Origin of the sequence: Metabacillus mangrovi, assembly GCF_009711125.1 — a bacterium.
GTDB lineage: Bacteria > Bacillota > Bacilli > Bacillales > Bacillaceae > Metabacillus_B > Metabacillus_B mangrovi.
Map to the genome: position 1 here is coordinate 55489 of NZ_WMIB01000005.1, position 57671 is coordinate 113159.

Genomic DNA, 57671 nt, shown 5'->3' on the forward strand with positions numbered 1-57671 from the left:
CCCATTTGCCTTACTGCAAATTTGAATACTTCGCGTCCGTTCATAATGATGTACTCTTCCTGGTAAAGGTGCTTCCCACCTGATCCATCAGAGCCCAGGTCGAATGAAAGGATTCCTTTACCGTCTGCAACAGGCCCAAGAATAGCGGCTCCCGCTGCATCTCCGAAAAGAACGGCTGTATTCCGGTCTTCCCAGTCGGTGACTTTTGAGAGCTTTTCAACCCCTACTACTAAAATATTTTTATAGACACCTGTTTCAATGAATTGCTTGCCTGTAACAAGTCCGTACATAAAGCCTGCGCACGCTGCACTGATATCCATTGCAGGAATCTGCCTCGCTCCAAGGCGTTCCTGGATGCGGCACGCTACAGATGGAAAAGGAGAATCCGGCGTCACGGTCGCGACAAGAATCATATCCAGCTCCTGCGCAGTAATTCCTGCATGCTCCAGAGCTTTCTCAGCAGCCTTAAAAGCCATATCCGACGTATCAATGTCATCTCCGGCAATCCGGCGTTCTTCGATTCCGGTCCTGGTCCGGATCCACTCGTCAGACGTGTCCATTCTCTTTTCAAGATCATGGTTGGTCAGGATATTGTCAGGGATATACCGGCCAATTCCGATAATACCAGCGTTCATATGTGCAGCCCCTTTAGTAATAAATTTTTAACATCAAATATTATGACTTGGTACTAATTTTATCTCATCTCTGCAAAATTATCAATTGCAGCTGATGCATTCGTCCATGCACTTCTGCCTTCTTTTCATAGATTGGTATCATGAATACTTGAACAGAAAAGGTGAAAAAAGTGGAGAAAAACAGATTTGATCAGATGATGTTCGGCCGCCGTCCCGAGACTGCCGCAGACACCGTGAATCCTGCTCCTGAAGAGGAAAAAACCGATGAAAATCAGCTGGATTACATGAAGATCATGATGCAGGTTGACGATATTATGGGCTCCTGGAATGATATAAAACCGGTTTTCAAACAACTGTCCCCGATGCTTGATCTAATCAAAAAGAAAATCGGAAGCTGAAAAAAGGCTTGAACTCTTTCGGGTTCAAGCCTTCCTGTTATTTTTGGGCATCCTGTTTTCCAAGCTCATAGGCTTCTGCCATGACTTTGTTAAACAACCCGAGCAGCGGCTGGATATGATCCATCGTCAGCTCCAGACCGAGGGCATCAAGCTGCTGCTTCGCCTCCGGAAAATACTTCATTGCAATCTGCATAAATTCCATTTGCTTTTCGTGCTGTTCCATTCTCTTTTCTCCTTTTCCATTTGCCTCACGGAAGGCATGTTTCCTTTGCTTGTCCTTCCGGTTCCTTCTATAACTATATTCCGAATCCCGCCCTTAGACAAGCGCAGATGAATCATAAAGGAACGGATATTGCTCCATATGAAGTTTCAGCTCTTTAAGTGCTTGGGCAATAGGTGTTTTTCGGGACAGCGGAGTCAGCTGTTCTCCTCCTGCAGCATTTCCCGGGAGATAATACGTTTTTCCAAATGGCTTCGAATCGGTCAGATCGGCAATGGTTTTAGCGGCATCCTCTGCAAACACGCCTGGATCGTCCCGGAACGGAACAGCCGCAAACCCCGTTTTCGCCCAGTTGATCAGCTCTTCACCAGGATACTGCCATGGCCCGTAGACAGGGCCGGTATAAATGATGGTTTTCCCGCTGTCAGCGTTTTGTGTTTCATCTGCTGCAAGCAGGATTTGCGGAAGATCCTGTGCTTGAAAATTTTCCAGCCAGCCTGTACCGCATACTGCGAAATCACAGCCGGCAAGGTCCGGCTCTTCATTTCCCCTCGCCGGATGAAATAAAGCATTCCGCCCGACTGTCATCATCATTTCTTCCTGCCTGCGCTCCTCAAAAGGATTGGAAGGTGCTTCAAAAACAGCCAGAACCGAATACCCTCTTTCCATCCACTCTTTGCAAAGTGCAAACCCAAGACATGTGTGGGCACCAAGGACTGCTGCCTGCTTCATCGGTTTTCCTCCTTCTTCCTGCTTTGTTGTACTGTATGCAGTGCGGCTATAAATTTTTCTGATGAAGGGTAAAAAATTTAATGACAGATTGGTGGATCCGGTAGGGCTGCTCGCCCAGATGGAGGATCAGTTCGACTGGCTTGCCGAGCTGCTTTCGTTTTTCTTCAAATACCTTGCTGTGCTTTTTATAAGGAAACGGCGTGCCGCTCATCCTGTCCCAAATCTTCACAGGAATCGAGCCGCTGATTTCTTCCAGTGATCTTAATGAACAGGCTGGGAAGTCCTTTTCCTCGATTTCATAGGCTGCGGCAATTTCATCTGAAAGCCGCTTATAAAAAAGCTTGTTTGCCTTCTCATCTTCAAAATGCCTTTTCAGATCGAGACATGGATTAAACAAACCGATCGAACGGATTTTTCCGGGGTGGTTTTCCATCAGGTCCAGTGCGGTCAGCGCACCTGTTCCTTCTGCGAGTATATGCACCTTTTCGTTGACGATTTCTTTCTTTGGCAGCAGCTGAAGCAGTTCGCCTGCGAGAGCACCTGCTTTTGGAGAGCCCCAATGACTGCCGTACAGGTTGGATTGCAGCAGTGTAAATCCTGCCTTGCGGAGCGCGGCAAGCAGCTGCTTGCGCCCTAAATGCTGCATCCAGAAGCTGGTGCTGCTGTCAACGTAATGATTTTTGTCTCCAAGGATAAGAATGCCGAAGCCGTTCGGCTGATAAGGTGTATGGATGACCGTCCACTCGGAGCTGTACTGAAAAAACCGGTTATACATTTCCACGCTGCTCACCGCCTTTCCTTTTGTTCGGGATGTGCCCGTTTTATTCTATGACACAGAAAATAAAAGGTCTGGGATGCAGCCCGCCCCTTTTAAGGAAATTCGATGACAGTCCGACAAATCCTTGTCACAAATGTTTTTAAGGCAGTCTTTTCTGTCTAATTTATGTGTGGTATGATGAAAACAGAATGGTGTGCAAATGGAGGGGAAAATTTTGCGTTATTTTTGGACATTCTTTTGGACGTTCCTGCTTGTACATATGCTGACTTACGTAGCGGGGTCTATGGTTGGAAGCGCATACGATTTTATGACAGCTTCGATCCTTGGAGCTGCTGCATCCGTATTTATTTTCGTACTGGCAGCAGTTATACCTGATGAGCCGGTTAACAGCCATCATTAAAAAGACCTTCCCTAGGGAAGGCTTTTTTTATGGCTTTCTTTTATATGTCCACTGCCTGTTATGATTGGACGTTTCGGGAAAGTGGTCTCCTGCACTCAATTTGATCTGCTTCGGATTCACCACATTATCGCCGGTTTCCCCAATTTCTACATAGATCCCGTTATTCGGTGCCTTCTGCCCTTCCCTAAAACGATGCTGCTGGCCCATAACAACCCCTCCTTACGCAAAGTATAGAGGTAGTATGCCCGTTTAGGAGAGAATCATTTTAAGAAGAGCTTTTTGAGCATGAAGCCGGTTTTCAGCCTGGCGGAAAACCGCTGACTTCGGACCATCGATCACTTCCGCTGTCACTTCTTCCCCCCGGTGTGCAGGGAGGCAATGCAGAAAACACGCATCTGCTTTTGCATAAGTCATCAGTTTTTCATTTACCTGAAAACCTTCAAAATCCTTCAGTCTTTTTAAGGATTCTTCCTCCTGCCCCATGCTGGCCCATACGTCACTGTAAATGATATCAGCCCCCGCCACAGCTTCTTGCGGCGTGTGTGTGACGCAGATGTCCGCCCCTGTCTGCGATGCTGCTTCCAGAGCTTTTAAACGGACGGCTTCATCCGGTTCATAGCCTTCCGGACAGGCTATCGTGAAATCCATGCCGGTCTTCGCACAGGCAATCATTAGGGAATGGGCTACATTGTTCCCGTCCCCGATATACACCACCTTTTTATCTTTAAAATCACCCTTCAGCTCTTTTATCGTCAGCAAGTCGGCCAGCGCCTGGCACGGGTGATACAGGTCTGTCAGACCGTTTATGACCGGAACGGATGCATGCTTAGCGAGCTCTTCAGCTTTCGAATGCTCGAACGTCCGGATCATGATGGCATCCGTATAGCCGGAAAGCACTTTAGCTGTATCAGCAATGGATTCTCCTCTTCCAAGCTGAAGATCACTGTTGCTGAGGAAGAGGGCATGACCGCCAAGCTGAAGCATGCCTGCTTCAAAGGAGACACGGGTTCTCGTAGAGGATTTTTCAAAAATCATCGCGAGCGTTTTTCCTGCAAGCACCGGTTCGATGGGAGACGCCTTCAGTCGAGCCGCCTCTGATAGCAGGGCGGACAGCGTCTCTTCTTCTAGCTCCAGCAAAGTCAGAAAGTCCTGCCCCTTTAATCCGCTTCCGGTTTTCGTCATCGTATTCATACGCCCGCTCCCTTTCTGCTGTGAATGGCGATCAGCTCTGCAGCTGCACCTGCTCTTCCTTTTTGATAAGCATCACACGTTTCTTGTTCTGTCAGAATTTTTTGCCCCCACGCCAGCGCCGTTTCCCGCGCACGTTCTTCTGAAGGACTGAACAGTATACCATTTTTGAGCTTCTCCTCAGACGCAGATTCACCGTCTGTGATCAGCTGCTTTTCTGTTCCTTCATCAAACGCTTTATATAATGCTTCTTCGGGAGTTGCACCGATGCACATCCCTTCACCGGTTGATTTCATTTCCGGCCCCAAGTCAAGAGACAGATCAGGCAGGGCATGAGATGAAAAAGCCGGAAATTTAACAGCCGTATACTCAACCGCATCAGCATGGCAGGTGATCTCCATTCCAAGCAGGGCTTTTGTCGCTTCTTCGATCAGCGAGCGCTGGATGACCTTGCTGACGGCAGGAGCTGTACGGCTTGCACGCGGATTTACCTCCAGTACATACACGTCCTCTTTATCAAGGATAAACTGAATATTCATGATGCCCTTGTATTGCAGGTGCTTTGCGATGGCCGTTCCGTACGCCTTCATCGTCTTCAGCTGTTTTTCCGAATAGCCGGATGCCGGAATGAGAGCCATGCTGTCACCGGAATGGATACCTGCTTTTTCAACATGTTCCATGACGAGCGGAATCCAGACATTCCGGCCATCCGAGACGAGATCCAGCTCTGCTTCCCTGCCCTGAATAAATTGGTCAGCCAATATGGGGAACGAGTCTTCTTCCGCTTTTTCAAGAATGGCTGCGAGCTCATCAGAGTTTCCTGCAGCAGCCATCCCTTTTCCGCCAATGACATAGGAGGGACGGAGAAGAATCGGGTAGCCGATTTCCTCTGCTGCAAGAAGGACAGCTTCTTTCGAGTAGACAGTCTTCCCTTTTACACGGGGGATGGCACAGTCATCGAGCAGCTGATAAAATGCATCCCGGTCTTCAAGTTTATATAGGGTCTCATGGTCGGTACCAAGCAGTGTAACTCCGGCCTCTTCAAGTTCTTCAGCCAAATTGATGGCCGTCTGCCCGCCGTATTGAACGATCACAGCATCCGCTTGTTCATGCTCAATCACATTCATCACATATTCGAACGTAAGCGGCTCGAAATAGAGACGGTCCGCAAGTTCGTAATCGGTACTGACCGTTTCCGGATTGCTGTTGATCATGATGGCTTCGCAGCCCATTGCTTTTAATGCTTTAATTCCATGAACGGCACTGTAATCAAATTCGATCCCCTGGCCGATCCGGTTAGGCCCTGATCCGATGATTGCCACTCTCTTCCCCCCCGGACGTGAAGGCAGGTAATCCTGCTCTCCAAAGTAGGAGGAATAAAAATAATTGGTTCTCGCTTCAAATTCCGCTGCACATGTATCCACCATTTTGAATACGGCCCCGATGCTCCATTGCTTTCGGAGAGAGGCTATCTCTTTCCGGGTACTGCCGGCCCAGAATGCGATCGAGTCATCCGAGAAGCCTTTTTCTTTCCAGCGTGAAAGGTTTTCCTTTTCAATCGGCATCGTCCGGATTTCTTTCTCCATAACGATAATCGATTGGACAATCCCCAGAAAATAAGGATCGATACCGGTCTGGGATTGAACTTCCGCCAGTTCTGCCCCTCTCCTGATTTTCTCTGCAACGGCAAAGAAGCGGCGGTCGTCCGGATTTTCCAACAGCTGATTTAAGGCGCTATCCGTCATTTTTGCTGTTTCCGGAGAATACGCTCCGAGATTATCAAGCTCCAATGAATCGAGGGCCTTTAAAAAACCCGCTTCCATATTTCGTGCAAGGGCCATCACTTCTCCTGTAGCCTTCATTTTTGTCCCGAGCGTACGATCCAGCTCTTTGAACTTATCAAATGGCCAGCGGGGAAATTTGACGGCCGTATAGTCAAGCGCCGGCTCAAAGCTTGCGTAAGTAGATTGTGTGAGCGGGTTTTTCAGCTCGCTCAATGTGCAGCCGATGGCAAGCTTTGCCGCAATCCTTGCGATCGGGTAGCCGGTTGCCTTGGATGCAAGAGCAGAAGAACGGCTGACCCTCGGATTCACTTCAATGACGTAATATTGTTTGCTTTTTGGATTCAGTGCAAATTGAATATTGCAGCCGCCGATGATGCCAAGTTCTCCGATAATTCTCAGCGCTGAGGTTCGGAGCATATGGTATTCCCTGTCTGTCAGTGTTTGGGATGGGGCTGTTACGATAGAATCCCCGGTATGGATGCCGACCGGATCAAAATTCTCCATATTGCAGATGGTCACAGCGGTCCCCTCATTATCCCTCATCACCTCGTACTCCAGCTCTTTATAGCCTGCGATGCTCTGTTCCACCAGGCACTGGGAAATCGGGCTCGCCTTCAGGCCCCGGCCAAGGATAGCGGCAAGTTCCGCCTCATCGCGGGCGATGCCTCCTCCTTTCCCTCCAAGGGTATAGGCAGGACGGACAATAATCGGATAGCCGGTTTCCGCTGCAAATTCCAGCGCTTCAGCGGTATCGTTTACAATGATGCTTTCCGGGACAGGTTCGTTCAGCTGAAGCATCAGCTCCCGGAACTGTTCCCGGTCCTCTCCTTGTCTGATGGAAGCTGCCGGTGTGCCGAGAAGCTTCACGCTGTATTTTTCCAGAATGCCCTTCTCTTCCAGTTCAAGTGCCAGATTCAGTCCTGTCTGACCGCCCACATTCGGAAGCAGGCTGTCCGGCTTTTCTTTTTTAATGATCTTCTCGATGGATCGGGAGGTCATCGGTTCGAAGTAAACGATATCCGCTACATCCGGGTCAGTCATGATGGTCGCTGGATTGTTGTTGATCAGGATAACGGTGCATCCTTCTTCCTTTAATGCGAGGCAGGCCTGTGTTCCTGAGTAATCAAATTCAGCAGCCTGCCCGATAATGATCGGTCCCGATCCGATGACAAGAACCCGTTTTACTGAAGAATCCTTAGGCATAATGTGCAACTCTCCCTGTTTGTGTCAGCATGGAAGTATATTCGTCGAAAATCCACTCGCTCTCACGAGGCCCCGGACTCGCTTCCGGGTGAAACTGTACGGATAACAATCTTTTATCAGGGTGACAAAGCCCTTCCACGCTGCCATCGTTCACATTCTCAAAGCGAATCGATAAATCACCTTTCCCTTTTTTCACGACGTAGCTGTGATTTTGCGAAGTCATATAAACTTTGCCGGTTTGACGGTCAAGCACTGGATGGTTCGCACCCCGGTGTCCGAACAGAAGTTTTTCTGTCTCATAGCCGTGTGTAAGGGCCAGCAGCTGATGACCGAGACAAATTCCGAGAACAGGAAACGTCTGCGTGATTTTTTTGATGAGTGGGAGGTATTCCCTGAGCTGCTTTGGATTCCCGGGTCCATTGGACAGCACAACTCCATCGGGATTCAAAGAAAATATATCCCCCATCTGCTCATACGGAAGGACTGTAACCTTCTGGTGGCGCGAGATCAGTGAATTCAGGATTGACTTTTTTAAGCCAAAGTCGACGAGAACAGTATGTTTCGATCCGCTTCCGTGCACAGTCTTTTCCCCGCCATCATGAGACGGAAGTGAAATGGGCGGCACCGCCGTGTTTGCACAGGCTGTAAGCTTTGCATTCATCGTTCCTGATGAGCGGATTTTCTTTATAAGGCTTCGCGTATCTACGTGGTGAAGAAAGGGGATGCCCCATTTTTGCAAGTAAGCCTTTACGCTGTGAACCGCTTCATAATGGGAAAAATGTTCACAGCATTCGTAAAACACCGCCCCTTTCACCTGCGGACGCTTACTCTCAAAATCCGCATGATTAATCCCGTAATTGCCGATGAGCGGGTACGTAAAAATAAGAATCTGATTTTTATAGGAGGGATCGCTCAAAACCTCCTGATAGCCTGTCATGCCGGTAAAAAAGACAGCTTCCCCTTCAGCTTCAGGATTTTTCGTGTCTCCTATCTCGCCTTCCAGCAGCGAGCCGTTCTCAAGCTTGATATATCCTTTCAATCCAGCCACCTCAATATCTGTATATTAATTAAACAACTTGTATTTTTATACATATTCTTTCAAAAAAAGAGGGATTACACATTCAGCTTAGAATGGACCCCAAGGACCTCTTTCATTATTGTGAGGGCTGTGCCGCGCTCTTCTTCCGTACAGTTGATCGGCGGCAGGAGCCGGATTACTTTTTCACCTGCCGGAAGAACAAGGAGGCCTTTTTCCCGCAGTTCTGTAATCAGCTCTGCAACGGGGCCTGTGCACTCAATTCCAATCATCATGCCCTTTCCCCTGATGTCTTTTACAATCGGCAAGTGGCCCAATTCAGCTTTAAGCTGCTGAATAAAATGGCTGCCGGCAAGCTTAACGTTTTCCAGAAACCCCGGAGCAAGAACGGTTTCCAGAACCGCTTTTACCGCTGCCATAGCGAGCGGATTTCCTCCAAAAGTGGAACCGTGCGAGCCGGGCTGAAAGGAGGGAATCAACTCTTTTTTGCCGAGCATCGCTCCAGCCGGAAATCCATTGCCAAGTCCTTTGGCCGAAGTGACGATATCCGGCTGCAGCAAGCCTTCGTGAGCAAACAGCTTCCCGGTTCTTCCGATGCCTGTCTGCACTTCATCCACAATCAGCAGGCAGCCGAGCCTCCTGCACGTTTCCTCAGCCTTTTTCAAAAAGGCCGCTGTCCCTGGAACGACCCCGCCTTCACCCTGGACGACTTCGAGCATTATGGCTGCATAGCCGCTGCCGGTGAGTCCATCGAGTGCTGAAAGATCGTTGTAAGGCAAATATTCAAATGAAGGCAGCATCTCACCATATCCAGTGCGTACTTTTTCCTGCCCGGTTGCCGCCATAGTGGCAAACGTCCGGCCATGAAAGGATTGCGCAAAGGTGGCAATCCTGCCTTTTCCAGTATGCTTTCTTGCAAGCTTAATCGCTGCTTCATTCGCTTCTGCTCCACTGCTGCAAAAGAAAACAGCATCTGCAAATGAATGATCCGTTATTAGGCGCGCCGCTTCTTCCTGCAGCCGTATTCCGAAAAGATTGGATACATGCCACACCTTTTCGAGCTGGGCAGCAACCGCATCCTTTACCGGCTGATATTGATGACCGAGGCTGCATACGGCTATGCCCGAGATAAAATCAAGATATTGCCTTCCTTCAGAATCCTTTACCCAGGCACCTTTTCCTTCTTCAATGGACAGATCCCATCTTGCATAAACCGGAAATAGCGAACTCATCCCGCTGCCTCCTTTCTGCTGTTCATAATTTTTGTGCCTACAAACTCCCGCCCGCTGATGAACGGTTTGGTGCCATTCACAATCATCACTTCCTTAAGAGTATCCGAAAGCGATTGGATGGCAGACTCCGTTTTCGGGATCATTCCTCCGGATATAATCCCTTGGCCGATGCAGCTCCTGATCTGTTCAGGATCCGTCTCACTGACGAGCTGTCCGTCTTCCATGATGCCATCCACATCAGTCACGAACACGAGCCGCTCAGCCTGTAAAGCCTGAGCCACGGCAGCTGCAGCGGTATCGGCGTTAATATTGAGCACCTCACCGTTTTCGGTCCGCCCGAGCGGTGCGAGAACAGGGAGATACCCTTTTTCCAGAAGGAGCTCCAACAGCCTTATGTCTACAAAGGACACCTTGCCAACAAGGCCGAGGCGCTCTTCATCGATACACTCTGCCTGAAGCAGACCGCCATCCTCTCCGGAAAGTCCAACAGCAGCCAGACCGTGTTTCTGGCACATGCCTGAAAGCTTTTTATTCAGTTTTCCTGCTAATGTCATCTGAACAACTTCCAGCACTTCCTTCGTTGTCTGCCGCTGTCCGTTTATGAATGCAGTCTGGATTTTCATTTTTTCCAGGCAGTCTGTAATTTCAGGACCGCCTCCATGGACAAGAACGACTCCACACCCGGAGTCCTTTAAATGCTTGATCGATGTAAAAAACGAATCGGAGAGCTCCGATAAAATACTGCCTCCGCATTTGATTACAACCGTTTTCAACCGGCTTCCTCCTCTATGTACGATAGCTTGCATTAATTTTTACGTAGTCATAAGTTAAATCACAGCCCCAGGCTACTGCCTCTGCGTCCCCCGAGCCAAGGTCCGCCCGGATCATGACCGTTGATTCCTGCAAGCAACGGGCTGCCTCTTCTTCACTGAACGTATTCGGCTCTCCTCTGCTGAACAGGCATAGATCCCCAAGCCAAATCGTCACCTTTTCTGCACAGATGGAAAATCCACTGTGCCCGAGAGCTCCGATAATGCGGCCCCAGTTCGCATCCTCCCCATATACAGCCGTTTTCACGAGACTTGACCCGACTACTTTTTTGGCTGCTGTCCGCGCTTCCTCAAGCGTTGCGGCACCGCTGATTTTGGCTTCGATCAACTTTGTCGCTCCCTCTCCATCTCTTGCAATCATCATGGCAAGCTGCTTGCATACTTCTCCAAGTCCTTCTTTAAAATCGTTCCATTGAGGATGGCCGGGATGAAGCGGTTCATTTCCGGCCAGCCCGTTCGCCATCACAAGAACCATGTCATTTGTCGATGTCTCCCCATCGACCGTAATCTGGTTAAAGGTAGTGTCCGTTACTTCTTTTAAGGCCATCTGCAAATACTCAGGCTCAATGGCTGCATCGGAAGTCAAAAACCCAAGCATCGTCCCCATATTGGGATGAATCATTCCGGACCCCTTAGCTGCCCCTCCAATCCGGATTTCCTGCCCGTCAATCTCAAAGGCAACACCTGTATGCTTTATACAAGTATCTGTAGTAAGAATCGCCGTTTCAAAGGCCCGTGCGTGCTCTTCGCTCCGATCCGGCTTGAGGAGCGGAATCCCCTCCATGATTTTCTCCATGTTCATAGGCTCTCCGATTACTCCTGTGGAGGAGACCGCTGTCTGCATCTCATCCAGTCCAAAAGCTTCGGCACAGAGACGTCTCATCGAATAAGCATTAGCAAGACCCTGTTTCCCTGTACATGCATTCGCGTTTCCGCTGTTAATCAGGACGGCCTGGATTCTGCTCCCCCCGGCCATGCTTTCCTGCGTCACTTTTAAAGGGGCAGCCTGGAAACAGCTTTGGGTGTAAACGGCCGCTGCACTCGCCGGCACTTCACTGACAATCACTCCAAGGTCGAGTTTCGTATACCGGAGTCCGCAGTGAACACCGTCCGCTTTGAATCCTTTCGGTGAAACAACGGATCCGTTCTGATCCGTTTTGATCGATGCTTCCACTACTTCCTGCACCTGAAACACTCCCCCTTATGGATACATTGGAACAAACTTCAACCCTGTCCGCTCATCCCATCCATTCATCAAATTATAGTTCTGGACGGCCTGCCCGGCTGCCCCTTTCATTAAATTATCAATGACCGCTGCGATCACGGCCCGGCCCGTCCGCTCATCCACCTTCAATCCAATGTCGCAAAAGTTCGAACCCGTTACTTCCTTCGTCTGCGGATAGTTTCCAGGCTTCCTGATCCTTACGAACGGGTCGTTCTCATAAAAAGTACGGTAGCTGTCCAGGAGCGACTCCGTTGAAACCGGCTCATTCAGCTGCACATACATGGTTGTCAGGATCCCTCTTGTCATCGGGACAAGGTGGGGGGTAAAGCTGATGGTCACGGGGCCTGCCGCCCATTCCGAAAGCTGCTGCTCGATTTCCGGTGTGTGCTGGTGCTCACCAGGCTTATAAACTTTCAAATTTTCATTCAGCTCTGAGTAGTGCGTGCCAAGACCTGCCTTTCTTCCTGCACCCGATACCCCCGACTTTGCATCGATAATAATCGAACCAGTATCGGCCTGCTGGTGCTTGAGCAGCGGCGCCAAACCGAGCAGGGAAGCGGTAGGATAGCAGCCTGGATTCGAGAGAATGTCCGCATTGCGGATCTTCTCCCTGTTGATCTCGGACAATCCGTAAACGGCAGCCTCTGTCATTTCCTCAGGGGCTGCTGTCCGCCCGTACCACTTTTCGTATTCGCCGCTCTTTTTCAAACGGAGATCCCCGGATAGATCAATGACCCGTATCCCCTTTTTGGATAAAAGCGGGGTCAGTTCAGCAGAAACTCCCGGAGGAGCCGCAATAAACATGGTATCGATCCCTTCTGCTTCCTCCACATCTCTTAAAGGGTCATCCATTAGATCCGACACATGGGGATACACTTCTGAGTAGGCCCCCCCTTGTTGAGAGGATGTATACATTATACATTTTTCTGTATAAGGATGATTCGCTAGCAATCTATAAAGCTCAATCCCTCCATAGCCTGTAGAACCAACTATACCTGCATTCAAACTCCTCACCCGCCGTCTCTTCCATTGAATTAGTTTTCATTATAAGTACGTATATACATAAATGCAACTGTATATTTATTATTTTTACAACTTTATAGGAAGAAAACCTTCTAAACTGCTTTACAGCAGGGAAGCAGGGAATTGATATTTTTTTAGATCAGCAGGGATTAGGGACGATGCCTGGCATTGTTGCCAGGCATCAGGGATTCGTAGCGATGCCCGGCATTGTTGCCAGGCAACATCCGTAATTTGCAATTTACAGGCCATTCGTCACAACGCGGCAGCTTTTGCAAGCCTGCAGTCCCTCGCTTTTACAAGTCGTTGCTTATCCCGCTGTTCTTCTCCTTTTCCCATAAAAAAACACTCCCTGCAAATTGCAGAGAGTGTGTTCTTAAATTCTCAGGTGATGCCGAGTGCGATTTTTGCGTAGCGGGACATGCGCTCTTTGGACCAAGGCGGGTTCCAGACGATGTTGACTTCTGTTTCTTTTACTTCCGGAATGTCAGCCAGTGCAATTTTCACCTGATCGACAATGGTGCCTGCAAGGGGGCAGCCCATGGAGGTCAGGGTCATGGTTACTTCTGTTTTGCCTGCCTCGTCCATTTCGACGTCATAGACAAGCCCAAGGTTCACGATGTCTATTCCGAGCTCTGGGTCAACGACTTGCTCAAGTGCTCCCATTAGGTTTTCTTTCAAAGCTTCTTCCATTTTCGTTCACTCCTTCATTGTGTTCCTTTTCCGCATTATAACGGAGTTTTCGCTATTTTTAAACCGGTTTGCTTAAATCCAGGTGTGTACTGAACCAGTTGACAAGGTCGATAAGCCCTTCGCGTGATACTTTATGGTCTGCGTTCGGATCGCGGATGAATTGGATGTTTCCAGGCACGTCTGCATAAGCAGAACGGGCCTTTTCGTAAAATTCCCATGTCGGTTCAAACGGAACGACCTGGTCTTTTTCTCCGTGCCAGAAAAGGAGCGGACGTCCATTGAGTGCTTCCATCTGCAGGCTTAAATCGAATGGCTCAAGCATTTTCAGCTTATGATCCAGTTCAGTATCCGAGATCGGCAGCACGTGGCCGGCTTTACGCAGATATTCTACCTGCTTCCTCAAAAAATGAACGTAATGCGGACTGCCCATCAGACTGACCCCGGCTTTTATCCATGGATATTGGGTAAGGGCACCAAGGGTGACAATGCCGCCCATCGACGTTCCGGCGGCACCGATGCGGTCCTCATCAATCAGGCCTCTGTCTGCAAAGTCATCTTTGATCGCTTTCAGTTCATGAATGGTATTCATTACAATATCCCAAAAGCGTACATTTAATTCCATGGAAGAGAGCGGCTCCGAGCGTTCTCCATGGTACATGGCTTCGGGCAAAACCACTCTGGCTCCTTTTTCCGCGAGCAGATAGGCATAGTGCAGATTGTGTTCTTTTGCGCTCGTAAAGCCGTGCACAAATAGGACGAATGGCGCTGCTTCATGCTTTATTTCCTCTTTTACGATGTGCAGGGCCGGAACGCCTCCTGCTGCAATCTTTTCGACAATAACCAATTCAGGATTCCTCCTTGCTGTGCGAAACACTTTATGCAACTATAGTGTATCATCTTTTCACATCAAGGAAAAAATTTAAGCCAGCTTAGAATAAGTAAGGATTCCGTTCAAAATGCAGGATTTTTGATATAATATAGATGGAACAAGAAACTGTGACCAAAGGGAGATTTTATGGAAAATAAACCATATTTGATTGCATTGGATTTAGATGGAACTCTGCTGCGGGATGATAAGACCATTTCAGATTACTCAAAAAATGTGATCCGCAAAGCAAAGGATGCCGGTCATATTGTCTGTATCGCAACCGGACGCCCTTTCCGCTCAAGCTCCATTTATTACAGAGAGCTTGAACTGGATACTCCGATTGTGAATTTCAACGGTGCTTTTGTCCATCATCCAAAGGATGAGGGCTGGGGCATGTTCCACAAAACGCTTGAGCTTGATGTTGTTCAGGAAATCATTAAAACAGCTGATGATCACGGCGTACATAATATGCTTGCAGAAGTAAAGGATCGCGTTTATTTCCATAGACATGATGAACGGCTCCTCGATGTATTCAGTATGGGGGATCCTGAGATGACGGTGGGCCACCTTGGCGAGACGCTCGGTGAGGATGTGACAAGCATTCTAATTCATGCAGAAGAACAGAATGTTGACACGATCCGCTCGTACCTCTCCGATGTTCATGCAGAGGTAGTCGAGCACCGCAGATGGGCTGCCCCGTGGCATGTCATTGAAATTATTAAAGCTGGCATCAACAAAGCCGTTGGTCTGAAAAAGCTCACGGATCATTACGGCATTCCAGCTGAACGGGTCATCGCTTTCGGAGACGAGGACAACGATTTGGAAATGCTGAAGTTTGCAGGACACGGAGTGGCGATGGGGAATGCCATCGACGTTTTAAAAGAAGCTGCGAACAAAGAAACGGTTTCCAATATGGATGACGGGATAGCGGTCTATCTGAAACGGGAATTGGGTCTTTAAACGGAATTTTCCACCTCTAAAACCGCTGCTCTTGCTAATAATAAAGGGGATTCCTTCTTGGAATCCCTTTTTCATTCACAAAAGAGGAGATGGTAAGAATGGGCAGAGGAAAATCACGCCGTTTTGTACACCAGGGTAAAAATGCTGTAGCACAGCATGATGAGCGCATTCCTTATCATTTAACGATGGCTGAAGCAGAACAAGAAGCGGAACGCAAGCATGATCAAGCGGACCAGACTTCCTTGGGAGGCTTTTAAATGGCCAACAAAATGTTCCAGAAGGCACGCGAGACTGTCCGGGAAGCATCATCTGCAAGCCCGGAATCCATGGACCGCGCTAAAAATGCTCTATCTTCTGCCTACGCCAACTCTACTGATGCCGAAAAAGTGCAGCTCCGCGAACTTCAGCAGGAGCTCGAAAGCCGATAATAAAAACCGCCCTCTTTGGGCGGTTTGCTATTTACTTAATAAAAAATAGGTTTCTGCAGACAGATTGCTGCTTCCGGTCAGTTCTGCCAACACTCTGTATTCTCCAGGCTTTGTGTCTTCTGTATATTTCCATCTTTCCTGAAACACTTTTTCTTCTCCTCGTTCAAACTCCATTTTCCGGATTGCCTGCGTAAACATTTTCCCTTTGGAGTATTTATAAACCTCATTGCCATCCTCATCCAGGATAATCAGCTCGAAGGTTTGCCCCGTCGGAAAGGTCACGGTTTCGGCTGCCGGTGCATCATTGCGGACCAGCAGCTTGAGGACAGCCTGATCCCTTTCCGCGTTCGCTGATACGTTCAATTTGATATCCTTCATAGAAGCGGTCACCTCCAAGGTCTGTTTTCTGCCTGGTCCAGTTACTCAATCTTTTCTAAAAGAGCCGACAATTCCAGTGGTTTCTACGATATTCGTAAAGGCCTGCGGATCTACCTCCTGAATGGTTTTTTCTAAATCATATAGCTCATATCTTGTAATGACCATCACGAGCATTTCCTTCGTTTCATTTGTAAAACCGCCTTTTGCAGGTACAGCGGTAATACCTCTGACAAGCTTTGCATGGATCGCTTTTTTCAATGCATCCGCTTTTTTCGTCACAATCATCGCGGTCAGCTTCTCATAGCGGGTGTGAATGGCGTCGATGACGCGTGTAGACGCATAAAGGGCTACGAGTGTATAAAGTGCTTTTTCCCACCCGAATAAAACGCCTGCTGAGAAGATAATCACAGCATTCATCATAAAGAAATACGTGCCGACCGGCTTGTCTTTTTTCCTGGACAGGATCATCGCCACGATATCCAGACCGCCTGTCGATGCTCCATACTTCAAGGTCAGTCCAACCCCCACCGCCGCGATCACACCGCCGAAAACAGCATTGAGCAGGATATCTTTTGATATTTGCTCAAGCGGAATAAAACCGAGAAAAACAGTGGTCGCAGCGACACTGATGATGCTGTAGATGGTAAAGGATCTCCCAACCTGCCTCCAGCCGATAATAAATACCGGGATGTTCAGCAGAAGCAGGAGGATCCCTGTTGAAATCGTAAAAGGGGTATACCTTGCCAACACGCTCGAGATGAGCTGCGCGACGCCCGTGAACCCGCTTGCGTACACTTTTGCCGGAATTAAAAAGAGATTCAGCGCAATTGCATTCAGCAGCGCACCAAATATGACAATGACTACTTTTTTTGACTCTTCCATGACCATTTGCGGATTCCTCCCCGAGACTTTCTCACATTGTTGGTTTACCCTATTTACCCGTTTCCAAATACATTGTTTGTCAAGCTGAATCCCTTGCTATACAATGTGAATGAATTTATTCATATTCTTTTTATTTGTTTTACAGTAAAATAGAAAATAATTGAAAAAAACCGAGGTGTATACATGAACGTTCAAATTATAGCGGACAGCGCCAGTGATCTTCCATTGGAGTTCTTCGAAAGCAACAAGGTTGTCCTTCTTCCACTCGGCGTCCATCTGAAGGGTGAGGATTATGAAGATCTGCTCACCATTCAATCTGTGGACATCTACGAAGCGATGAAAGCGGGCGAAATGGCAAAAACATCCCAATGCAATCCGATGACGATCAAAGAGATGTTCACCGGACTCGCTCAAAAGGGGGAAACCGCCTTTTATCCGGCGTTCTCATCCGAACTGTCGGGAACGTATCAGACGGCTGTCATGGTCGCAAATGAAGTAAAAGAAGAATACCCGGACTTCACTTTATCCATCCTTGATACAAAATGCGCATCCCTCGGATACGGACTCGTAGTCAAGCATGCAGCAGAGCTTGCAGCAAAAGGACATACTCTTTCTGAAATAGAACAATCAGCGAGAGAGTATGCTGACCATATGGAGCATCTGTTTACTGTGGACGACCTGGAATACTTGGCAAGAGGCGGGCGCGTCAGCAAAGCATCCGCGTTCGTCGGAGGACTTCTGAATATTAAGCCGCTGCTGCACGTGGAAGGCGGCAAGCTGATTCCGCTGGAGAAAATAAGAGGCCGCAAAAAAGTATTCCGCCGCATGATCGAGCTGATGAAGGAACGCGGAGAAGGTGTAAACGGACAGGCTGTCGCCATCAGCCACGGAGATGACTTGGAAACCGCAGAGGAGCTGAAAGCGATGATCCTCGAAGAGTTTCAGCCCTCAGACGTCACCATTAATATGATCGGCTCTGCCGTCGGCTCCCACTCCGGACCCGGCACCATCGCCCTCTTTTTCCTGAACAAACGCTTATAATTCGAACAGAATGCGGTTACTCTAACATCATCACCATCCGAAAGGAGCAGGATGCAGATGCCGCATACAAGTGACAACGATAAAAAAGCAAAAGACAACAACGCCAAGCACGAGAAAAAAAACCAGCAGGCCGAAAAAAACCGCCAGGCCGGAAAGAATCAGTACAGTAAAGAAACAGATCATTTGTGAGCAAAAAGGACAGCTGCATGGGCAGCTGTCCTTTTTTTGTTTTTGTTTATTCCCTCATATCAGGAGTTGAATGGATAACTCCAGGCAGACTTGCTTCCTTTTGGGCAGGAAATGCCGCCTTTCTCCTATCGTTTGGTCCCTTCTAGGTGAATTGCTGAGTTCCAGACAGGTATTGTTGACATTATTAGATCAGTTATTGCCCTAGCAAACGGAATTGCTGACTTTTTTATATTAATTGCTGACTTTTCTATGTTAATTGCTGACTTTTTTTCATTAATTGCTGACTTCCGGGCTGGAATTGCTGACTTTCCTGCATGAATTGCTGAATTCGACCGTTTGCTGCAAGCAGCAGGATCCCCCCCTGCTACGTTGTCCTCTCCCTAAATCCGAGCGGATCAGGACCAGCAGCCATCAGATAATCCGGCGGCTCTTTTTCGGGGGCTCCGATTGGCTGCTTTGATTGTGTATAGTAATGAGCCTCCAGTTTGTAGATCTGCCTTCTGATGGAGTTCCACTCTTCCTGGGACAGCCCAGTGTGCTTTATTTTTTCGGCAAGTTCAGAGAATACTCCAGGGTTCAGCTTTTCTCCGTTCTGAATGCGCTTTTTGCAATCGAGGATCGCATCCTCGACTTCGTGGGATGGCTCATCCCATGAAAAATAAAGATTTTCTTCGTTCAGTTCTTCAGCCAGTATGGACCTGAGCTTTGTAGCTGTTTTACGGTCTGAGGTGATGGCGATGTCGTGTGCGTATAAAATAATCTGGAAGTACTGGCCGTAATCCTCCCCTTTGATTACTCTCATTTCTCTGGACATTGGCATGTGAAAAATCTCGCTATGCACCCATGTAAGGAATTTAAACTGCCATTGAAGGAGCTTTGGCGGCTTTTCCTCTCTGATCTGGCAGCTTTCAAGAATTTCTTTAATCTGATCGAAAGCATCCTCAAACTTTTCCTTTTTGATCATGATTTTAATGGTGTCCAGATAATACCTGTGTATGAAATAGGGTGCTTTCATGATGGGAATGGAGATGACGAGTGAAACGACTAAAAAACCCATTATGATTGTGATGGGATACCCCATGAGGATTTGTTTCCAATACGGTCTTTTTTCTCTGGAATAATTCTCAACGCGCGTTGTCACCCAGCCGTTCAAAAGGGGAATTCCTGCAAGCAATGCTGCAGCAATGATCCGGACTGCGATCTGGTTATCCGGCGCAAAAGGAATCAGGCTTCTGGTGGCGAGCGGGAAAATAAAGGTGATAAGAACGAGAAGCCAATAAAAAGACACAACACCAATGAAGCTAACCTTCGAATCGTCCCGGGAAGGAACTCTCCCGAGAAATGAAGCAGTGGCAAAGCTGAAAAGCTTGCTCAGCGCTTTTGATGCAAATGCAATGATGGATTGAATCAGCAAGGCAAACCTCTCCTTATGTTTTACTAAGAATACTTTTTCCCTATCCTTGCTGTTTGTAAGCTGGGAAAAATTGCGAAGAAAAGCTGCTCTGACCCCACATTCGCTAACGCACTAAACCTCCGTCCCCTCTTCTCCCAATACCGGACGTACCGAGGGCTGGCAACCCGCTTACCTGTTCCCCCGCCGCTTTAAAGCAGCCTGGGTCAGTGCAAACAAGCAAACCACAATAAAAACCCAATCAAAAAGGACGCATCCGATGCGCCCCCTCCTTCTTACTCTTCCTTCATTTTAAACTCAGCCAGTGTCATGTTTAAGTCATCTGTCAGCACTCTGAGCTCGGTTACTTTTGCGGACATTTTTTCAAAAGCAGAGAGCTGCTCGGTTGTGGAGGCGGAGATTTCTTCGCTTCCTGCCGCGGTTTCTTCTACGACGGCAGAGATGCTTTCCACGTTGGACAGTACTTTACCGCCAAGTTCTTTTGATTTTGAAAGGCCGGCGCTCAGGTGCTCCAGGCCGCCGGAAATTTTGTCCATCATCTGTTCAATATCCGTAAAGGTCTGGGTGGTTTCGCCCATCGACTGCTCCTGCTGATTGGCAAGATTCATTCCCAGGCTGACGGCCTCGGACACTTCGGTGATTCCATTTTTGATCATGGTGGCCATATTGGATATATGCTGGGTGGACGCTGCTGATTGTTCCGCAAGCTTTCTCACCTCTGCTGCTACTACGGCAAACCCTTTTCCTGCTTCACCTGCCCTTGCAGCTTCGATGGCTGCATTCAGAGCAAGAAGGTTGGTCTGGTCTGCAATTCCCGCCACGACCTTGGCCATGTCTTCGATCTTTGCGGTGTACCCTGCAAAGTCTTCTGTTGTTTTCTGGATGTGTTCACTTGCTTCCAAATTGCTTTTGATGAGATTTTTTTGATTTTCGATTGCTATTTTCCCGCTGTCAACAGCTTCCCGGGCTTTTTCCCCGTGGAGCACCATCTGTCCGCTTCTTTCTACATTCAGCAGGAAGCTTCGGTCCATTTCATCAATCAGTGTGACGGCGTCCTGTAAATCGCCTGAAATCGATTGTGCCCCTGCGGAAAGCTCATCTGTTGAGACAGCCACCTGATTGCTGATTTCTGTCAAGGACCGGTTCTCGCCTTCAAGCTGTTTGGCGAAGCCTTCCACATCCTTGCTGACGCTGTCGATTGAGAAAAGGAGGGCCTTCAGCTGGTTGGTCATTTGATTAAAGGCGGTGTTCAGTACACCGATTTCATCGTTCCCTTTGTAAGGAACTTCCTTTACCAGCAGATTCCCCCCGGTAATCTGCTGCGCATTTTCAGATAAGCTTTTCAGCGGCTTTGTGATCCGGTTTGTGATCCTCACTGCTATGACAGTAGACACAATCAGCAGAAGCAGACTCCCGGCTATCGCTGAAAAAATCACGAAGGTAATCTTGTACTTTAACTCCTCCTGAAGCGCATCATAATAAGCGCGCGCTTCTTCGTTCAGCATATAAACATCATTTTGTATTCCTTCAATCCGGATCGATTGCCGTTTCGCTTCAGCCGGGTTTCCTGAATCCAGTGCTGCCGCTGCTTCCGGCTTCCACTTTTCAAATTTCTCCTTCGCAGATCTGAAACGGTCATTATCTTTTAGCTTCTGATCAAGGCTGCTTATTCGGTCTTCCACTTTCTTCATTCCTTGAAGCGATTCATCCTTTTGGGCTTCCGAAAGGGAGAACGAATAGTTACTGATGCTTTGCTTTAACCCTTCCATCTCGGCATCCAGCTGCTGAATGTCCATCATGACCGGCACGTAATCCTGATTGGAAGCCTGAATGGACAGCATGCTGATGATGATAAACAGGATAAGGCCGGCTGCAAGTGTCATCAATCCGATTATATTGAGTAAAAGCCGTTTCCGAATGGTCATTTAGCTGCCCCCCCGAATTGAGCTTTCATGCTGTCAAGCTTGCCTTGTTCCGCAGGAGTGAGTTCTGTAATCCTTACCGGTGCCAGAGCAACTCCGTTTTCGGCAATTCCGAACTCTATATGGCCCTTTGGCACTTTGCCTGTTTTCTTAAAATCTTTCACGATTTCAAAAATCGCAACATCTACGTTTTTGAGCATAGAGGTTATGACTGCTTTTTCTGCATAGAAAAACTGATCGCTGTCTACACCAATTCCATACACGTTTTGTTTTTGAGCTTCTTTTAATACACCGACGCCTGTAAACCCGGCAGCTGCATATAAAATATCCGCCTGTTTTTCAATCAATTCCGCTCCCAGACGGGCACCGAGTTTATCATCACCGAAGTTTTCAGCAAAAACGGACTCAATCCGGACGTCCGGATTAACAGAGTTCGCACCTTTCTGAAAACCATCTAAAAATTTGCGGATCAGCGGCACATCCGCTCCCCCTACGAACCCAAGAACTTCGGACTCGGTTTTCATTGCAGCAAGTGCTCCTGCCAGATAGCTGCCCTCGTCTTCTTTAAAGGTAAGCGAAGTAATATTTTCAAGCTCTGATACCGCATCAATCAGGATAAAGCGCTGCTTTGGATATTTTTTCGCTGCTTTTTCCAAATCCTCCTGGACCATGAAGCCCAGTCCGATCACAATATCATTTCCTTCCTCAACCAGTTCCTCAATCCCTTTTCCATACGTTTTGGAGTCTGCGAGCTCCCGGTAATCAAACTGGATGCCGAGTTCATTCCTGGCTTTTTGCAGGCCTCTGAAGGCCGAGTCGCTGAATGACTGGTCTCCGAGCCCAACATCGGACAGCATTACTCCGATTTTTATTTTTTCAGTTGCTTCTTTCTGTGCAGGCTTCTGGCCGCATCCGGTCAGAAAAATGAAACAGAGCACGGTCATGATGACTATGTATTTCTTCAAAGTCTTACTCCCCTTTTATTATCTATTGATAAGTACACTTATTTATCGGCTAAAACAAACTCCCTTTAAAGAAAAAAAAAAGAACAGCAAGCCGCAGCTTACTGTTCTTTCGTAAAGTACGTCCATCCGTCTTCCTGATAGACTCTTTTCTCTTTCATTAAATAGCCAAGCGCGCGTTTAAAAGCAGCCTTGCTCATTCCAAACCGTTCTTTGATATCTTCCGGATTGGACTTGTCTGAATAAGGCATGGACCCGTTGCGCAGCCCCATGTAGCCGATGATTTTCTCTGCGTCCGGGCTGATCGCTTCCTGTTTTCGAGGAAGGAGGGATACATTGATCGAGCCATCCTCTTTCACGTCAATTACCCGGCCTCCTACAAGTTGTCCAAGCCGGGGCTCGGAAGTCATCTGGCTTTCATGGATAAACCCTTTGTACCCTTCCAGAGAAAGGAAAAAGCAGCCCGCTTCAATGTGACGGTACACATGACCGGAAACACTCTTATTAAAAGCTTCCCTTGATGCAGAGACAAAAAGTTCACTTATTACATCTTCTGTCGCATGCTTTGCAAAAAAGCGGCCGTTTTCTGTGATTCTCATCGTGCAATACAGCTTGTCTCCCTTTTCAGGCCACACCGGCCGATATTCAGGCAGAATATCATTGGCGATGAGCGCATCCTTCGAGAGGCCGATATTTACGAACACTCCCATATGATCGACTGTGTCCACGGCTTCCACCCAGCCGTATTCACCTTCTTTTATAATCGGCATTTTCATCGTCGCCGCCAGTCTGTCCTCAAAGTCAAGAAACAGAAAAACATCTACATATTCTCTATCATCAATGGCCTCTGTCATTTCGCTGTTGTGAAGAAGAACTCTCGTCTCTCCATCTGTCAGGAAATAGCCGAAATCCAAACGTTCATCTATCTCAAGCCTTTCATACGTTCCTGCTCTCACTGATCATCGATCCTTTCTGTCGTACGTACAAGTAATATGGCATGTTTCATTCTACTATAATCATGAATGAAAAGGAAACGTCCTCTGAGCAGGAAACATAGCTGTATTTGGTCCAATCTCGTTTTTTTGCCGGCGTCCGCTTCATCCAGCTATGGTGTTTCACGCTGAACCATTTATAATATAGGATAGACAACCACATTATTTTCAGGAGGTATGGTCATGTCCAAGGAGAATTCATTTGATATCGTATCCAAGGTAGAAATGCCAGAGGTGCAGAATGCCATAGTAGTGGCTTTGAAGGAAATCCAGAACCGGTATGATTTTAAAGGAAGCAAAAGTGATATCAAGCTGGAAAAAGAAGAGCTCGTTCTTGTCTCAGATGATGATTACAAGCTGGAGCAGCTGAAGGATGTTCTGATCAGCAAGCTGATCCGCAGAGAAGTGCCGGTGAAAAACATTCAGTACGGGAAAGTGGAAGGCGCTTCCGGCGGTACCGTCCGCCAGCGCGGAAAACTTGTCCAGGGAATCGACAAGGACAACGCAAAGCGGATCAATACGATTATTAAAAACTCCGGATTAAAGGTAAAATCCCAAGTCCAGGATGACCAGGTCCGCGTCACCGGAAAAAACCGGGATGACCTTCAGCAGATCATCGCCGCCATCCGGCAGGCTGAGCTTCCGATCGATGTACAATTTATTAATTACAGATAATGGGGAACCGCTTCGATTGAGGCGGTTTTTTTTATTGGTCACCCGACCGGTCTGCTCCTTGCCGCCTCCTCCGGTATAAGTGTCCTGCGTCATCATCTAATGAGGGACTATCAAATCGGACATTTCCCAGGCTGATTGAAAAAATCGATGCCTCCCCCTTGATTGTTATCGAAAAATTAGGTAAATTGGGAGTAATCTATTTTTCTTAAATGAATATCGTTTCTTATCAAGAGAAGCTGAGGGACTGGCCCGATGATGCTTCAGCAACCGGTCATGCGCATGCGTGCCAAGGTGCTAAATCCAGCTAAGCGTGAAGCTTGGAAGATAAGAGGAAGCCCGGACATTCAAGCCTTCTTCTTAAGAAGGCTTTTATTTTTTTCACAAAAAACAAATGGCAAGGCCTTCAAAATTAACTTAAGGGGGATTCATGCAGTGGGTTTTTTAGAGGATTTGCAGAATGAAATTTTAATAGGAGACGGCGCGATGGGTACGCTGCTGTATTCCCATGGAATCGACCGCTGTTTTGAAGAATTAAATCTTTCGAGGCCCGATCAGGTTCAAAGCATTCATGAGGCGTATATAAAAGCGGGTGCCCGTGTTATTCAAACGAACACGTACGGCGGTAATTTTATTAAACTCTCACGCTACGGGCTTGAAGATGACATCCGCCGCATCAATTCGAAGGCGGTTAAGCTTGCAAGGGCCGCTGCCGGAACTGATGCTTATGTGCTCGCTACGGTAGGCGGGGTCCGGGCATTTAAGAAGAGCTCCCATACGCTGGAAGAGCTGAAAAGAAGCTTCCGGGAGCAGCTGTTCGTACTGCTGAACGAGGAGATTGACGGCCTTCTTCTGGAAACCTTTTATGATCTGGAAGAATTAAAAGCTGTTCTGGATATTGCAAGAAAGGAAACGGATTTGCCGATTACAGCGAATGTTTCCCTCCATGAAACGGGTGTACTGCAGGACGGAACGCCGCTTGCCCGGGGCTTAAGGGAGCTTGAAGAGCTTGGTGCCGATGTGGTTGGCCTGAACTGCCGGCTCGGTCCCTATCATATGCTCGAATCGCTGGATGAGGTCCCGCTTCTTGATAAAGCTTTTCTGTCTGTTTATCCAAACGGCAGTCTTCCTTCTGTTGATGAAGGCCGCCTTGTATATGAATCAGATGAGGGATATTTTGCCGAAAGCGCTCTTGCTTTCAGAGACCAGGGAGCCCGGCTGATCGGGGGATGCTGCGGAACAACACCAAAGCATATCAAAGCGATGGCCGATGCCGTCAGAGGCCTTGAACCGATCCGCGAGAAAACGGTAAAGGCGAAGAAAGCCGCTGTGTCTGTTCAGGAACGCCTTGAGCCTGCCTATCCCCCTCTTCACGAGATTGTGAAGGAACGCCGCTCTGTAATTGTAGAGCTTGACCCTCCGAAAACGCTCGGACTCGATAAATTTTTTAAAGGAGCAGAAGAGCTGAAAAAAACCGGGATTGACAGCATCACGCTTGCTGACAACTCTCTTGCCTCACCAAGGATCAGCAATGTGGCGGTCGGAACGCAGCTGAAGGAACGGCATGATATGCGTCCCCTCATCCACCTGACATGCCGGGACCGGAATCTGATCGGCCTGCAGTCTCATTTGATGGGCCTACACTCCCTTGGATTGACGGATGTTCTCGCTATAACCGGAGATCCATCCAAGATCGGTGATTTTCCGGGAGCCACGTCCGTTTATGATCTGTCTTCCTTTGATTTGATTTCCCTGATCAAGCAATTTAACGAAGGGCTCTCTTACTCCGGCAAAGCCTTGGGCGGAAAAACGAATTTCACTGTAGCCGGCGCTTTTAATCCTAATGTACGCCATTTAAATAAAGCGGCCGAACGCCTTGAGAAAAAAATCGCTTGCGGTGCGGACTATTTTATTTCTCAGCCCATCTATTCCGTGAAGCAGATGGAAGAAGTGCATGATGCAGTCAAGCATTTATCTGCACCGCTCTATATCGGGGTCATGCCGCTGACAAGCAGCCGGAACGCGGAATTTATCCATCATGAAATTCCGGGGATAAAGCTTTCCGATCAAATCCGCAGTAAGATGGCGGAGGCCGGAAGCGATCCGGTGCGGGCAAAAGCGGAAGGCATCGCGATTGCGAAGGAAATCATTGACGCCGCTTTTGATCTTTTTAATGGCATCTATTTAATTACACCATTCCTTAAATACGAATATTCAGTGGAGCTCGCTGAATACATCCGTGATAAAGAGCAGCAGCGTTCAGAAAGGGAGTTTTCACATGTCCAGCATTCATGAACAATTGGCAAAAAGAATACTAGTACTAGACGGTGCAATGGGAACGATGATCCAGGATGCCGATTTGACGGCCGATGATTTCGGCGGTGAGGCTTATGACGGCTGCAATGAATATTTGACGATTGTAAAGCCGGAAATTCTTACGCATATTCATGAAACCTATCTTAAAGCTGGCGCCGACATTATCGAGACAAATACATTCGGCGGCACGAGCCTTGTCCTGGATGAATATGAACTCGGGCACCTTGCCTATGAAATCAATTTCAAGGGAGCAAGGCTTGCTAAAGAAGCGGCAGCTGCCTTTTCTACGGAGGACCATCCGCGCTTTGTGGCAGGGTCGATGGGGCCGACTACAAAAACCCTTTCTGTCACGGGCGGCACGACCTTTGATGCTCTCATCACTACGTATGAGGAGCAGGCCCGCGGTCTGATCGAAGGCGGATCCGATCTCCTCCTTCTGGAAACGAGCCAGGATATGCTGAACGTTAAGGCAGGGTTCCTTGGGATCAAGCAGGCCTTTGCCAATACAGGAAAAGAACTGCCGCTCATGGTATCCGGCACGATTGAACCGATGGGAACAACACTTGCAGGCCAGACAATCGATTCGTTCTATATATCCCTTCAGCATATGAAGCCATTAAGCGTCGGTTTGAACTGTGCAACAGGACCGGAGTTTATGACCGACCATATCCGGACTCTGTCTGAAATGGCCGGCACAGCTGTCAGCTGTTACCCGAACGCAGGTCTCCCGGATGAAGAAGGAAATTATCATGAATCCCCTTCTACACTTGCAGCGAAAATAAAAGGATTTGCTGAAAAAGGCTGGCTGAACATTGTCGGGGGCTGCTGCGGAACGACGCCCGCCCACATCGAAGCATTGGCTGAAGCGGTAAAAGAACTGCCGCCCCGCCAAATCGGCGATCCGCTCAAGCAGCATGCGGTCTCCGGAATTGAACCGCTCGTATATGATGAAACGATGAGACCGCTGTTTGTCGGAGAACGGACGAATGTGATCGGCTCCCGCAAATTCAAACGGCTTATCGCAGAACAAAAGTATGAAGAAGCAGCGGAGATTGCCCGCCTGCAGGTCAAAAACGGCGCCCACGTCATTGACATCTGTCTTGCAGATCCGGACCGCGAGGAACAAGAAGACATGGAACTCTTTATTCAGGAAGTATCGAAAAAAATTAAGGTTCCTCTCGTCATTGATTCGACCGATCATCATGTGATTGAGACGGCCCTCAAATATACGCAGGGAAAAGCGATCATCAACTCGATCAACCTCGAGGACGGGGAGGAGCGGTTTGAGGCGGTCCTGCCACTCGTAAAAAAATACGGTGCTGCCCTCGTTGTGGGAACGATCGATGAAACGGGAATGGCAACATCAGCCGAAAGAAAGCTCGAAATTGCGAAGCGGTCCCATGACCTTCTCGTGAACAAGCATGGCCTTAAATCATCAGACCTTATTTTCGACCCGCTCGTTTTTCCTGTCGGTACAGGAGACCAGCAGTATATCGGCTCTGCCGCAGAAACCGTCAGGGGGCTTGAGCTGATTAAAAAGGAACTGCCAGACTGTTTGACGATACTCGGAGTGAGCAACGTGTCATTCGGGCTCCCCCCTGTCGGACGTGAAATTTTGAATGCGGTCTACCTCTATCACTGCACGAAGGCAGGACTGGACTATGCGATCGTTAACACAGAAAAACTGGAACGGTTTGCAAGCATACCGGAGGACGAAGTGAAGCTTGCCGAAGATCTCCTATTCAGAACAGATGATCAGACTCTTGCTGTTTTCACCGATTACTACCGCGAGAAAAAGAAAACGGTGAAAAAGCCTGCTGAAACACTGACACTCGAGGAGCGTCTCGCAGCTTATGTTGTGGAAGGGACAAAGGAAGGACTGCTTCCGGATCTTGAGCTGGCACTGGCAAAATACCCTGACCCTCTTGAAATCATCAACGGACCGCTTATGGAGGGAATGGCCGAGGTCGGCGTGCTGTTTAATACGAACCAGCTGATCGTTGCCGAAGTCCTGCAGAGCGCGGAAGTCATGAAAACATCCGTCTCGTTCCTCGAACCGCATATGGAAGTGAAGGATGACAGCGGAAAAGGAAAAATCCTTCTTGCCACCGTCAAAGGGGATGTTCATGATATCGGGAAGAACTTGGTGGAGATTATTTTAAGCAACAACGGATTCAGGGTGGTGGATCTCGGAATTAAAGTAACCCCCCAGGAAATTATCGAAGCGGTGCGAAAAGAAAAACCGGACGTTATCGGACTTTCCGGCCTGCTCGTAAAATCTGCACAGCAGATGGTGCTGACCGCACAGGATCTCGAGCAGGCGAGCATCAGCACGCCGATCATGGTCGGGGGTGCTGCCCTTTCGAGGAAATTCACGGATTATAAAATCTCACCTGAATATAAAGGAACGGTGCTGTACGCAAAAGATGCGATGGATGGATTGTCCCTGGCCAACCGCCTCCGACAGGATCCGCATCAATTTGTAAAAAAAGAGGTGCCCATTGCATCAACGGCTGTCCGCGAGCCATCTTCAGCCGTAGCCACCCTGCTGGAAAAACGGAAAACAGTCAGCCTTGCACCACTTCTGACGCCATCTGACTGCGACCGGCATGTGATCAAGTCCATCAGCTTGGAGCATATCGTTCCGTATATTAACATGCAAATGCTGCTCGGCCATCACCTTGGGGTAAAAGGAAAAATTAAAGAGCTGTATGCGAAAAAAGATGAAAAAACAATGGCATTAAAAGAACTAATCGAAGAATTGCTCATTCAGGGCAAGGAAGAAAAATGGTTTGAGCCAGCCTTCGTTTATCAGTTTTTCCGTGCACAAAGCGACGGCAACAAGCTTCATGTTTATTCAAAGGAAGGCAGCGTTCTTGAAACCTTTGACTTCCCGCGCCAGGCCAAGCTGCCGAACCGCTGCATATCCGACTATGTACGCGAGGAAAGTGAGGGCGAAGATTATGTCTCCTTCTTTGCAGTTACCGCCGGACGCAATGTACGTGAAGCCGCGAAGAAATTCAAAGAACAGGGCGATTTCCTGAAAAGCCACGCGGTCCAGGCCCTGGCTCTGGAAATGGCAGAAGGGCTGGCTGAACGCACACACCAGCTCATCCGCGACCGCTGGGGCTTCCCGGATTCCCCTGATTTCACAATGGATCAGCGGTTCTCAGCGAAATACCCGGGACAGCGCTACTCCTTCGGCTACCCGGCTTGCCCTGACCTTGACGATCAAGCCAAGCTGTTCCGCCTGATCCGTCCCGAAACCATCGGCATCGAACTGACAGAAGGCTTCATGATGGAACCGGAAGCATCCGTCTCAGCGATCGTCGTCTCACATCCGGAAGCACGCTATTTTAATGTGTTGTAAAAAATGACATCAAACCCGGAATGCACGGTGCATTCCGGGTTTTGCTGTATCCGGGATTGTCCGGTCCAGGCCATCAAAAAAATGCTGAAACAAAATCAGGTCTCTTCACTTAGCTGACTGAAGAGAAAAAAGCAATCCATTCAGGGCAGCCGAAACCGTGACTGCTCAATGCCGTTCAGGGTCGTCTGGCTGAGGATTGCTTGTACAGCATTCAGCAGAAGCCAGACTGGATTCGTATAAAACAACAAATTGAATGAACTGCGTTTTATTTCCTTCTCTAAGGGAATCATCAAATAGGAATAACTTTAAAATGCCTTGAGGAGTGGAAAAAATGAGCGGACAAAACGAATCTAACCAGACTTTACCCGAGCAGCACCAGGATATTCAGCCGGGTAAAGAAACAAAAATGCACCCTGAGCCTAAATTTTCAGGCGACTTTTATAAAGGCAGCGGCAAGCTGGATGGCAAAACAGCGATCATCACAGGCGGAGACAGCGGAATCGGCCGTGCCGTCGCCATCTTTTTCGCCCGTGAAGGCGCGAATGTGACCATTGCTTATCTGAATGAACATGAAGATGCAAAAGAAACAAAGCGCCTAGTTGAGCAGGAAGGGCGCAGCTGCTTTATTATCGCAGGAGATATAGGGGACGAAGGATTCTGCAAACAGATCGTCAGAGAAACCATCGTGAAGTTCGGCAAGCTGGACATCCTCGTGAACAATGCAGCTGAACAGCATCCGCAGGAAAACTTTGAGGACATTACAGCTGAACAGCTTGAAAAAACATTCCGTACAAATATTTTTTCAATGTTCCACCTGACGAAAGCAGCCCTTCCGCATTTACAGCAAGGCAGCTCGATTATCAATACGACTTCCATTACTGCCTATGCAGGCAGCCCTGGACTGATCGATTATTCCGCTACCAAAGGAGCGATCACTGCTTTTACCCGTTCTTTATCCGGAAATCTTGTCAGCAAGGGAATCCGTGTAAACGGTGTAGCACCAGGCCCAATCTGGACACCGCTGATTCCATCGACTTTCCCTGCTGAAAAAGTCGGCCAATTCGGTGCTGATACACCAATGGGCCGCCCCGGGCAGCCGGAAGAACTTGCTGCAAGCTACGTCTATCTGGCCAGCCAGGATTCAAGCTATGTAACCGGCCAGGTGCTGCATGTGAACGGCGGAAAAGTGATAAACGGCTAAAATGGCTAAGGGAACGCACTCGGTGCGTTCCCTTTTTATTATGAAGCTGCGCCCATGAACGTTCTTTTAAAATTCACGCGCTTTATAGATCTTCAAGGTAAGAAAATAAGACATCACACACAGGACAACCGTTACAGCACCAGTCCAGGCAAGCAAATCAGCAGGCGAAAGTGAGACAACGGTTTCAAAAAAGCTCATCACCATCTCGCCTGCAAGATCCATCACCTTCATGCCGAAAAAGATAAACAGAATGAAAAGGAAACTTAAGATGGTAACCAGATATCTATTTGAAAATTTATATAATAGGGGAAAGTACAGTGCCGTAAAAATCATGACAGACATTAGTCCGAATAAGATGTCCCCAATGCTTCCTGTCTCTTTTCCTCCGGTTATGGCTGCCTGAAGTCCCAGGGTAATAAAAGCATAGATGACCGATACGATAAACGTTCCGATAAATTTGGAAAGAATGATTTTGCCTCTTGAATAAGGGAGACTGATGAGAAAGATGTTGCCGTTCTTCTTTGAATCATACCAGTGGGTGTTGATGGCATAAGAACCGCCTACTACTGCCGTTATGACAGGCAAGTTGGAGCCTACACCAATATAGAGCACGACAATCGCCAGATAGATGAGAAACAGCCATTTTTGCAGTCGGAAATCTTTGAGAATCAGATTATACATGCGCTTCCCCTCTTTTCGTAAAATACATGATATCTTCAAGTGTCGGTTTCTCGATCAAGGCTTCCCTTCCTATAATAGACCTCACTGCATCCGCATTAGAGGTCAATGCCTCAAATCCGAATTTCGTCTCCTTTATCCCCGTCAGCTCACTTTTCACTTCTTTTGTCAGGACATCCGCATCACCTTTCACTACTCCGTATGTCGAAAAAACAGAATGAACATCTTCGTTAAAAATAATCCTTCCATTGTGGATGAATATCAGGTAATCCGCGATCCGGTCCAGGTCGGTTGTAATATGAGTGGAAAAGAAAATTGACTTTTCCTGGTCCTGCATAATCTCAAACAATAGATCGAGAAGTTCTCTTCTGAACACCGGATCCAGACCTGAAGTCGGTTCATCCATAATAATGAGCTCAGCATGATGGGATAAAGCGAACATAAGAGAGGTCTTCATCTTCATCCCTTTAGACATGCTGCTGATCCTCTTTTTCTCCGGAAGCTCGAAAGCATCCAGGTATTTCTGAAATTTACTCTCATCCCAATTTTGATAAGCAGGAGCTATAAACTTTTTCAGATCCCGGATTGTCATTTCTTCATAAAAAACACTATCATCATACACAAACCCGATTCTTTCTTTGATCCACAGCTCATCCTTTTCGTGATCTTTTCCGAAGACGGTCAGGGTTCCGGAATCTTTCTTCAGCAGATTCATAATCAGTTTTATCGTCGAACTCTTCCCCGCTCCATTAGCACCAATAAATCCTGTAACAAACCCCTTTTTTACTGTAAAGCTAATATCCTTCAGCTGAAATCCTTTAAATGATTTTGTGACATTGTGAAGCTCCACTGCGTTTTCCATTAATCCATCCCCCTGTATAATTTAGCGAGCATCTCCTGTGCTTCTTCAATGCTCACGTTTTCATTCCGGCAATCCCTGAGGACATCCCTCATCTTTGATTCGATTTCCTGAATCCGCTTTTCTCTCAGTGCTTGATCCGTCTGGTATGCAACAAAGGAACCTTTCCCGACTGCCGAATAGATCAGCCCTTCCTTTTCCAATTCTTCATAGGCCCGCTTAGAGGTTATCACGCTGATCTGTAATTCCTTAGCCAGCAGCCGAATTGAAGGAAGTGCTTCTCCTTCTTTAAGGTCCCCTTTTAAAATCTGCTGCTTGATCTGATCGATGACCTGCTGATAAATGGGAGTTTTGGATTGGTTTGAAATCAATACTTTCATAGAAAACCCCTTCAATAATTGTATATATACAATATATACAATATGCACAGTGAGGTCAAGTGTGTATATTAAAACAGTACGAAGGTTAACAGCTAAAAAGTCAGTCATTGGATAGGATATGGAGATTTACCGAGAATTGAGGAAAGGGTTACTGGCAGATAGAATCTGCATAAGAATACCGGCATCACACACGTTTTAGTGGTGTGACACCAGCAAAAAGCAGGAAAGTATCCATAGAAACTGCAGCGGCGGCCAAATATATGTTTTATCAGGAGGCGAATCGGGTGCCGCTGAGGGCATATCTTCGAAATTAAAATTTTATCTCCTAATTTGCCAGAATATCTTCGAAACGATGATTTTATCTTCGAAACTGGGAATATATTATCGATTCCCACTCTATATCGATTATTCGGGAAAATTCGACAAGAATGCCGGATTCAGACGACTTAACGGCTCCAATAATAAGTACGAACGATAAACCGCTCCACCTGCACTATATCCAAAGATATTCTTATTCTTCCGCCATGCCCCTTCATTGGGTGTCAACCGGATTTTGATGACAAAAAAAGCCTTTCCGCGTGGAAAGGCTTTTTTGGCTTCAGGCTTCCTTCAGTGCAGAAGGACCCTTTGCCATGCAGGATTGGCGCTTGATGATTTTATGCGGGATGATGATGCGTCTTGCCGGTTCCATCGGGTTCTCGATCGTCTGGATGATGCTTCTTGCAGACTCGCATCCGAGCTGGAAGATGTTGATATCCACTGTAGTCAGAGGCGGCTGGGACAGCTCCGCCATCATGATGTTGTTAAAGGAGACGACCGACACATCCTCAGGCACGCGGATTCCCATCTTAAACAGCATCCTCAGTACACCAACTGCCATTAGATCATCCGCTACAACAAGTGCGGTTGGAGGGCTTTGGAGACTGAACAGTTCAATAACCGCTTCCTGTCCGCCCTCTTTCAAGAACTCTTCATGGACGATGTATTCATTCCGGTATGGAAGTTCTGCATTCCTGATTGCTTTTTCATAGCCCAGGAGGCGGTCAACGGTCACAACGAGGTTCAAGTTTCCTCCAATAAAAGCAATCTCTTTGTGGCCGCTGTCAATCAAGTGCTCAGTTACTTCCTTCGCAGCACGGTAATTATCGTTATCCACATGGGTGATTTCATACATATCCTTGAAGGGCTTGCCGACGATGACAAATGGAAATTCCTTTTGCCTTAAAAAGCGGGTCAGCTTGTCGTCTACACTCGAATAGAGGAGGACGATGCCATCTACTCTTTTTCCCTCGACCATATGGACGACACCTTCATAAATTTCTTCTTCCGTCTCTCCCGTTGACATATACAGGGCATATTGCTTTTGGTGGGCAGCCTTGCTGATTCCTCTTATGACTTCCGGGAAGAAAGGGTTTTGAAATGCTTTGTCAGCAGAGCTCGGCAGAACGATGCCGATTGCCTGCGTTGATTGGTTTGCGAGACTTCTTGCAATGAAATTTGGGTGATACCCAAGGCTTTTCATTGCTTCCCGCACCCGTTCCTTCGTTCTTTCGCTGATCCGGGGGTTATTCGCGATCACCCTCGATACGGTGGATGGCGCCACTTTTGCCATCTTGGCTACGTCTTTAATCGTCGCCATACTCCCACTTCCTCTCTCCTCACACACACTGCACGGCTTAAAGAAAATGCTTACATTTTTGCATAGGCGAACACTTCTTATTCATTCTTTATAACATAAACCTCTGTTGTTGCAAAAGAGTCAGGAAACCTTTTTCCTTCTTCTGCCTGCAGCATAGAGATAGCCGATAAACAGAACCGGTACACCTATTGTTGCACTGATCAGCCCCCAGTGAGGACCAGCCGGTTCGTTCAATTTATAAACCTCAGCCGATTCCCTGTTTAACACAAGTTCGAATTCGCCATTTTTGTTTTTCGCTTCTTCGCCTGCTAAGAGACCTGTAAGAACTTTATCATCAGCAAGCTCTGCTGCCGGAATGATGGCTTCAGCGGTCTGATCACTGTTGTTGATGGCTGTTACAAGGGTTTCCCCTTTGTACGTCCTCTTCAATACAGTCAGTCCGTTCCGGTCATACAGCTTTTCCATTTTCCCTTTTGTCAGAGCAGGTTCGGCGGAACGGATTTTGTTCAACTTGCCGATGTATTGAATCAGTTCTTCATCAGCCCGGAAATCCATCATTCTTCGGTTGTCCGGATCCTCCGCACCGTCCAGTGCGATTTCACTTCCGTAATAGAGGATCGGGATTCCCGGAGCAGTAAACAGATACGTCAGCCCGAGCTTCCAGCGTGTTCCCGGCGGCTCCTGATTGATCAGTGCTTTCCTCGTAAAGCGGATGTTATCGTGATTATCAAGAAAGGTTCCGAGCAGATGCGGAGAATCGTAATAGTGTTCATTCCTTTTCCAAACATCCACAAGCGGCCCGGCAGAAGTGCCCAATTTTGAAAAAATCTCAGATGCTTCTTCGTAGAAAGGGTAATCAACAAATGAATCAATCCCGGTTTTTTCATATTCTGCGAGATAGGCAGGGTCTTCTGACCACACCTCTCCGAGAAGGAAAAAGTCCTTCTTCACAGATTTCACTTCTTTTGAAAATTCAGTCCAGAAGTCTTTCGGAACGTGCCGGACAGTATCAAGGCGATACCCGTCGATATCCGTTTCGGTAATCCACCATTTCGCAGTATCAAGCAGGTATTTTCTTACTTCAGCGTTTTCCTGATCCAGATCTGGAAGGCCGTAAAGCCAATTATCTTCCAATTGCTTTTGGTCTTCCCAATTTGTAATTTCCTGCTCCTCGTGGAACCAATCTTTTTTATCCGGATCGGTCAGCCACTCATGCTGATAGCCTGTATGATTGACAACGAAATCGAGGAGGACTTTTATGTCACGTTTGTGCGCTTCTTTTACAAGTGTTTTAAACTCCTCCATCGTCCCAAAGTGTTCCTCCGCTTTCCGAAAATCGGAAATCCAGTAACCGTGGTAGCCCTTGCCTTCATTTTCAAAAATGGGAGTCAGCCAAATGGCTGTAAATCCCATCTCTTTAATGTAATCGAGTCTTTTCGTGATCCCCTTAAAATCTCCTCCATGATAAGCGGACGGATCATCCCGGTCAGCATCCAGGTCATTCGCCGGATCGCCGTTGGCAAACCTGTCCACCATCAAAAAGTAAATTCGTTCCCCCTGCCAGTCATCTGTTTTCGCTAATGCTTCATCCGGAATGAAGGCCAGCAGCAGAACGGCAAGAACAAGCATTGTAATTTTTTTCATAATCCGCCATAAACCCCTTTGCCAAAGCTTTAAAAAAAGGTTCGGTGAAAGCACGGGCAATGTGCCCTTTTCTCCGAACCTTACGTGTCATTTTATCCTTTTGTTCCTCCAGCTGTAAGTCCGGAAACGAAATATTTCTGCAGGGAAAGGAACAGGATGGCAATCGGTACAGCAATCAGCACAGAGCCTGCAGCAAACTTCGTAAACTCGGCACCAAATTGTTTTGCAACCATGTCATACAGTCCTACTGCCAGCGTAAAGTTACTCTCGGAACGAAGCAGTACGCTCGCAATGATGAAATCGGTTAGCGGAGCGATAAAGGAGAACAATCCGACCACTGCAACAATCGGCTTCGCGAGCGGCATTACGATTTGGAAGAAGATACGCAGATGCCCCGCTCCGTCCATTCTCGCTGATTCGTCCAGCTCTTTAGGGATGGTATCCAGGTAGCCTTTCATCAAGTACGTGTTCATTGGAATCTGACCGCCCACATAGACAAGAATAAGTCCCCAGTGAGAATCAAGAAGTCCTGTAACAAGAGCCAGAACGTAGATGGCAATCAGGGCTGCAAAGTTCGGAATCATCTGCAGCACAAGGAACGTCATCAGACCGTTTTTGCGTCCTGCGAAGCGGTAGCGCGAAAAGGAGTACGCTGTGAGTGAAACCATGATCAGCGTCAGAATCATTGTGAGTACGCTGATTTTTAGAGAGTTCCAGTACCAGAATAGGTATTTACTCTGTGTAACATCAAAGAGATACGCATAGTGCTTGAGAGATGGGTTTTCCGGGATGATCGTTGATCCCGATAAACTGTTTCCCGGGTTGAAGGAAGAACCGACAACCCATGCTACAGGATACAGAATAACAGCAAACATGAACAGAATGACGAGGTAGGATAACGTTAGCCTGACGATTTTATGTCTCTTAGTACTCATTACATCATATCCTCCTCTTGGAATGATTTCGTTCTTCTAAACTGCCAAACCGCTACGATGATGACAATTGTAGAGAGCATCAGTGTGATGGCTGCCGCTTTGGAGTACTGGGCAGAAGTCATGGTCAGACGGTAGATCCAGGAGATCAGGATATCCGTAGATCCTGCATTCTGGTCTGCCACCGCAGGGCCTCCTGCATTAAACAGGTAGATAACATTAAAGTTGTTAAAGTTAAACGTAAACTGCGTGATCAAAATAGGTGCAGTAGAGAAAAGAACGAGCGGAAGTGTGATTCCTTTGAACTTCTGCCACGTGCTCGCACCGTCAACTGTAGCTGCTTCATACAGCTCTTCAGGAATAGACTGAAGCACACCGGTTGTCATCGCAAAAATGAATGGGAATCCAAGCCAGCACTGCACAAGGATCAAGGCGATCCGTGCATACATCGGCTCTGTCATCCAAGGAATGGGATCGATTCCAAACAGGGATAGGATATCCATGTTGATGGCACCGAATGATTCATTGAACAATCCTGCAAAAATCAATACAGAAACGAAGGACGGTACAGCCCACGGAAGAATGAATACTGTCCGGATGATAGCCTTTCCTTTCAAATCCTTTTGGTTAACGAGGATCGCGAGGAAAATACCAAGCGCGATTTGAAGTGTCGTCGCACCAAATGTCCATACAATCGTCCATGCGAAAACGGAGAAGAATGTCTGGCGCCAAATATCGATACTGAAAATATCCACAAAGTTCTTGAAGCTTACCCAGTCGACAAGCTTGGCCGGCGGGGAGTGATACAAATCATAATTCGTAAAAGATAATAAAACGATGAAAATGATGGGAAGAACCACTACGAAAGCAAGGAGCATGAAGCCCGGCGTCATGATCAGGTATGGAAAACCGTTGTCGACCAGGTTGCGGTATTGCTCCCGTACCGTGCTGAGCGGGATATTCAAATCGCGTTTTTCTCCGTTTTTGTAGGCGTCTCTTATGTTCAGCCAGTAAAACAGAATCCCGAATGCTACGAGGAAGATGGCAATGATTCCGTATACGAGCAGGAAAATGGAGTGGTCTCTCGTAATGTCCGTACCTAGAGTAACGAGTCCCCAAAGACCGATATCAAGCATATCCCATGAAACGAACAGAAACGATGCCGCAAGGATCAGGAAGATTCCCGCTTTCATGTACTGTTTGTTATAGGCCTGGCCGAGTCCCGGAATAATGGAAAGGGCTGCGGCTTTCTTTCTGTGGCTGGACTGGTGTTTAAGTTCAGGCTGTTGTGGCTGCTTCGGCTGTTCTGGTTTTAAATCATAAGCTAGATCTGCCATGTCTGTATTCCCCTTTCTTTCTAGCAGAAGGCTGTGCTTCTGCGCCGGCTTTTTATGAAGAGCCAGGCTCTTGAGAAACAGCAAGCCCATTGTTTGCTGCTTCTTAAGAACCTGATTCTTTTTTTAGGAAAGGAAGCAGCACCCCGTGCAGCGGAGTACTGCTTCCTTTTGCTTTGCTTATTTGGAGTGGTTAGCCTCAATGTTCTGCTCGATTGCTTTTGCAGCAGCGTCAAGAGATTTTTTAGGTTCTGTTTTGCCTGTTACAAGCGTTTGAAGGTTGTCAGCCATAGGCTTCCAAACTTCCGCCATTTCAGGAATGTTCGGCATTGGGATACCGACTGCAGACTGATCTGCAACTGCTTTTGCTTCAGGGTTGTCAGCGATGATTGGATCTTCAGCCAGTGCTTTTACCGGCGGGATCTCAAACGTCTGCTCATAGCGTGCTTTTGCAACTTCTTCGCTTGTTGCATACTCAATGAATTTAGTTGCCCATTCTTTGTTTTTAGAGTAGTTGCTTACATGCCAGCCTTTTACTCCAACGAATGTTTTCATCGGCTCGCCGCTTGCGAATTTAGGAAGCGGCGCAACACCGATTTCAATCCCGGAATCTTTGTAGGACTGGTAAGCCCAAGGTCCGTTCATTACGAATGCTGCTTTCCCTTCATTGAAAAGTCCGTCAAGTGCAGAACCGCCGTTTTCACCGATGATTCCTTTAGGGAACAGGCCATCTTTGTAGAAGGATTGGATGAACTCAGCACCTTTGACAGCGCCTTCATTGTTAAGACCGATATCTTTCGGATTTGGCTTGCCGCCTTCGTCACCGAACACGTATCCGCCCATACCGCCGATAACAGCGTTTGCAAAGTAGTAGTTGTCAAACAATGCAAGGAAACCGTATTTGCCGCCAGTTGTCAGTTCCTTTGCTTTTGCCTGAAGATCTTCCATTGTAGCCGGCACTTCATTTACAAGCGCTTTATTGTAGATCAGAACAGGAGTTTCAGTGGATTTTGGAAGTCCGTAAAGCTTTCCGTCGTATGTTTGTGATTCAATAGAAGATTCTGTGAAGGAACCTGTTACTGATTCTTCAACATTGATTTCGGAAATCAGGCCTTCAGTAGCTACCTGGCCGATTTGGTCATGGGGAAGAGTTACAACGTCCGGGCCCGTTCCTGCCGGTCCGTCAAGGCGAAGCTGGTCACGCATTTTTGTAGCCATTTCAACTTCTTTAAACTCAATTTTGATACCGTTTTCTTTTTCGAAATCAGCAGCTGCTGCTTCAAGCCATTTGGATTTATCTTTATCTTCCCAAACAATCAGCTTTTCAGGCTTTGCTGCATCCCCTGATTTTTTGTCGCCATCAGCTGAAGCGCCTTCCTTTGCGTCCGGTCCGCAAGCAGCCAGAACACCGATCAGAAGAATTACCATCATGAATAAGGACATGACTTTCTTCATTTTGACCCCTCCTAATTATGTTATCTAGTAAAATAGTACGATGAGTATGTACAAGCGTTTGCACGGTCCATTCAATATATAGCGCTTACACTAAAGCGCTTGCATTTTCTGTGAAAACGATTGCACAACCTAAATCTTATTATAGCGCCTATCTTCGTTTTGACAAGCACTTTTTCGAAAAAATTTTTGCACAGTTTTGAATACCTGAAATATTGACATTGATAGTGCTTTCAAATACTCTTTAACTATTAATTCAGGGCATCCGTTTGCACTGCCCAATAAGGAGTGAGTCTTTTTTGCTAAGAGAAGCAGTTTATCACAGACCAAAGAACGAATTTGCCTATATTTATGATGAGAAGACGCTCCATATTCGAATCCGCACAAAAAAAGGGGATGCCGAGCGGGTCAATCTGATCCACGGCGATCCGTACGACTGGGAAGAAGGAAAGTGGCTGGCACAATCCATTCCGATGAAAAAATCCGGCAGCGACTCCCTTTTTGATTACTATATGGCCGCAGTCAGCCCGTCTTTTAGAAGACTTCGCTACGGCTTTGAACTTATATCAGAAAAAGAAACGCTTATTTATGCGGAAAAAGGTTTTTTTGAAGAAGCGCCATTAGATGATATTGCAAACTTCTTCTGCTTTCCGTACCTCCATGAAGGAGACCGTTTCCGCGCTCCGGAGTGGGTCAAGGATACGGTGTGGTATCAAATCTTTCCTGAGCGGTTCGCAAACGGCAATGCTGAACTGAATCCTCCCGGTACGCTGCCATGGGGAAGCGCAGATCCGACCCCATCCAACTTCTTCGGAGGTGATCTGGAAGGAGTCATCAGCCATCTTGATTATTTAAAAGATCTCGGTATTTCCGGAGTCTATTTCACTCCGATTTTCAAAGCCTATTCAAATCATAAATACGATACGATCGATTATATGGAAATCGACCCGCAGTTTGGAGATAAGGCAACATTAAAACTTTTTGTGAAGGAAGCCCATGCACGCGGAATCAAAGTCATGCTTGATGCCGTATTCAACCACAGCGGCTACTTATTCGAACCGTTTCAGGATGTTCTTGAAAAAGGCGAGACCTCTTCCTATAAAGACTGGTTCCATATTTACGAGTTCCCTGTTCAGGAAGAACCCCTGGGCTATGACACATTCGCTTATGAAAAAACGATGCCCAAGCTGAATACCCGTCATCCGGAAGTAAAGAAATACCTTCTTGAAGTGGGTCAGTACTGGATTAGGGAGTTTGATATTGACGGATGGCGCCTCGATGTGGCAAATGAGGTCGATCACGAGTTTTGGAGAGATTTCCGGAAAGCAGTCAAGGAAGTGAAGGAGGATTGCTACATTCTCGGTGAGATCTGGCATGACAGCATGCCGTGGCTGACCGGAGACCAATTTGACGCTGTGATGAACTATCCGTTCACGAACGGTGCCCTCAACTTTTTTGCGAAGGATAAAATCCGCGCTGAAGAGTTCGCTTCGGTTATCGTCAACGGAATGCACGCTTACCCGCAGAATATAAACGAAGTTGCCTTCAACCTGCTCGGAAGCCACGATACAGACCGGATCCTGACGCTGTCAGGCGATAGCAAGGAACGCGTCAAGCAGCTTTTTGCTTTCCAGCTGAGCTTCAGCGGGTCCCCGTGCATCTACTACGGAGATGAGATCGGAATGGCCGGTGACAATGATCCGGGCTGCCGTGCCTGCATGGTATGGGATGAGGATGGCCAGGACAGGGAACTGCATGCTTTTGTCAAGAAGCTTCTCAGTCTTCGGAATGCCTACCCTCTTTTGAGAAATGAAGGAGAATTTACGATTTATCATGCAGACAGTGCGGATAATACCCTTCTATATGCGAAGGAAAATGAGAAAGAAATCATCATCGGCGCTGTTAACCAGTCAGAGTCCGCGAAAGAGATTCCCCTGCCTCATGAACTGCGGGGCAAAAGCGGCCGTGATCTGCTGAAGGATCTCGATTTTGCAGCAGATTCCATCCAGGCCGACGGACTGAGCACCCAATTCTTCCTTTACAGCAAGGAGAGCTGAAGCATGTTCGAAACGTTTGAAATTACGCTCACCCCATTCGGCCGGAAAAGAAAGGTCCGGATGTACCTGCCTGATGATTATCAATCGGCAGGTAAAAAATATCCGGTGCTCTATATGCATGACGGACAAAATCTGTTTAAGGATGAAGATGCCGGATACGGTAAGGCGTGGGGAGTGGCAGATGTTCTAAAGGAGATGAACCTCGAAATCATCGTGGCCGGAATCGACTGCAATGAAGAACGGTTCGGGCGGTTTGATGAGTACGGACCATGGCCGAGTCATGGTCTTGGAAAGAAGCTGTTCGGAATTGACGAAGAGCTCGGCGGAGAAGGCAAAGAATACATCCGCTTTTTCGCTGAAGAATTCAAACCGATGATTGAAGAGAACTATCCGGTCCGGAAAGATTTCTCCGTCATGATGGGAAGTTCAATGGGCGGCCACATCACCACCTACGCGGTTTGCTGCTATCCGGATGTTTTTAAGAGAGCCGCCTCTCTCTCTTCTGCTTACTGGTTTAATCAGGAAGAGATCGAGGAGTTGATCCGGACCAGCGATTTAAGTGCTGTAGAGAAATTTTACATGGATGTTGGAACTGAAGAAGAAACCTCTATCATCAGCAGCCAGCAGTACATCGATTCAAGTACTCCGGTTTACTGGATTATGAAAGAAAAAGTGAAGGACTGCCGGTTTGAGATTGTGGAAGGCGGAACTCACAATGAATCTGCCTGGCAGGAGAGGCTGCCGGGGATACTGGCTTATTTGTTCAGCTGAAGAGACCGTTCCCTTGTGTGGGGGACGGTTTTTTATTTTTGGTGCAGATAAGGCCGCACGGGGTCAGTCCCGCGCTGCTTTAACGCATGCTGGGACAGAGGCTTGAGTCTATGAGCCCTTGCGCAGCAACGGTTTCCGAAGCTGGTGCCGGAGCTTTAATGCGTTAGAGAATGTGGGGACTGGCACGGTGCCAGTCCCCTGCTGCTTTACCGCAGCAGGGGACAGAGGCCTGCTGCCGCGGGCCTTAGAGCCGCAAAGGATGCGGGTGCCAGTGCCGGAGCTTTAGTCCTTTAGCAGAGCGAGTGACTGACCCCTTCTCTAAAGTCTTCTATCGTCAGCTTCTTTAATAATCTGCTTCTTATACTCCTCTGGGTCCCGGATGGAATGTTTCAAATAGAATGCACCTTCCGTTTCAATTTGATTAATAAAAATTTCTTTTGTGATGCCTTTTTTCAGGACGTGTTTCGGAAGATTCCCAGTTACAGAGGTTATCCCCTTTTTTAAATCGGCTTCCACTGTCATAACTGTTTTCTCTTTATTCATGACTTGCCCGGTAACCTTGCCATTTTCAAGATCAACAGGCAGGTATTTTACATTAATCCCAAGTGGAACAAACAAGGTCCAGCCGTAGGACCTCTTCTTTTTTCTATTTCTCAGCACTCCAACGGCCAGCAAAGCGACGGCAGTCAGCATGATCCTTTTTCTCATGCTACGCCTTTTTTCTTTCGGCTAAATCTTTTTCCGGCTCTATATTCAGCTCCACTTCATTGAAGGTCATTCTTGCTTTCGCGTAAAAGCGGTAAAACAGTGCACAGCCAATCAGGAACGGGATTCCGCAGTAAAGAGCCATCCGCTGATCGGGAATAAAAGCTAGACTGATCATTACGAGTACGTTTGCTCCAAGTGCCGCGAGTGGGACAAACGGATAAAGAGGCGTCCTGAATTTCAAATCTTCCACTTTTCCGCCATTGCGAATGAACTGTTTTCTTCCCATATAATTGGACAGAGCAATCGAGGCCCAGACAAACACCGCTCCAAAGCCTGCGATGGACAAAAGCCATACATATACCGTATCTTCTGCGAAGAATCCGCATAGCAGACATAGACAGCCGACAACCATACTGGCAATCAGCGCATTGATCGGAACTCCGCGCTTGTTCAGTTTTCCGAACCGGCCGCTGATCATTCCCTGGCGAGACATGGACCAAAGCACACGTGATGTCGCATAGAGACCTGAATTGGCTACAGAAAGAACGGCTGTAATGATGACAAAGTTCATAATATCCGCAGCATACGGAATGCCGATCCGGTCAAAAACGGTGACGAACGGGCTCTCCATCAGTCCTGCCTCTTTCCATGGAAACAGCGCTGACAGTACAAAAACGGAAAGCACGAAGAAGATTAAAATCCGCCAAACTGTATGATGAATCGCTTTCGGGATGGTCTTCTCCGGATTTTTGCTTTCACCCGCTGCGATTCCGACAAGCTCCGTCCCCTGAAAGGCAAAATTCACGCCAATCATGGTGACGATAATGGCAAGGATCCCGTTAGGAAACAGCCCTCCATGTTCTGTAAAATTGCTGAACATCGGCGCCGGTGCTCCGCCTTCCATTTGCAGCAGACCAAAAATGGCCGCTCCGCCTAAAATGATGAAGGCGATGACGGTAATGACTTTAATGCCGGCAAACCAGAATTCCACTTCTGCAAAGCTTTTGGAAGAAAGTGCATTGATGGCAAACAAAAGCACGGCAAACACGACACACCAGATCCACGGGTTCACTTCCGGAAACCATCGTTTCATCAGAATACTTACTGTCAGTAATTCAAGCCCGACGGTCACCGACCAGTTCAGCCATGACATCCACCCTACAACATATCCGGCACCAGGTGAAATAAACTTGGCAGCATAAGTCTGATAAGACCCAACATGCGGCAGCGCTACAGCAAGTTCCCCCAGGCAAAGCATAGTCAAATACATCACAAACCCGCCAATCAGATAGGCAAGGATAGCTCCGCCGGGGCCCGCTTCGCCAATCGTATAGCCAGTGCTCAGGAACAAACCTGTACCGATCACTCCTCCCAGGGCAATCATCAAAATATGGCGTTCTTTTAATTCTTTTTTCAAATCATTGTTTGAAGTCTGCATGGCACCCTCCTGATATGTAAGCGTTATCAATAGTAATGAGCTTTTCTCATTCTATCATTTTTATTATTATGTGAAAATTTATTTTTTTCTAAATTAATAAATACATTTACAATGAACCTAATTACATACCTATCCCGAGTTATTTGTCCGGTAAAAACAATGACAAGTTAAGATATAGGACTATAGTGATACATCTTCGGGTTCGGCTGTAAAGGGCCTATCTAATTAACCGATGTCTGGTATTACAAAAAATAACGGATCTGTTGTCCGGCGAAGTTAACCAAGCGGACTCAGATGCCGTTACTTTTCAAGTGTGATCCCGCTCTTCATTAATGGATTGAGATCCTGCTCTGCTCATTTTTCCCTTTCAGTGCTTCCCATTCTTCTCTTAAAATCCCCATTCGGATGGAGTCGTAATATGTTCCGTTGTAAAGCCGGCATTTTCGAAGCCGTCCTTCAAGCTTCATTCCCTGCTTTGCTGCACTTTTCATCATGCGTTCGTTGCCTGACCAGGTGGTGATTCCTACTCTTGGAATGTCCATGCCGGAAAATAAATGGCTGATCCACAAGCTAAGGGCTTCTGAACCATAGCCTCCTCCCCAATATCCCGGTTTGTACACCACGATTCCGGCTTCGAGCCAATTTGAAGGCTGATGCTCCCAGTAGTAAATAACGGTCCCGATGATTTCCTGTCCTACCGTAATTTTCGCTTCCATACCTGAAGGCTTTCCTCTCATTTCATGCGTATACTGGGTAAAGGTTTTATTTTCAAGCGGATAATATGGGGCATCCCATTTCTTCCACTCCGGATTTTTTTCCCCATACCGAAGATGGTAGATTGTCTCGTAATCTTTCTCTTCCACCCAGCTTAACGTTACTTTATCTCCTCTGATGATCATCTTTTCCACCTCCTCTCACTACTTCTCTCCCCTTCAGTCTTTTTCCTTTCCAATCAAATCATTTGGTCTAATATTGCGGACTGGAGACCACCCCGGGGTCAGTCCCGCACTGCTTTAACGCATGTGGGGACAGAGACCATTGCCTGTGAGCCCTTGCGCAGCAAGGGTTTCCAGCGTCGGTGCCGGAGCTTTAGTACGGCAGCGAGTGTGGGGACTGGCACGGTGCCAGTCCCCTGCTGCTTTAACGCAACGGGGGACAGAGACCTGTAGCCGCGGGCCCTTGGGCCACAAGGGATACAGGCGTCGGTGCCGGAGCTTTAGTCCTTTAGCAGAGTGAGGGACTGACCCCTCTGGAACTCTGATAACCCCTTCAGAACTCTGTTGACCTCTACTGAACCTAATTGCCCTCCCCAACTCTTTCCTCTCAAATCAAACCATTTGGTTTAAAGACTTCTCCCCTGCTACACTATTAACGTAATCTTTCAAAAGGAGATGCTGATGATATGTCTTATAAAAAATTATTTGAGCCTGTAAAAATCGGGGCGTTTGAATTGAGAACCCGGTCGGCAATGGCGCCGATGACCCGGTCGTTTTCAGATGATGACACGGGGGTACCCGGGCCGGAGGTTGCGGAGTACTACCGGAAGCGTGCGGCTGATGGAATCGGTCTGATTATTACAGAAGGCGTTGTGATCAGCGATCGTGCGAAAGGAAATCCAGGCGTGCCTGGACTATATACAAAAGAACAGGTTGAAGGCTGGAAGAAGGTAACGGAGGCTGTTCATAAAGAGGGCGGTACAATTGCTGCGCAAATCTGGCATGTCGGCCGGCTGAGTCATCCGGATCTGATCCGCGGACAGCAGCCTGAGGCGCCGTCTGCCATCGCTGCTGAAGGATTGGTTCCCCGCTTCCGCAAGCCATACGGAGAGCCTGAAGAATTGTCCGCAGAGGGTGCTGAAAAAGTGATCGGCCAGTATGCACAGGCTGCACGCAATGCGATGGAAGCCGGCTTTGACGGTGTGGAGATCCATGGTGCACACGGTTATTTGATTGACCAGTTTAACAGCTATCAGTCCAATGAGCGGACCGACGAATATGGCGGAGAGCTCGCTGAAAGACTGACGTTTATGAAAAAAGTGATCCGGGCGGTTATCAATGAAGTGGGTGCTGACCGCACGATCATCCGTTTTTCTGCCCATAAAGTGGACCATCCTGAGTACCGCTGGGAGGATGCGGATGAAGCGATGAAAACTTATGCAGAAGCATTTAAAGAAACAGGGATTCAGATTATCCACCCTTCTATCATGAATGCAGAAGAGCATGTCGCACCCGGCCAGACGCTATATGACATTGCGAGAAAATATTGGTCCGGTCCAATTATCGGCGTGGGAAGCCTTGAGGCGGATAACGCGGTGGAATTTCTTGAAAAAGGCGTGATGGATGTTGCCGCATTCGGACGCCCGCTGATCTCGAACCCCGATTTCCTTCATCGTGTTAAAGAAGGCAGGGAACGGATGGACTACGATCCGAAAAAACACCTTGTACAGCTTGTGTAATGATAAAAAAGGGGAACGCCTTCGCGTTCCCCTTTTTCTATTCTTTCTGCCTGCTCATCACCCTCCGGTATTCATTCGGTGTCATGCCTTCGATTTTGCGGAACAGCTTCGAGAAATACGTGGCGTCGGTTATACCGGTTTCTTTTGCGATAAAAGAGATTTTGTCGTCTGTTGCTGCAAGAAGCCGTTTCGCCTGAGAGAGCCTGTACTGGTTTAAGTACTGGATGGGTGTCATGCCGAGTGTTTTCTGCATGCAGCGTGTAATATAATCTGCATGGAAAAGAATGCTTCGGGCGAGGTCCTCCATACCGATATCGGATTGGTACTGCTCCTGAAGATAGCTTACGGCTGCTTCTGTTACCTGCTCGGCAGCAGAAGGAATGTTCAAAGCTTCCCTTTGAAGATGGACGAGCAGCTCCTGAAAATACAGCTGGTGCCTCAAATCCGTATCTGCTGATTGTCCCGTGATGCTTGCCAGGTTTTCAAGCAGATTCTCAGCTGCAAGAGGATGCTCGAGCCGCGCCTTTTGCATAATTCTGAATTGAAACTGGGCGGCCTGTTCGAAATCCGCATCCCTTATTTTTGCATCCATCCAGTTATCATGCCCCTCTTCTTCTGTCCACCACTTTCCTTCTGTTTTAAAATGAAGCCAGTATACTTCTGTTTTCCTGCTGCTTTCCTTGTGGCCGTAATGCTCCATTCCAGGGAGCAGGAGGATGTATTCCCCCTCTTCCACTTTAAAGGGCTTTCCGTTTTCCGTCATAAAAAGCTCCCCTTTTTTTACGTAGAGCAGATCGAAAACAGTAAACGTCCGTTTAAAGTGCCGGCTTCCCGCTTTGAAAACAAATTGACCAGCTTTTATGAAAGTAGGGAATGGCGGGGTGTGGAATGTCAGAAAAGTCATAATTCACCAAAACCTCTCAGGTCGGAATTTTCCAAGTTTAATCGGTTTGCTCTCTTTCTATTCCTCCCCTCCCGTTGTAAACTAGGAATCGCTGTGTTACTTACAGCAAGGGAGGAATACAGAATGCCTAGACAGATAGACAAAAAACAAATCACGTTATTTGCCTTAACATGGCCTATTTTTATTGAAATTTTTCTGCATATGCTCATGGGAAATGCAGACACCTTCATGCTCAGCCAGTATTCGGATGAATCCGTTGCTGCAGCCGGTGTTGCTAACCAGATTCTAAACCTTGTAATTGTGATGTTCGGATTTATTGCTACAGGCTCTGTCATTTTAATTACACAGAATCTCGGTGCCGGAAAGGAGAAAACGGCGAAGGAAGTCGCGGTCATGTCGCTTATAACCAATTTTATCATTGGATCGTTCATCAGTGCCATCCTCTTTTTCTTCAGCAAGCCGATCCTTTCTTTAATGAACCTGTCTCCTTCTCTGCTTGATGAAGGAAATCAATATCTTGGGATTGTAGGAACCTTTATTGTCATTCAGGCTTTAATTATGACCGGAGCCGCTGTACTGCGCAGCTACGGTTTTACGAAGGATACGATGTACATAACGATTTTGATGAATGTACTGAATGTAGCCGGTAACTATACCTTGATCTTCGGGGCTTTCGGACTGCCTGAGCTTGGCATTCAGGGAGCGGCCATTTCCACTGCTGCTTCCAGGATACTGGGGCTTGTGATCATCGGGTTCGTGCTGATCAAGCGAATTCCGGCGCTTAGAGAGAGTCTCGAATTTAATACAAGACATTTGATAAACCTGTTAAAAATAGGGGTTCCTTCTGCCGGAGAACAGCTTTCCTACAATATGTCGCAGATGGCAATTACATTTTTCGTCGCGATGATCGGCACAGAAGCGCTGACGACAAAAATTTACGCACAGAACCTGATGATGTTTATCTTCTTGTTCAGCATTTCCGTCAGTCAGGGAACTCAAATTCTTGTCGGCCGGATGGTCGGAGCAAAAAAATATGAAGAAGCTTTCAGACGGTGTATGAAAAGTCTCTATCTGGCGATTGGAGCTTCTGTTCTTATGGCCGTTATCGTCAGCACAGGTTCTGACAGCCTCTTCGGATTGTTTACAAGCAATCAGGAAATCATCCAAACGGGAGGCATGCTGATTCTGCTTACTGTACTCCTTGAACCAGGCAGAGCCTTCAATCTCGTCATCATCGGTGCGCTTAGAGCTGCTGGAGATGTGAAATTCCCGGTTTACATGGGGCTGATCTCGATGTGGGGAATTAGTGTTCCAGTCGCTTATGTGCTCGGCATTCACTTCGGTTTTGGTCTCGCCGGAATCTGGATTGCGTTTATCCTCGATGAATGGACTAGAGGCATTCTGATGTATTTCAGATGGAAATCAAGGGCCTGGGTCAGCAAGGGTTTTGTCGAAAAAGGCAAGCCGGCTCTCAGGGAGCAGACGGCTCATTAAGAAAATACGCGAGCGGCGGCATTTATGCTGCCGCTTTTTTGTGTGTGGAGGAACCGCTCTTTTCTTGTGCATCTTCCCCTGCTTTGCCTATAATGACGGTAAAGAGGTGAAAGATGTGAAAGATATGAAAGCTGATCAAGGTTTGTATATTTTCTTTTTAATTTGGTATGGATGCGGGGTTATTCTGCTTTCTTTCGACCTTCTGCCAGCATGGCTGGAATGGGCGAATGTGGTATTCCTCATTGTAGCAGGTACACTGGGAGGAGTTTATTTCCATCATACATACGGTCCGCGTACCGGGTTTATTTTGTCCGCTGCCGTCGTCCTGCTTTCGATCTTTATAGAATTTTTAGGGGTCGAATACGGAATTATGTTCGGCGATTACTATTATACGAGCGATTTCGGACCGCAGCTGCTCGGAGTTCCGATCGCGATCGGTTTTGCCTGGCTGATGGTAATGGCTGGTTCCCACGCCATTATGAAAGCGATCTGGCCGGGCGCTCCCCTTCTTCTCTTCAGCACGGCAGGCGCCCTGCTGGCTGTCATGATCGATCTGATTCTGGATCCGGTCGCATATAAGGTGAAGGCATACTGGGTTTGGACAGCGGACAGCTTTTATTACAACATTCCATTTTCCAACTTTGCCGGCTGGTTCATCACTGCTTTTATTCTGCATTTGCTAATTGGAACTGCCGGGAAGAAGAAATATGCGAGATCTGTACGATGGCAAAACCGTGCAGTCATGGTTTATTTCCTTGTGTTCGCGATGTTTGTTCTGCTGGCAGCGATCGATTCCCTGTGGCTTGCAGTCACCTTTTCTCTGACCCCTGCTGTCTTAGTCCTGACAGGGTATATTTTTTCAATAAAGAGGGGATCGCATGATCGAAGTCCGCAAAAGCAAGTGGTTTGACTTTGGTTTTTCCACATTCACAAAACGGCTTTTCCGCAGGCATTACCGCGGAATCTATCTGTCTGCCCCCTCCTCCCTTCCTCCAAACGCGCTTTGGTGTGCGAACCACTGCAGCTGGTGGGACGGGCTGGTGCTTCATTACATAAACCGGGAGTATCTTAAGCACGATTTCCACGTCATGATGCATGAAAAAGGATTAAAGGAATTCCCTTACTTCAAGAGGCTTGGTGCTTTTTCAGTGAACCGGGAGAACCCGAGGGATATCGTCAAGGCGGTCCATTATGGAAGCTCTCTGCTGAATGAAGGGAAAACGGTTGCTATTTTCCCCCAGGGGGACGAACAGCATCTTGAGCAGCGCCCGCTTAAATTTTTGTCGGGGCTGATGGCGATGGCTGAAAAAAGTCCGGATACCCCGATTCTTCCGATGGCATTGTACTATTCATTCGGCAGGGAACAGAAACAGGAAATCTATGCAGAAATCGGTGAGCCGGTTCTATACACGAGCCTCCCCGGCAGCCGGAAAGAAAAAACGAAAGCACTGGAAGAGCAATTTACCGGACAGCTGGACCGGTTAAAACAAAAAGTAGTTACAGGAGATACAAAGCACTTCGTTAATTTGCTTTGAAAGGAGGGACAGGATGAAAAAAGCAGTCGTAATAGGGGCGGGCCTCGGCGGGCTGTCTGCAGCCATTACCCTTGCAGCAAAAGGGTGGGATGTAACCGTTGCGGAAAAAAACAGCCACCCCGGCGGCAAGCTGATGCCGGTTGAACTCGGTCCCTATCGTTTTGATTTCGGCCCTAATACCATCACAATGCCCCACGTGTTTAAGAGGGTATTTCATCAGGCCGGCAAGGTAATGGAAGATTCTATTGAGATGGTGAAGCTGGAACGGCATACGGTGAACTATTTTAAAGACGGGACCCGGTTCTATCTCAGCAGCGATGCTGAAGCAATGAAATGCCAGCTTAAAACGATCGATCCGAAAGGCTTTAAGAACTATGATCGTTTTCTCGGTGAAATTACCAGGCTCTATAAGCTGTCCGAAACTCACTTTTTCCCCAGAATGTTTAAAAACGTCCTTGATTATGCTTCTCCGGGACTAAGCTATGCATTTATGAGAGTCCGGCCGCTTGAGTCAATGGACCGCTTTTTCCGGAGATACTTCGGCAACGAGCAGGTTATTCAAGCTTTTAACCGCTATGCCACATATATCGGATCCTCTCCATATCAGTCTCCGGCTACGTTTGCGATGATCGCCTATCTGGAGCTGGTGCAGGGAGTCTACTATGTAAAAGGCGGCAACACCAAAATAGCGGAATCCTTTTATTCCATTGCCCAGGAAATGGGCGTGCATTTTATGATGAATACGAAGGTGCAGGAGCTGCAGGTTTCCAACAGGCGGATCAACACCGTTCTGCTGGAAAACGGCCAGGAGCTGAACGCCGACGAGTTTGTGCTGAACGCCGATTTGCTTAAAGCCTACCCGGAGCTGATTGCCGAAAAAGAACGGCCGCACTTCACTGATAAAAAACGGGACGGACTGTCCCCGTCCATTTCTGCATTTGTCATTCTGGCAGGTGTGGAGGGAACGGTGGAAAAGCTTGCCCACCACAGTGTGTTCTTTTCAGACGATTACCGCAGGGAGTTCGGCGAACTGTTCAAAAAACAGGCATACAGCAGCGATCCCACCATCTACATAAGCAATTCTTCCATCACCGATCCTTCTCAGGCACCTGAGGGATGCAGCAACCTGTTCATTCTTGTGAATGCTCCGCCGCTTGATGAAAACGGCCATCTGCAGATTTCCCCTCAGGCCTACAAGGAGCTGATTTACGATAAGCTGGAAGAAGCAGGCGTTCAGCTGAGAGGAAGGATCCGGGAAGAGAAGCTGTATACACCGCTTGATATCCAGGAGCAGTTCGGAGCATACCGCGGTGCCCTTTATGGGATTTCTGCCAATAAAAAATGGGACGCCTTTATGCGCCCCGGCAATTTCCCTGCTGATGTACAAAACCTCTCCTTTGCCGGAGGCAGCACCCATCCCGGCGGCGGTTCCCCTATGGTAACCATCAGCGGAATGAATGTGGCTGAAGAAATCGCGAGAAGGACCAACTAGGAAAACGCCCGGAAAGCCTCCGGGCGTTTTTTATTTTGTCTGAAGGCGTGCCAATACCAAGCCCCCGGCAGCCACTGCCAGAAGCTGAAAGGCTGTCTGGATGCCGAATGCTCCTGCTGCCGCGCCAAAGCCGGTTCCGATCGCTATACTCATGGCATTTGCGCAAAGCGACTCCACAGAAGCCGCTGTCACGCGGTATTCATCTGAGGCCTGTTCCTGAAGAAGCCCGGCCATTATAGGTGATGTCAGCTCCAGAAAGCCGATCGCTGCAGCAGCGAAAAAAACGGCATACCATTCCTGCAGAAAACCAAACAAAAAAATGCATACTGCACCTGCAGCAAAAGCTGTTCTTAATCCAAGTCCCGTTCCCGCGTACCAGTCAGAGGCCAGATTGGACACGGCACTCACGCCTATGATGCCAAAGCTAATCACTCCAAAGTAAAGCACAGGTATCCCTATTTCCGGATAAACGAGCATGCTCATCTCATACAGCTCATTTTGCAGCACAGCATAGACGATCGCGCTAATCAGCACAATCTGCAGCAGCTGCTTCGCTTTCAGGATGGACCGGATTCCGCTTTTCACCTGTTTCCAGACAGGCAGCTGTTTCTCTACTTCAGAATCTGCCGATGACGGCTCCTCCAGCAGGAGAGCAGCGCCTGCACACAGGGGCAGACCGGCAAGAGAAAGCCAGTAGGTGATCTCTAACCCGTATTCGGAGGCTAGATAGCCCCCCATCAGACTGCATACGCCCATAACTGCGCCTCCCGTAAACTGAAAGCGCCCCTGCCATTTCACAAATTCCGGTTCTCTCCCGTGCTCCTTCAATGTCATGTAAAGAATCGATTCAGCAACACCTGATTTCAGGGAACCTCCTGTGGCGGCGGCAAGATAAGCAAGACTGAAACCGAGAAAATCGTATGCAAACAAGGAAAACACAAATTCAAAGTAGCAGATGAACAAACCGGCGGCCAGAACATATTTCTTCTTCCATCTGTCCGCGAGTGCCCCGCACGGTATTTCTAATACAGCACTTATGACCGCATAAATGGTCAGCAAGCTCTGCATCTCAAGCACTGACAGTCCCCTTGATTCTGCGAACAGCCGTTCAATCACGTAAGCAAATACCAATCCCTCGCCAATGGCGATCAGCAGCAGTTTTCTCGTATTTCCCAGCTTTTATCCCTCCCTTGTCAGCTCTCTGTAAACAGATTGACTGGGAGGTCCTCTGGCAGACGGTCAGGCTTAACTGCTCGATTTATTCCGGATCATCATGCATTCCTCCTTTTTTTGTTACCTATTCTCGATCCTGCCCGGTTATTCCTCTGCATTTGTTACAATGGTTCCCTCAGGCAGTGTAAAAGGATTGTTCGTATACCATTCAAATCCCCAGCCGTCATGAAAAATAACCATCACTTCTGAATGGACTGCCATGTCAATACTCGGAAGCATGACGGACCGCCTGTGCCGCTTTACCTGCTCAAGCGGGATAAAGCCTGATATTGACAGTGCATAGAACTGGTTGCTGGCTGCAGTCCAGAAGGTTTCATTTAAGACCAGCATGAGGGACTTCGAATTTGGAATGTGCAAATGGTATAGCGGATATGTGTTTAAAGGGGTGCTTACGATCATTGTGAAATGGATTCCCCATTTTACGAGCAGAGACTCCACATCCCGGTCATAGGCTTCATAGGTTATGAAGATCGGAAAATAATCCATGCTGCAGATCAAATCATATAAAAGTTGTTTCGTATGCTCATCGTAATTCTCATATTCATCAGGCCGAAGGTAATACCCTTTACTGGCCCCGCTATTTTTTATTATGTAATCTTTTTCAGCCAGTATGTTATTCTGCACAGTAATTCTCATTGGTTTATTCTCCCCTGCCCGGCATGTGCTTTAAGATATCATTCCCAAAAACTCTTACCCTATTAGATAAAGCGGTTACATTTATCATCCGGCCTCACCAGCCCTTATCTTGCTGAACCGCTCCGCTTCCGGTCCGGTCAGAAAATAGCGGCTCCTAAGACCGTAAGAGACACATAGGATCGTCAAGGTTTTCCCGAACCCGGGTCCCTTCGCCTTTCAAGTATGTTTATTTTCGTACTTCTTACGGGACGGTTCAGATTGCCACTCTCCCTGTGGATTAGCAGCCAGGAACAGGCCGCGTCTCCCGCTCGTGACCCTGATTCCTTAAAAGCGGATCCCAAGCGGCAAGTATAAGCCGAGAAGAATTGTCCCTCCAAGGACAGCCAGGCAGAAGATCCACAGCGGCTTGTATGATTCCCCTTTTTTCTTATGTACAGCTACAATTTCCAGAAAACCAATTGTCAGGATGCCGAGAGCGGCTTTCATTAAGTGGCCGAACGTGATGGACACGGAAGCGACCAGATAGAAACCGCTTGCTAAAACGAGCAGGTAATCAAGCCTCAGAATGCCGTGCAGGACAGCTGCGGACTTCATCCTTCCTTTCTTATACAAAACGTATACAGCGAAAAACAGGATGACCGCCAGAATCCATGCTGCAATATGCCAATGGGTCATGTCATCTCCTCCTTTCCGCACCCATTTTACCATAATAAAAGGAAGCGTCTGATAAACGCTTCCCTACATTTGTGACAATATCGAGACCTTTTCATCCTGGGTGACGAAATTCCGTTGTCCGAAGACCCGGTATTGATTGCCCCGTACTTTATTCAGGATGGCTTTATAAAAATAGGCTGCTGCTTTCACTGGGGTTCTCGAGTGCAGCGGGTATTCATCAATCGTGTCCAGTGCTTCTTCGTAATAAGCTTCTGCTTCAAAAGCGAGGTATTCCCATACAGAGATGAACGAATCATTAATGACTCCGTTCTCAAGCTGTTCGAAGCTGCATCCGAACTGATCCATCACTTCCTTTGGAAGGTAGATGCGGTCTCTGTCCAGATCTTCGCCAATATCCCTTAGAATGTTGGTCAGCTGCATGGCAAGTCCGAGGGCTATGGCTCCGTTGCGGAGCAAGGCCTTCTTTCTAGGTGCAAGAATCGGGAGCAGCATCAATCCGACAGCACTTGCTACGTGATAGGAGTATTCGAACACCTCTTCAAGGGTATCGTATCTGTTTTTATGGAGGTCCATTCTCTGGCCCTTAATCATATCCCAGAACGCTTCCTCGTCCATATCGTAGCGGCTGAATGTATCTTCAAGAGCAAGCCAGATAAATTTTTCTCGGCTGTGTTCACGTTTCAGAAACAGCCGGAACTCCTCTTCGAAGGCTTGAAGCTCTGTTTCAGGATCTGTTCCTTCATCTACGATGTCATCCACTGTCCGGCAGAATGCATAGACTGCCCATACGGCTTTTTTCTTTTCTGCTGGAAGAAGGGAGAAGGCTTTGTAAAAGGATTTGGAATGAATTTTAATGAGTTCTTCACATTGTGCGTACGCTTCTTTCAACTTTTCCATTTAAGCTCACCCCATTTTGTTTATTGACATCTTCCATCAGCACATCAACCATCATTTTGGCTCCCTGCATCACAAGCGGAATGCCGCCGCCTGGATGAATGGAGGCTCCTGCCGCATAAACATTGTCCAATTTTGACGGCTTTACCTGGGGACGGAAGACACCTGACTGGAAAAGGACAGGCGCGAGGCCGAAACTGCCTCCCTCGAACAAGCCTTCTCTTTTTGCATCATTTGGCGTCTTCACCTTTTTCCAGACAATATGCTCTCTTAGTCCGGGGAACCCTTTTTCCTCAAGCTTTTCGATAATCTGGTCGATAAATCCGGACTGAGCATCCCAGTCAATATGGTTTCCAGACGGCACCGGAATGAGTGCATACAGCACACTTTTTCCTTCCGGTGCAAGCGAAGGATCGATAACGGATGGATGGAAGGCGTAGATGGAAGGATCTTCAGGAACTTCTTTTGTGACAAAAATCTCTTTCATATGTTTTTGGAAATCCGCACCCATGTAAAATTGGTGCACGTTCGCTTCCTCGTAAATCTTGTCAAGACCCAAGTAGAGCAGTAGACATCCGGAGGAAGGAATGTATTCTTTTTTCTGAATATGGGGTTCGAGCATATGGGTGACAGAAGGAAAATCCCCATTCAGCACAACGTAATCCGCTTCATGGAATTCTCCGTTCACATGAATCCCCTTTGCTTTTATGCCTTCTGATTCAATCGATTGCACAAGCGCATTTTTATGAATCTCAACACCGGCTTTCAGGAGGGCTCTTTCCAGCACTTCTGCGAGTTTTGCATAGCCTCCCTTTAAATAGTATACTCCATGCTTGTGCTCACTGTAGGAAACGAGAGAATACATGGCAGGAGAGTCATACGGATTGCCGCCGATGTACAGTGTTTGCAGAGAATAAGCCTGTCTTAATCGTTCATCCGTGAAATAAGGCTTTAGAGATTGGCTGACACTCCTGTAAGCTTTCAGTTTCATAAGCGTTTGTACATTCATTCTTGTCCAGAAACTCTTGCGGTTAACAAAGGTTTTTTCCAGGAATTGCTCCTTCCCAAGGCGGAAACGGATATCCATGTCCTTCATGAACCGGATGAATCCTGATTCCTGGCCCGGAAAATTCGACTTGAGCTCCCCGAGCTGTTTTTCAAAATCGGAATACTTCGTGTAGGTGCTGCCATCTGAAAAATGGAGCTTGTACAGGGGATTCAGAGAAATGAGCTCGTACTCTTCGTCCGAAATTCCTGCTTCATTTAAGATACTCTGCAGCATAAGCGGGAGCAAAACAATGGTCGGGCCTTCATCGATTTTAAACTCTCCTTCTTTCACATAGGAAAGTCTTCCTCCAAGCTTGCTGCTCTTTTCAAATATCGTAACATGGAACCCGTTCTTTTTCATTAATAAAGCGGTAATTAATCCGCCGACTCCTCCGCCTGCCACCACTGCCTTCATCATGCGTTCCCCGCCCTTTTTTTCAGATTGAAG

At 47.6% G+C, this 57671-nt stretch carries 55 protein-coding genes, 1 pseudogene and 1 riboswitch (2 of these 57 only partly in view); of the genes and pseudogenes, 18 read left to right on the top strand and 38 right to left on the bottom strand.

All coding sequences use genetic code 11. The features are described from left to right. Positions 1–635, bottom strand: the 5' portion of a protein-coding gene (locus GKZ89_RS07495) for a beta-ketoacyl-ACP synthase III (protein WP_155111788.1). It extends 298 nt beyond the left edge of the window; the window shows 635 of its 933 coding nt (coding positions 1–635); it begins with the start codon at positions 633–635; its stop codon lies beyond the left edge, outside the window. A 170-nt stretch (positions 636–805) separates the two neighbouring features. Here GKZ89_RS07495 and GKZ89_RS07500 point away from each other — a divergent pair, with 170 nt between their 5' ends. After that, entirely contained in the window at positions 806–1033 is a 228-nt protein-coding gene (locus GKZ89_RS07500) for a hypothetical protein (protein WP_155111789.1), read from the top strand. Between the two features lie 37 nt (positions 1034–1070). On the opposite strand, the gene GKZ89_RS07505 is transcribed toward GKZ89_RS07500, so the two are convergent. From GKZ89_RS07505 to GKZ89_RS07515, 3 genes are all read right to left on the bottom strand, one after another. Further along, positions 1071–1256, bottom strand: coding sequence for a ComZ family protein (locus GKZ89_RS07505; protein ID WP_155111790.1), 186 nt, complete (start codon positions 1254–1256; stop codon positions 1071–1073). 93 nt (positions 1257–1349) lie between these two features. Further along, entirely contained in the window at positions 1350–1985 is a 636-nt protein-coding gene (locus GKZ89_RS07510) for a hypothetical protein (RefSeq protein ID WP_155111791.1), read from the bottom strand. 46 nt (positions 1986–2031) lie between these two features. After that, a complete protein-coding gene (locus GKZ89_RS07515; protein WP_430696968.1) occupies positions 2032–2760 on the bottom strand; it encodes an alpha/beta hydrolase in 729 nt (242 codons plus the stop codon). A 217-nt stretch (positions 2761–2977) separates the two neighbouring features. Between GKZ89_RS07515 and GKZ89_RS07520 the strand changes: the two genes are divergently transcribed. Next, positions 2978–3163 carry a YjzD family protein gene (locus GKZ89_RS07520; protein ID WP_155111793.1) on the top strand — a complete coding sequence of 62 codons (186 nt, stop codon included), beginning with the start codon at positions 2978–2980 and terminating at the stop codon, positions 3161–3163. A gap of 27 nt (positions 3164–3190) precedes the next feature. Here GKZ89_RS07520 and GKZ89_RS07525 read toward each other — a convergent pair whose 3' ends face one another. From GKZ89_RS07525 to GKZ89_RS07570, 10 genes and pseudogenes are all read right to left on the bottom strand, one after another. Further along, complete coding sequence (locus tag GKZ89_RS07525; protein ID WP_155111794.1) at positions 3191–3370, bottom strand: YjzC family protein; 180 nt, start codon at positions 3368–3370, stop codon at positions 3191–3193. 42 nt (positions 3371–3412) lie between these two features. Beyond that, complete coding sequence (argF, locus tag GKZ89_RS07530) at positions 3413–4354, bottom strand: ornithine carbamoyltransferase (RefSeq protein ID WP_155111795.1); 942 nt, start codon at positions 4352–4354, stop codon at positions 3413–3415. A gap of 122 nt (positions 4355–4476) precedes the next feature. Next, positions 4477–7338, bottom strand: a pseudogene (carB, locus tag GKZ89_RS07535) (carbamoyl-phosphate synthase (glutamine-hydrolyzing) large subunit); the annotation flags it as partial. Next, a complete protein-coding gene (locus GKZ89_RS07540) occupies positions 7331–8377 on the bottom strand; it encodes a carbamoyl phosphate synthase small subunit (protein WP_155111797.1) in 1047 nt (348 codons plus the stop codon). The pseudogene carB and the gene GKZ89_RS07540, both read right to left, overlap by 8 nt. A gap of 74 nt (positions 8378–8451) precedes the next feature. Further along, positions 8452–9606, bottom strand: a complete 1155-nt coding sequence (argD, locus tag GKZ89_RS07545) for an acetylornithine transaminase (protein WP_155111798.1) — start codon at positions 9604–9606, stop codon at positions 8452–8454. After that, entirely contained in the window at positions 9603–10379 is a 777-nt protein-coding gene (argB, locus tag GKZ89_RS07550; RefSeq protein ID WP_241680164.1) for an acetylglutamate kinase, read from the bottom strand. The genes argD and argB overlap by 4 nt, the downstream gene beginning before the upstream one ends. Before the next feature lie 13 nt (positions 10380–10392). Then, a complete protein-coding gene (gene argJ, locus GKZ89_RS07555; RefSeq protein WP_162356578.1) occupies positions 10393–11622 on the bottom strand; it encodes a bifunctional ornithine acetyltransferase/N-acetylglutamate synthase in 1230 nt (409 codons plus the stop codon). Between the two features lie 15 nt (positions 11623–11637). After that, a complete protein-coding gene (argC, locus tag GKZ89_RS07560; protein ID WP_155111907.1) occupies positions 11638–12666 on the bottom strand; it encodes an N-acetyl-gamma-glutamyl-phosphate reductase in 1029 nt (342 codons plus the stop codon). Between the two features lie 399 nt (positions 12667–13065). Further along, positions 13066–13374, bottom strand: a complete 309-nt coding sequence (locus GKZ89_RS07565; RefSeq protein ID WP_155111800.1) for a metal-sulfur cluster assembly factor — start codon at positions 13372–13374, stop codon at positions 13066–13068. 58 nt (positions 13375–13432) lie between these two features. Further along, positions 13433–14218, bottom strand: a complete 786-nt coding sequence (locus GKZ89_RS07570) for a prolyl oligopeptidase family serine peptidase (protein WP_155111801.1) — start codon at positions 14216–14218, stop codon at positions 13433–13435. 171 nt (positions 14219–14389) lie between these two features. On the opposite strand from GKZ89_RS07570, the gene GKZ89_RS07575 reads away from it, so the two are divergent. The 3 genes from GKZ89_RS07575 (at position 14390) to GKZ89_RS07580 (ending at position 15630) form a co-directional block, all read left to right on the top strand. Next, positions 14390–15202, top strand: a complete 813-nt coding sequence (locus GKZ89_RS07575; protein ID WP_155111802.1) for a Cof-type HAD-IIB family hydrolase — start codon at positions 14390–14392, stop codon at positions 15200–15202. Between the two features lie 98 nt (positions 15203–15300). Further along, positions 15301–15459 (top strand): hypothetical protein, encoded by a 159-nt coding sequence (locus tag GKZ89_RS20980; RefSeq protein WP_164502878.1) that lies wholly within the window; start codon positions 15301–15303, stop codon positions 15457–15459. Next, positions 15460–15630 carry a DUF3813 domain-containing protein gene (locus tag GKZ89_RS07580; protein WP_155111803.1) on the top strand — a complete coding sequence of 57 codons (171 nt, stop codon included), beginning with the start codon at positions 15460–15462 and terminating at the stop codon, positions 15628–15630. Positions 15631–15657: 27 nt separating this feature from the next. Here the strand turns inward: GKZ89_RS07580 and GKZ89_RS07585 are convergent, their stop codons facing one another. Together GKZ89_RS07585 and GKZ89_RS07590 are read right to left on the bottom strand one after the other, a co-directional pair. After that, complete coding sequence (locus tag GKZ89_RS07585) at positions 15658–16008, bottom strand: BsuPI-related putative proteinase inhibitor (protein WP_155111804.1); 351 nt, start codon at positions 16006–16008, stop codon at positions 15658–15660. Positions 16009–16053: 45 nt separating this feature from the next. Beyond that, positions 16054–16896: a YitT family protein gene (locus GKZ89_RS07590; RefSeq protein ID WP_155111805.1), complete on the bottom strand. Its 843-nt coding sequence runs from the start codon at positions 16894–16896 to the stop codon at positions 16054–16056. A 177-nt stretch (positions 16897–17073) separates the two neighbouring features. Between GKZ89_RS07590 and GKZ89_RS07595 the strand changes: the two genes are divergently transcribed. Together GKZ89_RS07595 and GKZ89_RS07600 are read left to right on the top strand one after the other, a co-directional pair. Then, positions 17074–17931, top strand: a complete 858-nt coding sequence (locus GKZ89_RS07595) for a DegV family protein (protein WP_155111806.1) — start codon at positions 17074–17076, stop codon at positions 17929–17931. Between the two features lie 57 nt (positions 17932–17988). Next, positions 17989–18120, top strand: coding sequence for a DUF3941 domain-containing protein (locus tag GKZ89_RS07600; protein WP_155111807.1), 132 nt, complete (start codon positions 17989–17991; stop codon positions 18118–18120). Between the two features lie 364 nt (positions 18121–18484). Here the strand turns inward: GKZ89_RS07600 and GKZ89_RS07605 are convergent, their stop codons facing one another. The 4 genes from GKZ89_RS07605 to GKZ89_RS07620 form a co-directional block, all read right to left on the bottom strand. Then, entirely contained in the window at positions 18485–19534 is a 1050-nt protein-coding gene (locus GKZ89_RS07605; protein WP_155111808.1) for a hypothetical protein, read from the bottom strand. A 272-nt stretch (positions 19535–19806) separates the two neighbouring features. After that, complete coding sequence (locus tag GKZ89_RS07610) at positions 19807–21456, bottom strand: methyl-accepting chemotaxis protein (RefSeq protein ID WP_155111809.1); 1650 nt, start codon at positions 21454–21456, stop codon at positions 19807–19809. Beyond that, on the bottom strand, positions 21453–22418 hold the full coding sequence (locus GKZ89_RS07615) for a BMP family lipoprotein (RefSeq protein ID WP_241680165.1): 966 nt from the start codon (positions 22416–22418) through the stop codon (positions 21453–21455). Before GKZ89_RS07615 ends, GKZ89_RS07610 begins: the two co-directional genes overlap by 4 nt. Before the next feature lie 98 nt (positions 22419–22516). Next, positions 22517–23371 carry a CvfB family protein gene (locus GKZ89_RS07620; RefSeq protein WP_338324903.1) on the bottom strand — a complete coding sequence of 285 codons (855 nt, stop codon included), beginning with the start codon at positions 23369–23371 and terminating at the stop codon, positions 22517–22519. Positions 23372–23590: 219 nt separating this feature from the next. Here GKZ89_RS07620 and GKZ89_RS07625 point away from each other — a divergent pair, with 219 nt between their 5' ends. The 4 genes from GKZ89_RS07625 to GKZ89_RS07640 all read left to right on the top strand — a co-directional run bounded on the left by GKZ89_RS07625 (position 23591) and on the right by GKZ89_RS07640 (position 30966). After that, positions 23591–24082, top strand: coding sequence for a YajQ family cyclic di-GMP-binding protein (locus GKZ89_RS07625; protein WP_155111810.1), 492 nt, complete (start codon positions 23591–23593; stop codon positions 24080–24082). Between the two features lie 220 nt (positions 24083–24302). Then, positions 24303–24413, top strand: a riboswitch (SAM riboswitch). Positions 24414–24514: 101 nt separating this feature from the next. Next, positions 24515–26374, top strand: a complete 1860-nt coding sequence (locus GKZ89_RS07630) for a bifunctional homocysteine S-methyltransferase/methylenetetrahydrofolate reductase (RefSeq protein WP_162356580.1) — start codon at positions 24515–24517, stop codon at positions 26372–26374. Then, positions 26358–29765 (top strand): methionine synthase, encoded by a 3408-nt coding sequence (gene metH / locus GKZ89_RS07635; protein ID WP_155111811.1) that lies wholly within the window; start codon positions 26358–26360, stop codon positions 29763–29765. Before GKZ89_RS07630 ends, metH begins: the two co-directional genes overlap by 17 nt. A 331-nt stretch (positions 29766–30096) precedes the next feature. Further along, positions 30097–30966, top strand: a complete 870-nt coding sequence (locus GKZ89_RS07640; protein WP_155111812.1) for an SDR family oxidoreductase — start codon at positions 30097–30099, stop codon at positions 30964–30966. Between the two features lie 66 nt (positions 30967–31032). Here GKZ89_RS07640 and GKZ89_RS07645 read toward each other — a convergent pair whose 3' ends face one another. The 8 genes from GKZ89_RS07645 to GKZ89_RS07680 all read right to left on the bottom strand — a co-directional run bounded on the left by GKZ89_RS07645 (position 31033) and on the right by GKZ89_RS07680 (position 39887). Then, positions 31033–31647 (bottom strand): ABC-2 transporter permease, encoded by a 615-nt coding sequence (locus tag GKZ89_RS07645; protein WP_155111813.1) that lies wholly within the window; start codon positions 31645–31647, stop codon positions 31033–31035. Then, positions 31640–32506, bottom strand: coding sequence for an ABC transporter ATP-binding protein (locus tag GKZ89_RS07650; RefSeq protein ID WP_155111814.1), 867 nt, complete (start codon positions 32504–32506; stop codon positions 31640–31642). Before GKZ89_RS07650 ends, GKZ89_RS07645 begins: the two co-directional genes overlap by 8 nt. Beyond that, positions 32506–32883, bottom strand: a complete 378-nt coding sequence (locus tag GKZ89_RS07655; RefSeq protein ID WP_155111815.1) for a GntR family transcriptional regulator — start codon at positions 32881–32883, stop codon at positions 32506–32508. The genes GKZ89_RS07650 and GKZ89_RS07655 overlap by 1 nt, the downstream gene beginning before the upstream one ends. Before the next feature lie 598 nt (positions 32884–33481). Further along, a complete protein-coding gene (locus tag GKZ89_RS07660) occupies positions 33482–34522 on the bottom strand; it encodes a LacI family DNA-binding transcriptional regulator (RefSeq protein WP_155111816.1) in 1041 nt (346 codons plus the stop codon). A 120-nt stretch (positions 34523–34642) separates the two neighbouring features. After that, positions 34643–36166 (bottom strand): alpha-amylase family glycosyl hydrolase, encoded by a 1524-nt coding sequence (locus GKZ89_RS07665; RefSeq protein WP_155111817.1) that lies wholly within the window; start codon positions 36164–36166, stop codon positions 34643–34645. Positions 36167–36258: 92 nt separating this feature from the next. Beyond that, positions 36259–37101 (bottom strand): sugar ABC transporter permease, encoded by an 843-nt coding sequence (locus GKZ89_RS07670; RefSeq protein WP_155111818.1) that lies wholly within the window; start codon positions 37099–37101, stop codon positions 36259–36261. Further along, positions 37101–38435 carry a carbohydrate ABC transporter permease gene (locus GKZ89_RS07675; protein ID WP_155111819.1) on the bottom strand — a complete coding sequence of 445 codons (1335 nt, stop codon included), beginning with the start codon at positions 38433–38435 and terminating at the stop codon, positions 37101–37103. The genes GKZ89_RS07670 and GKZ89_RS07675 overlap by 1 nt, the downstream gene beginning before the upstream one ends. Positions 38436–38612: 177 nt before the next feature. Continuing rightward, entirely contained in the window at positions 38613–39887 is a 1275-nt protein-coding gene (locus GKZ89_RS07680) for a sugar ABC transporter substrate-binding protein (RefSeq protein WP_155111820.1), read from the bottom strand. A gap of 296 nt (positions 39888–40183) precedes the next feature. Here GKZ89_RS07680 and GKZ89_RS07685 point away from each other — a divergent pair, with 296 nt between their 5' ends. Together GKZ89_RS07685 and GKZ89_RS07690 are read left to right on the top strand one after the other, a co-directional pair. Further along, a complete protein-coding gene (locus GKZ89_RS07685; protein WP_155111821.1) occupies positions 40184–41941 on the top strand; it encodes a glycoside hydrolase family 13 protein in 1758 nt (585 codons plus the stop codon). Positions 41942–41944: 3 nt separating this feature from the next. Next, positions 41945–42712, top strand: a complete 768-nt coding sequence (locus GKZ89_RS07690) for an alpha/beta hydrolase (RefSeq protein ID WP_155111822.1) — start codon at positions 41945–41947, stop codon at positions 42710–42712. Positions 42713–43030: 318 nt separating this feature from the next. On the opposite strand, the gene GKZ89_RS07695 is transcribed toward GKZ89_RS07690, so the two are convergent. The 3 genes from GKZ89_RS07695 to GKZ89_RS07705 all read right to left on the bottom strand — a co-directional run bounded on the left by GKZ89_RS07695 (position 43031) and on the right by GKZ89_RS07705 (position 45766). Further along, positions 43031–43420 carry a hypothetical protein gene (locus tag GKZ89_RS07695; protein WP_155111823.1) on the bottom strand — a complete coding sequence of 130 codons (390 nt, stop codon included), beginning with the start codon at positions 43418–43420 and terminating at the stop codon, positions 43031–43033. Between the two features lies 1 nt (position 43421). After that, a complete protein-coding gene (locus GKZ89_RS07700; RefSeq protein ID WP_155111824.1) occupies positions 43422–44858 on the bottom strand; it encodes an amino acid permease in 1437 nt (478 codons plus the stop codon). 329 nt (positions 44859–45187) lie between these two features. Continuing rightward, positions 45188–45766 carry a GNAT family N-acetyltransferase gene (locus tag GKZ89_RS07705; RefSeq protein WP_162356582.1) on the bottom strand — a complete coding sequence of 193 codons (579 nt, stop codon included), beginning with the start codon at positions 45764–45766 and terminating at the stop codon, positions 45188–45190. 494 nt (positions 45767–46260) lie between these two features. Here GKZ89_RS07705 and GKZ89_RS07710 point away from each other — a divergent pair, with 494 nt between their 5' ends. Then, positions 46261–47313 (top strand): oxidoreductase, encoded by a 1053-nt coding sequence (locus GKZ89_RS07710; RefSeq protein WP_155111826.1) that lies wholly within the window; start codon positions 46261–46263, stop codon positions 47311–47313. 37 nt (positions 47314–47350) lie between these two features. Here GKZ89_RS07710 and GKZ89_RS07715 read toward each other — a convergent pair whose 3' ends face one another. Next, the gene (locus GKZ89_RS07715; RefSeq protein ID WP_155111827.1) at positions 47351–48217 is read right to left on the bottom strand and encodes a helix-turn-helix transcriptional regulator; all 867 of its coding nucleotides are present in this window, start codon (positions 48215–48217) and stop codon (positions 47351–47353) included. A 123-nt stretch (positions 48218–48340) separates the two neighbouring features. Between GKZ89_RS07715 and GKZ89_RS07720 the strand changes: the two genes are divergently transcribed. From GKZ89_RS07720 to GKZ89_RS07735, 4 genes are all read left to right on the top strand, one after another. Next, positions 48341–49711: an MATE family efflux transporter gene (locus GKZ89_RS07720; RefSeq protein WP_155111828.1), complete on the top strand. Its 1371-nt coding sequence runs from the start codon at positions 48341–48343 to the stop codon at positions 49709–49711. 124 nt (positions 49712–49835) lie between these two features. Further along, on the top strand, positions 49836–50621 hold the full coding sequence (locus GKZ89_RS07725) for a carotenoid biosynthesis protein (protein WP_155111911.1): 786 nt from the start codon (positions 49836–49838) through the stop codon (positions 50619–50621). Further along, complete coding sequence (locus tag GKZ89_RS07730) at positions 50590–51246, top strand: lysophospholipid acyltransferase family protein (RefSeq protein WP_155111829.1); 657 nt, start codon at positions 50590–50592, stop codon at positions 51244–51246. Before GKZ89_RS07725 ends, GKZ89_RS07730 begins: the two co-directional genes overlap by 32 nt. A 13-nt stretch (positions 51247–51259) precedes the next feature. Then, entirely contained in the window at positions 51260–52738 is a 1479-nt protein-coding gene (locus GKZ89_RS07735) for a phytoene desaturase family protein (protein WP_155111830.1), read from the top strand. A 30-nt stretch (positions 52739–52768) separates the two neighbouring features. Here the strand turns inward: GKZ89_RS07735 and GKZ89_RS07740 are convergent, their stop codons facing one another. The 6 genes from GKZ89_RS07740 to GKZ89_RS07765 form a co-directional block, all read right to left on the bottom strand. Then, positions 52769–53914 carry an MFS transporter gene (locus GKZ89_RS07740; protein WP_155111831.1) on the bottom strand — a complete coding sequence of 382 codons (1146 nt, stop codon included), beginning with the start codon at positions 53912–53914 and terminating at the stop codon, positions 52769–52771. Between the two features lie 141 nt (positions 53915–54055). After that, positions 54056–54607 (bottom strand): hypothetical protein, encoded by a 552-nt coding sequence (locus tag GKZ89_RS07745; RefSeq protein ID WP_155111832.1) that lies wholly within the window; start codon positions 54605–54607, stop codon positions 54056–54058. A gap of 324 nt (positions 54608–54931) precedes the next feature. After that, positions 54932–55282 (bottom strand): DUF1516 family protein, encoded by a 351-nt coding sequence (locus GKZ89_RS07750; protein ID WP_162356588.1) that lies wholly within the window; start codon positions 55280–55282, stop codon positions 54932–54934. Positions 55283–55345: 63 nt separating this feature from the next. Next, a complete protein-coding gene (locus GKZ89_RS07755; RefSeq protein ID WP_155111834.1) occupies positions 55346–56179 on the bottom strand; it encodes a phytoene/squalene synthase family protein in 834 nt (277 codons plus the stop codon). Next, on the bottom strand, positions 56145–57638 hold the full coding sequence (locus GKZ89_RS07760) for a phytoene desaturase family protein (protein WP_155111912.1): 1494 nt from the start codon (positions 57636–57638) through the stop codon (positions 56145–56147). Before GKZ89_RS07760 ends, GKZ89_RS07755 begins: the two co-directional genes overlap by 35 nt. After that, positions 57638–57671, bottom strand: partial view of a phytoene desaturase family protein gene (locus GKZ89_RS07765; protein WP_155111835.1) — the 3' end only. It continues 1490 nt past the right edge of the window; only the last 34 of its 1524 coding nucleotides appear in the window; its start codon lies beyond the right edge, outside the window; the stop codon is at positions 57638–57640. The genes GKZ89_RS07760 and GKZ89_RS07765 overlap by 1 nt, the downstream gene beginning before the upstream one ends.

Excerpts from the sequence above, each read along its gene's own strand:
- GKZ89_RS07585 (WP_155111804.1), bottom strand. The coding sequence starts at position 16,008 with ATGAAGGATATCAAATTGAACGTATCAGCGAACGCGGAAAGGGATCAG.
- GKZ89_RS07760 (WP_155111912.1), bottom strand. The coding sequence starts at position 57,638 with ATGAAGGCAGTGGTGGCAGGCGGAGGAGTCGGCGGATTAATTACCGCT.
- GKZ89_RS07755 (WP_155111834.1), bottom strand. The coding sequence starts at position 56,179 with ATGGAAAAGTTGAAAGAAGCGTACGCACAATGTGAAGAACTCATTAAA.
- GKZ89_RS07720 (WP_155111828.1), top strand. The coding sequence starts at position 48,341 with ATGCCTAGACAGATAGACAAAAAACAAATCACGTTATTTGCCTTAACA.
- GKZ89_RS07525 (WP_155111794.1), bottom strand. The coding sequence starts at position 3,370 with ATGGGCCAGCAGCATCGTTTTAGGGAAGGGCAGAAGGCACCGAATAAC.
- GKZ89_RS07730 (WP_155111829.1), top strand. The coding sequence starts at position 50,590 with ATGATCGAAGTCCGCAAAAGCAAGTGGTTTGACTTTGGTTTTTCCACA.
- GKZ89_RS07695 (WP_155111823.1), bottom strand. The coding sequence starts at position 43,420 with ATGAGAAAAAGGATCATGCTGACTGCCGTCGCTTTGCTGGCCGTTGGA.
- GKZ89_RS07505 (WP_155111790.1), bottom strand. The coding sequence starts at position 1,256 with ATGGAACAGCACGAAAAGCAAATGGAATTTATGCAGATTGCAATGAAG.
- GKZ89_RS07700 (WP_155111824.1), bottom strand. The coding sequence starts at position 44,858 with ATGCAGACTTCAAACAATGATTTGAAAAAAGAATTAAAAGAACGCCAT.
- GKZ89_RS07645 (WP_155111813.1), bottom strand. The coding sequence starts at position 31,647 with ATGTATAATCTGATTCTCAAAGATTTCCGACTGCAAAAATGGCTGTTT.
- GKZ89_RS07750 (WP_162356588.1), bottom strand. The coding sequence starts at position 55,282 with ATGACCCATTGGCATATTGCAGCATGGATTCTGGCGGTCATCCTGTTT.
- GKZ89_RS07575 (WP_155111802.1), top strand. The coding sequence starts at position 14,390 with ATGGAAAATAAACCATATTTGATTGCATTGGATTTAGATGGAACTCTG.
- GKZ89_RS07515 (WP_430696968.1), bottom strand. The coding sequence starts at position 2,760 with ATGTATAACCGGTTTTTTCAGTACAGCTCCGAGTGGACGGTCATCCAT.
- GKZ89_RS07710 (WP_155111826.1), top strand. The coding sequence starts at position 46,261 with ATGTCTTATAAAAAATTATTTGAGCCTGTAAAAATCGGGGCGTTTGAA.
- argD (WP_155111798.1), bottom strand. The coding sequence starts at position 9,606 with ATGAGTTCGCTATTTCCGGTTTATGCAAGATGGGATCTGTCCATTGAA.
- GKZ89_RS07680 (WP_155111820.1), bottom strand. The coding sequence starts at position 39,887 with ATGAAGAAAGTCATGTCCTTATTCATGATGGTAATTCTTCTGATCGGT.
- GKZ89_RS07665 (WP_155111817.1), bottom strand. The coding sequence starts at position 36,166 with ATGAAAAAAATTACAATGCTTGTTCTTGCCGTTCTGCTGCTGGCCTTC.
- metH (WP_155111811.1), top strand. The coding sequence starts at position 26,358 with ATGTCCAGCATTCATGAACAATTGGCAAAAAGAATACTAGTACTAGAC.
- argF (WP_155111795.1), bottom strand. The coding sequence starts at position 4,354 with ATGAATACGATGACGAAAACCGGAAGCGGATTAAAGGGGCAGGACTTT.
- GKZ89_RS07510 (WP_155111791.1), bottom strand. The coding sequence starts at position 1,985 with ATGAAGCAGGCAGCAGTCCTTGGTGCCCACACATGTCTTGGGTTTGCA.
- GKZ89_RS07745 (WP_155111832.1), bottom strand. The coding sequence starts at position 54,607 with ATGAGAATTACTGTGCAGAATAACATACTGGCTGAAAAAGATTACATA.
- GKZ89_RS07655 (WP_155111815.1), bottom strand. The coding sequence starts at position 32,883 with ATGAAAGTATTGATTTCAAACCAATCCAAAACTCCCATTTATCAGCAG.
- GKZ89_RS07725 (WP_155111911.1), top strand. The coding sequence starts at position 49,836 with ATGAAAGCTGATCAAGGTTTGTATATTTTCTTTTTAATTTGGTATGGA.
- GKZ89_RS07600 (WP_155111807.1), top strand. The coding sequence starts at position 17,989 with ATGCCGCATACAAGTGACAACGATAAAAAAGCAAAAGACAACAACGCC.
- GKZ89_RS07565 (WP_155111800.1), bottom strand. The coding sequence starts at position 13,374 with ATGGAAGAAGCTTTGAAAGAAAACCTAATGGGAGCACTTGAGCAAGTC.
- GKZ89_RS07610 (WP_155111809.1), bottom strand. The coding sequence starts at position 21,456 with ATGACCATTCGGAAACGGCTTTTACTCAATATAATCGGATTGATGACA.
- GKZ89_RS07675 (WP_155111819.1), bottom strand. The coding sequence starts at position 38,435 with ATGGCAGATCTAGCTTATGATTTAAAACCAGAACAGCCGAAGCAGCCA.
- GKZ89_RS07690 (WP_155111822.1), top strand. The coding sequence starts at position 41,945 with ATGTTCGAAACGTTTGAAATTACGCTCACCCCATTCGGCCGGAAAAGA.
- GKZ89_RS07625 (WP_155111810.1), top strand. The coding sequence starts at position 23,591 with ATGTCCAAGGAGAATTCATTTGATATCGTATCCAAGGTAGAAATGCCA.
- GKZ89_RS07715 (WP_155111827.1), bottom strand. The coding sequence starts at position 48,217 with ATGACTTTTCTGACATTCCACACCCCGCCATTCCCTACTTTCATAAAA.
- GKZ89_RS07650 (WP_155111814.1), bottom strand. The coding sequence starts at position 32,506 with ATGGAAAACGCAGTGGAGCTTCACAATGTCACAAAATCATTTAAAGGA.
- GKZ89_RS07670 (WP_155111818.1), bottom strand. The coding sequence starts at position 37,101 with ATGAGTACTAAGAGACATAAAATCGTCAGGCTAACGTTATCCTACCTC.
- GKZ89_RS07640 (WP_155111812.1), top strand. The coding sequence starts at position 30,097 with ATGAGCGGACAAAACGAATCTAACCAGACTTTACCCGAGCAGCACCAG.
- GKZ89_RS07590 (WP_155111805.1), bottom strand. The coding sequence starts at position 16,896 with ATGGTCATGGAAGAGTCAAAAAAAGTAGTCATTGTCATATTTGGTGCG.
- GKZ89_RS07595 (WP_155111806.1), top strand. The coding sequence starts at position 17,074 with ATGAACGTTCAAATTATAGCGGACAGCGCCAGTGATCTTCCATTGGAG.
- GKZ89_RS07580 (WP_155111803.1), top strand. The coding sequence starts at position 15,460 with ATGGCCAACAAAATGTTCCAGAAGGCACGCGAGACTGTCCGGGAAGCA.
- GKZ89_RS07660 (WP_155111816.1), bottom strand. The coding sequence starts at position 34,522 with ATGGCGACGATTAAAGACGTAGCCAAGATGGCAAAAGTGGCGCCATCC.
- GKZ89_RS07735 (WP_155111830.1), top strand. The coding sequence starts at position 51,260 with ATGAAAAAAGCAGTCGTAATAGGGGCGGGCCTCGGCGGGCTGTCTGCA.
- GKZ89_RS20980 (WP_164502878.1), top strand. The coding sequence starts at position 15,301 with ATGGGCAGAGGAAAATCACGCCGTTTTGTACACCAGGGTAAAAATGCT.